This window comes from Streptomyces sp. NPDC056883 (genome assembly GCF_042788835.1).
Classification (GTDB): Bacteria; Actinomycetota; Actinomycetes; order Streptomycetales; family Streptomycetaceae; genus Streptomyces; species Streptomyces stoeckheimensis.
In genome coordinates this window covers 352,230-408,663 of the sequence record NZ_JBHUBS010000002.1, presented here as the reverse complement: position 1 = coordinate 408,663, position 56,434 = coordinate 352,230, and the positions used below count along the sequence as shown (strand labels likewise).

The following is a 56,434-nucleotide window of genomic DNA, read 5'->3' as shown; positions in this document are numbered from 1 at the left end:
GGCACGGACGGCGCCGTTCGCCGTGGTCAGGGTCGATGCCGGGAGGCTCCAGCGCACGGCGGCGGCCGCTACCAGCCGGGCCCGGGCGGTGGCGGCGCACTGGCGGACCGGACCGTAGAGGGAGCGGATGGAGTTGGAGGATCCGGTGAGCTGGTTGAAGAGCAGCTCGGGGCGCGCGTCGTCCAGTTCGATCCGTACGGCGGCCAGCGGGGCGTCCAGTTCCTCGGCGACGAGCATCGCCACGGCGGTGGTGAGCCCCTGGCCGACCTCCTCGCGGGGCAGCCGGAAGCGGATGGCTCCGTCGGCCTCCACGACGAGCGCGAGCAGGGCCGAGGTGGGGGCGCCGGCCAGGATGAACAGGTCGCCGAGGTCCACCAGATCGGCGATGGCGGGCAGCGTCGGGATCACGGCGTGCGCGGGCTGCGGGGCGACGAGGTCGGCTCCGGCGCGCGTGACGAGGGCGAGGGTCGGCGCGGCGATCAGATAGGTGAGGAAGGACCGCCGGCTCTGCCCGCCGGTCGGCGCATGGCTCTGTCCGTCGGTCGGCGCATGGCTGTGCCCGGTCATGTCGTGTGTCCCCACCCTGCGCGCGGCCCGCCTCAGCGAGCCTCCCCGGCTCGTTACCGGCACGTAGAGTAGCCATTCGGGGGTGCCGGGGGAAGTCTGGATCACATCCCGGGCGGAATACCGGACATACCGTCACCGGGGGCGGTGATCGCACCGCATGGGCGGCCGGCCGCAGCGCGGGGTCCTTCGTTCGGGGGTACCGGGCCGGTCGTGTTGATCCGGGTTCTGCGGTGTCTTTCGCCGGTTCGGCAGCGGGCGGGCCTCGTACACCTCGGCCGTACGATCGACCACCTCCGTCCGCACGGCCGGTTTCCGGCCGCGGGCGGACAGGGACGGACGTGGGCAGGAGCCCGGCCGCGGCACACCGTGCACACCGGACGCGCCCGGGCTGGCCACGCGTCCGGAGCGATCCGCCCGGTGCGGATCGCGGAGCGACGACCCGGGAACGGCAAGGGCGGGCGGGCCCCCGCCTCCGGCCCGTCGACACGGGCTGACCGGATTCGTTCGCACGCTCCAGGAGGGCCGGAAGGCCTCAGGCATATGCCTCGTGCAAGTCCTCCGCGGATGTTGCCAAACGCCTTACAGGCCGTCGCCGGCTGTGCAACAGTCGTTACCGGCCCCTTCCTTCAGAACCGGTCCCTCCTCAGACTTGGCCGTGCCGCGCCTGTATCGGAGTTCAGATGCCGTCCCACTTGTACGCGGACCGCCCCGCGCAACCCCCCGAGCCAGGGTCGGTGGACGCGCTGATCTCGCAGACCCGGCAGCTCCGCGGAGAAGTCGACGCCGTCCGCCGCGACACCGTGGTCGACGACGACGACGCTCAGGGCCGCTGGCAGCGCGCGCTGTGCGATCTCGCCGTCCACCACCTCGACGACCTCCGCGCGCACCTCGGCCAGCTCAAGGAAGGGATGCCGCCCACCGCGCCGGAGTCCGCCGCACTGCCGCAGGCCGCCCCGGAAACGGGGGCCGAGGCCCAGCAGACCAGGGTCGGCAGTGCCGAGTGGAACCTGCTGACCGACGAGGTCAGTTGGTCCGACGAACTCTTCCAGATCTTCGGCCGCTCCCCCGAGGCCGGCGCGCTGCCCCTCGACGAACTGGGATCCACCCTGTTCTCCGAGGACCAGCCGCTGCTGACGGCGATGGTGACGGCCTGTCTGGTGGACGGCAAGCCGATCGACGGCGAGTTCCGCATCGTCCGGGCCGACGGCCGGGTCCGGACGCTGCACATGAGGGGCGAGCCGGTACTCGACTCCGACGGCTGCACGGCCTCCATGTGGGCCGTGCTGCGGGACGTGAGTGAACTGCGCCGGAGCCAGCGGGCGGAGCGCGAGTCCCGGGACTCGCTGCAGCGCCGGCAGGAGATCGCGCAGACCGAGCGCCGGCTGGCGGTCGAGCTGCAGGAAGCCGTGCTCCCCCCGTGGCGCGGCTCCCTGCGGTTCCCGCACGACAACACCAGGGCCCTGGACGTGGCGGCGCACTACCTGCCCTCCGCGACCAGCGCTCTCATCGGCGGCGACTGGTACGACGCGCTCGAACTCCCCGACGGGAACTCGATGCTGACGGTGGGTGACCTCACCGGGCACGGGGTGACCGCGACCTCCGGCATGGCGATGATGCTCGGCGCCCTCCGCGGGATGGCCATGGCGGGCATCGAACCGGGCCCGCTGATGGGCTGGCTGAACCAGCTCCTGGAGACCTCCGTACAGCCCGCGCTCGGATCCGCCGTGTGCTGCCGCTACGATCCCGCGCGCCGGGTGCTCTCCTGGGCGCAGGCCGGCCACCCCGCCCCGCTGCTGTTCCGGCGCGGCCAGGGCCGTTCACTGCTGCCCCCCGAGGGCGTCCTGCTGGGAGCGACCTCCGGAGCCGCGTACGGCCAGGCCGAGGAACGGCTGGAGGTGGGCGACGTCCTCGTCCTGCACACCGACGGACTGACCCCGCGCAGCATCGAGTTCAGCAAGGCCGACGGGACCGAACGGCTGCTGGCGCTGGCACCGCACTTCTCCGCCGCCCGGTCCGCGCAGGACTGTGTGCGCCTGGTGATCGGGGAGTTCGGCGAGGGCGAGCGCGAGGACGACGCCTGCGTGCTGGTGGCCCGGATCGGCTCGTAGCGGGCGGTTCACGGGACTGGAGGCCGCGCCGGAAGGCGCGGCCTTTCTCGTCCTCGGACCCCGGAGGCCACCGGTCCCGGACCGGCCGTGCCACTCGGACCGGCCGTGACACTCGGACCGACCGTCCCACTCAGACCGACCGTGCCACGGGGCTGTTCGGGAGGGCCAGCTTGATCTCCTCGCGGAGCTCCTCGATGCCGGCGAATCCCGAGTAGTGGCCGCTCAGCCGGTACATCTCGCGCAGCCGGTCCCACGTCCGGTGCGAAGAGGTCTCGTTCATCGAGACCAGCGCCAGGCGGGCGTAGCGGTCGGCCTGTTCCGGGTCGTCGGCGATGAAGCAGGCGGAAGCCATCGAGATGTAGTCGAAGATCTTCGAGCGCTCGTGGCCCGCGCTCCGCAGTCGCAGGGCCTCCTTCGCGTGCTGCTGCGCGATGGTCGCCGCCGAGGGGTCGTGGTCGGCGAGGGTACGGAAGGCCAGTGCCTGCATGCCGTGCAGATCGGCCTCGTCGAAGTGCTGCATCCAGGAAGGCGGCGGCACGTCTCCCGAGGTGGACACGAACAGGTCCTCGGCCTCGCCCAGGGTACGGCGCATGGCCTGCCCCTTGCCGAGCGCGGCCTGCGCCCAGGCCTCGATGGTGTGGAGCATGGCGCGGGTCCGGGGCAGGGTCTGCTCGCCGGAGCCGGACTGCGCCAGCTTCATCAGGTCCAGGGCCTCGTTCGGCTTGCCCAGGTGGACCATCTGACGGGCCGCGCGGGAGAGCGCCTCGCCCGCGCGCGGCCGGTCGCCGCCCTCCCGGGCCGCGTGCGCGGCGATGACGAAGTACTTCTGCGCGGTGGGCTCCAGGCCCACGTCGTGGGACATCCAGCCCGCCAGGACCGCCAGGTTGGCCGCCACCCCCCACAGCCTGCGCTGGAGGTGATCGGGGTGGTGGTACGCGAGCATGCCGCCCACCTCGTTGAGCTGCCCGACCACGGCCTTGCGCTGGAGGCCGCCGCCTCTGGAGGCGTCCCAGGCGCGGAAGACCTCCACCGAACGCTCCAGGGCCTCGATCTCCTGGGAGCCGATGGGCGCGGCCTCGTAGCGGTCGTAGCCCGCGGAGTCGGCCTGGAAGGCGTCGCCGTGGCGCTGCACGTCCTTCGCGCGGGCGGGGTCGGTGTGGAGCCAGTCGTGCATGGCGTTGCTGAGGGCTGAGCCGGCGGTGAGCGCGGCACCCGCGCTCATCAGACCGCGACGGTTGAGCATGAGGTCCATTCCCGTGAATTCGGTGAGGACCGCGGCTGTGCGTTCGGGCGCCCAGGGCATTCCGTCGGGGTTCTCCTGCTCCCCGTCCGGCTGCTGTTTGGCGGTGCGCCGTTGTCGTACGAACCCGAGGTCCTCGATGGTCACGACACGACCGAGCCGCTCGGTGAACAGTGCTGCCAGTACCGTGGGCACCGGCTCGCGAGGGGTCTCCCCCATGTCGATCCAGCGCCGCACCCGCGAGGTGTCGGTGGCCAGCTGGTGGTGCCCCATCGAGGCCGCCTGCCGGTTGACCATCCTCGCCAGTTCGCCCTTCGACCAGCCGGCCAGGCCGAACAGGTCGTTCAGACGGGTGTTTGGACCTTTGCTCACTTCAAGCCCCCAGGTTCTCGGCTGAGTTGACAGTAACCCCCCGTCAGATGCCGAGCGACTATTCGCCAGGGTTCGCCAGGGCACGCAATGTGGTCCGCCACCCACGCCCGGGTGTCAGGTAGGAATGCGCCTCCCCGACCCGGTCACCGGCGGAACTCCCCAGGGCGATGCAGGGGATCCGGCGGGGCGGCGTACGCAACTCGTCGGCGCACGAAGGGATCCGTAACGCCATGTACGTATCAACGTCCTCCGTGTCCGCCCCGGTCCGGCCGCACCGCACGCTCCCCGCGGGCGGCGGCCCCTACCTCGAACCCGGCCGCTCCGCGGCCCTGGCGCCGGGCGCCGTTCGGGCGCGGCGGATGCCGGGTATCGGATCGCAGCCGCTCAGCGGAAGAATCGACCTGTCGGGGCCCCAGGGGGCGCAGTTGCGCACCGCGCTCGCCTCCGTGCAGCGCATCTGTCCGGAGTTCGCGCCGGTCCAGGTACTGCGCCGCAGCGGCCGGTCGGTCCTGCTGGTGGGAACCACCGGACGGATGACGGCCGTCGCGAAGGTTTTACTGGATCACTCGCCCGAGTGGCGCGAGCGGTACCGGCACGAAATAGCGACGTACCGGACGTTCGTCCGGCACCGCCCGCAGGTCCGGGTGCCGCGGCTGATCGCCGCCGATCCGGAGAACTGCGTACTGATCGTCGAGCGGATGGCCGGCCGGGTCGCCGCGCTCCAGCGGCATCCGGTGGAGGCCCCGCCGCGGGCCGACCTGCGGGCGGCACTCGGAGCCGTGCGCCAGGTGAACGGCTGGCGGCCCGCCGACGAGTTGTTCGGGCGGCCGCTGGACTACGACCGGCGGATCGCCCGGGACTACCAGCTGGGCCTGCTGACCGACCGTGACTTCGGCGATCTGCAGAAGCTGCTGCACGGCGTGAAGATGTCGGGCAACCCCTGGCAGTTCAACCACGGCGACCTGCTGCTGTCGAACCTGCTGCTGTCCCCGACGGGTCCCGTCCTCCTCGACTGGGAGCACGCGGGCTGGTACCGGCCGGGCTACGACCTGGCCACCCTGTGGACGGTACTGGGCGACGCCCCGGCCGCACGGGCCCAGATCAGCCGCCTGGCGCAGGCGGCCGGCCCGGCCGCCCGGGACGCGTTCCTGGTCAACCTGATGCTGGTGCTGACCCGGGAGATCCGGATGTCGGAGACGGCCGTGCAGCGCTCGATGCTGGCGGCCACGCCGACCCAGGCGCTGCCGGCGGGCGCCCTGTCCTCGGGCGAGGAGCAGCGCCTGCTGCTGCGCCGCCTGCACGACGACGCGGGCATGGCCCGCAGGGCGGTCCGCGCGGCGGTGGGCACGCGCTGACCCAGCGGCGCTGACCCGGCCGCACCGACCCGCCCGCACCGACCCGGCCGCGTTGCGCGCGGTCGCCCGCGAAATCCCGTGCCGCACACACCCGGTGTGTGCGGCACGGGATTTCGTGCGTCCGGGCCCGGAGCGCAACCGGCGCGTATGCCTTGACTTCACATGATCCCCCGAAGACCTTTTCTGACTCAGCATCAGAATGCTGGATCCACCCCTCACCCCTCTCCGCTGGAGCCTGCCCATGACCGCGAGAACCGCCCCCTCAGCGAGTCCCGAACCAAGCGATGCCCTTCCCTCCCGCCGGACGGTCATCGCAGGGGCGGGGGCCGGCGTACTGGCCGCCGCCGTGCTGCCGGCCGCCGTCGCCCACGCGGCCGGCGAGCCCACGATCGGCGAGTACGACGTCGTCGTGGTCGGCTCCGGGGCGTCCGGAATGACCGCCGCGCTCACTGCGGCCAAGCGGGGCCTGAGCGTGCTCGTGGTCGAGAAGGCCCCGACCTTCGGCGGCTCGGCCGCCCGGTCCGGTGCCGGGATCTGGCTGCCCAACAACTCGGTGATCCTGGGCGCGGGCGTGCCCGACACCCCGGCGAAGGCGGCACAGTACCTGTCGGCGGTGGTCGGCAACGGCTCCTCCGCGGACCGGCAGGCGGCCTTCCTCGCCAACGGGCCCCGGATGCTGGACTTCGTGATGGCCAACAGCCCGCTGCGCTTCCGTTTCATGGACGGCTACAGCGACTACTACCCGAACCTCCCCGGCGGGCTCCCCAACGGCCGCTCCATCGAGCCGGATCAGATCGACGGGAACATACTCGGCGCCGAACTGGCCCACCTGAACCCGGCGTACATGCCCGTGCCGGCCGGAATGGTGGTGTTCAGCCAGGACTACAAGTGGCTCAACCTCGCCGCCGTGAGCGCCAAGGGGCTCGCGGTGTCCACCGAATGCCTGGCGCGCGGCACGGCAGCCGCGCTGTGCGGGCAGAAGCCGCTGACCATGGGCCAGGCCCTGGCCACCGGTCTGCGGGCCGGTCTGATCCAGGCCGGAGTCCCGGTGTGGCTGAACAGCCCGCTCGTCGACCTGGTCCAGGAAGGCGGCGCGGTCACGGGCGTGGTGGTGGAGAAGGAGGGCGTACGGGGCGTGGTACGGGCCCGCAAGGGCGTGGTCATCGGCTCGGGCGGCTTCGAGCACAACGCGGAGATGCGGGCCCAGTACCAGCAACAGCCGGTCGGCACCCAGTGGTCGGTCGGCGCGAAGGAGAACACGGGCGACGGGATCCGGGCGGGCCAACGGGCGGGTGCGGCGCTGGCGTTGATGGACGACGCCTGGTGGGGTCCCTCGATCCCGCTCCCGAACGAACCGTACTTCTGCCTCGCCGAACGGACCCTGCCCGGGGGCCTGATGGTCAACGCGAAGGGCGCCCGCTTCGTCAACGAGGCCGCCCCGTACAGCGATGTGGTGCACGTGATGTACGAGAAGGACCGGGGCGCGACCGGTTCGCACATCCCGGCCTGGCTGATCGTGGACCAGAACTACCGCAACAAGTACCTGTTCAAGGACATCCTGCCGACGATCGTCTTCCCCGATTCCTGGTACCAGGCGGGTGCGGCGAAGAAGGCGTGGACCTGGGACGCCCTCGCCAACCAGATCGGGGTGCCCGCGGCCGCCCTGCGCTCCACCCTCAACCGCTTCAACGCGCAGGCGTGGAACGGCACCGACCCCGACTTCCACCGGGGCGACACCGCGTACGACCACTACTACACGGACCCCGGCGTGACGCCGAACTCCTGTCTGGCCCCGATCTGGGCGCCGCCGTTCTACGCCTTCAAGATCGTGCCGGGTGACCTGGGCACGAAGGGCGGCATCGTCACGGACGCACGGGCCCGCGCGCTGCGCGCGGACGGATCGGTGATCCGGGGCCTGTGGGCCGCGGGCAACGCGAGTGCGGCCGTGATGGGGCACAGCTATGCGGGGGCCGGCTCGACGATCGGTCCCGCGATGACGTTCGGCTACGTGGCCGCCAACGACATCGCGGACGCGTGACGCCGGTGGGCTAGCCCTGCTGGGTCAGCCCTGCTGGAAGAGCTCGGCCGGGAGCGGCTTCAGCAGCGCGTAGAGGTCGTCCGTGATCGGCCGGTCCCAGCTCGCGATGGTGACCAGCACGTTGTCGCTGCGGTCGAACTGCACGCAGCTGATCCGGCTCTCGGAGAGCTTGATCTTCCGGACGATGAGGAGGTTGTCGCCCTGCATGACGGGGCAGTCCTCGGCACCGGTGACCTCGACGTCCTCGTCGTTCTCGAGGGCGTCGAGGAGCTGGGCCACCTCGAAGGGGACCTGGCCCTCGGAGAGGTCGCGCGCGGGGGAACCCTCGGGGAGGTTTCCGATGATCATCGCGGGGCCGCGTCCGCCGAACAGGTCGTAGCGGAGGAAGACACCCTGGCAGCTGCCGTCGGGCGCGGGCAGCAGCCCGGCCCCGAGATTGCCCGGCCAGTCCCCCGGGTCCATGGCCAGGACGTCGAAGTCCGGGCCGGCGGGTGTGGCGGCGCGGTGGCGGCGGAGGAAGGACATGCCGCCATGGTACGTGGCCCGTCGGGTTTCCCGGCCCTCCACCCCCTGACCCGGCCCCGGGCGCCGGCCCCGCCGGTGTCGCCGTGCGGGCGGAGTTCCCCGCCGCGACCCTTGCCGCTGCGCGGGGCCGGTTCCCCTACCCGCCCTTCCACCGTTCCCCGGGCTCCGCCCGGACCCGGTCCTCAAACGCCGGACGGGCTGGGTTTTCCGGCTGCGCCGGAAAAATTCAGCCTCGCCGGCGCTTGAGGCGCGGGGTCTGGGGCGGAGCCCCAGGAGGGGTCCGGGCGCAGCCCGGGGAACGGGCGAAGGGCGGGTAGGGGACAGCCCCCCGCAGGGCGCCCGCACGGCCCCACCGGCCCGGGCCGGTCAGTGGGCCGGGGCCGGATCCGGGTCGGCGACGGTACCGCGCGGCAGGGGTCCACCGAGGGCGTGCAGGGCCGCCGCGACCTTGGCCACCAGGCCGTCCGCCCCGCAGGCACGGGCCCCGGCCACGGCCCTGAGCAGGAGCTCTCTATCCCCCCGCTCCTCCCCCAGCGCGGCCAGCGCGAGCGCCAGCTCGTAGGCCGCGGGCGAAGCCGACAGGACCTCCACGGCCTCCTCCAGGAGGGCCGGCCGGTCCTGCGGCGCAGCCACCTCCGCGGCCACCCGCAGGGCCTGGCCGATGCCGGACGCAGCCCCGAAGGCACGGGCCCGGCGTACCGCCTCCTCCGCCAGCTCCCGCGCCCGCGCCGGATCCTCCGCGGCCACCGCCCGGGCCAGGTGGAGCTGCCACGGGCACCAGGACGGGTTCTGGATGCCCCTGGGGGTCAGCCGCCGGTCCACCGCTTCGAGCTCCGCCGCCGCGGCCTTCGCCTGGCCGCGGGCCAGCAGCAGTTCCGCGTAGACGGTCTGGGAGTCGGGGAAGACGACCGCTGCCGGGAAGGGCTCCCCGTACTCGTGCTCGCGGACCAGTTCCCAGGCCGCCTCCACCCGGCCCCGCGCCAGCAGCGTGGTGACGAGGATCGCGATGGCGTACCAGTGCACGGGCGTGCGCCGCCCGACGCGCTCGGCGAGGCGCAGTCCGGCCCGCGCCAGCTCCTCCGCCTCGGCCAGCCGCCCGCGGCGGTAGCGGATGTAGGCGCGCAGGCTGTAGGCGAAGGACAGGTGAGCGCCGCGCCACCCCTGCCGCTCGAACTCGGCGGTGCCCGCCTCGAAGAGTTCCTCCGCCCGCTCGGGCCGGTCGGCGTACATGTGCACCATCGCGACGAGCACCGGGACCTCGAACCCCCGGTCCGCGTACGCCCAGCTGAACTCGGTCTCCAGGACCCGCCCGGCGTGGTGCAGGACCACGTCGACCGGCTCCCCGCGCAGGCAGGCGTCCCAGGCGCGCAGCCCGATGACGTACCGCTCGGTGAGGTCCCGCCCGCCCAGCCGGTCCGCGAGCTTCGCGAGCCGCCGGGAGCGCGCCGGGGAGTCCGGCTCGGCGGCGTTGAAGGCGTCCCACATGAACTGCTCGGACTGCAGGCGCAGCCGGCCGCGTACGTCCTGGGTGTACGGGATCTCGCGCGCGAGGCATTCGGAGGCCTCGGCCAGGCGGTCGCTGTGCGAGAGCACCTGGGCCAGCCGGATCACGATGCCCTGGCGCAGCGCCGGGTCCTCGAAGGGCTCCGCGAGGGCGGCGCGCAGGTGGTTGACGGTGTTGGCGGGCTCGGTGAGCAGCGAGGCGCAGCCCAGTTCGTACAGGACGGCCGCCCGCTCGTCGAAGTCCGGGGGTTCGCGCAGGGCCCGTGCGAGCTGGCGTCGGGCGGCTTCGGGGGCGCCGGCCCGGAGGTTCTCGCCGGCCGCCTCGCGCAGGGTGCGCACCACCCAGGGGTCGTTCTCGGGATGCGTCTCCAGAAGGTGGCGGGCGGCGGCGGAGGGCCCGAGTCCCGCGTCGACGACGGCCGCGGCGGCCTTTCCGTGCAGGGCGACGCGCAGGGCGTCGGGGATCGCGCGGTATATGGCGGTGGCGATGAGGGGGTGGACGAACTCCAGCCCGGACTCGTCGGCTTCCTCGGCGGCGGCTTCCTCGGCGACGGCCGACAGGATGCGGGCGTCGCGCAGCCGCCCGGTGGCGTCGACGGCCTCCTCGGTGCCGAGTCCGGCGACGCGGGCGGCGAGTTCCCTGGGGATGTCGGTGCCGAGGACGGCGCAGGCCCAGGCGAAGCGGACGGTGGAGGGCCCGAGGCTGTGGAGGCGGGCGACGAGGCCGCTGCCGCGCTGTGCGGCCGCGAGGTCGCGCAGGAGCGGGGCGCTGGCTTCGACGGGGGCGAGGCCCTTGTCCCGGACCTTCGCGGTGAGCTCGACGGCCTCGAAGGGGTTGCCGGTGGTGACGGCCCAGGCCTCCTGGCAGAACGCCTCGTCGGCGTGTTCGCCGACGGCCTCCCGGACCAGTCCGGAGACGGCCCGGGCGGTGAGCGGAGCGAGGGTCAGCGGGCGGTGTCCCGCGCGGCCGGGCAGCGTACGGAAGGCCTCGGCGTGCGCGGGCAGTTCGTCGGGGCGGTAGGCGACGACGAGGAGGAGCGGGAGGTGTTCGGCGCGCGGGGCGAAGGCGGCGAGCCAGGAGAGCGATTCGGGGTCGGCCCAGTGGGCGTCGTCGAGGACGAGGGCGACGGGGGCGCGCTGGACGACGAGGTGGGTGAGGACCCAGTCGAGTCCGTCGCGCAGGCCCTGGGGGTCGGGCGGGGCGCCCTGTTCGGCCGCGCAGAGGCCGAGGGCGGGGCCGACGATGGCGTACCAGCTGCCGAGAGCCTCGCGCAGTTCCGCGTCGGAGGTGCCGGCCAGCTGGGGCTGGATGAGCTGGCGGGCGACGTGGAAGGGCTGGCTCTGCTCCTGTTCGCCGCCCCGGGCCGCGAGGACGGTGCAGCCCTTGGTGTGGGCGCGGCGGCGGACTTCGCCGAGGAGCGTGGTCTTGCCGAGGCCGGCGGGTCCGGAGAAGGCCAGCAGGGCTCCGCCGGCGTCGGGGCCCGGATCCGTGAGCTGGTCCAGGGCCTCGTCGACGGCGGCGAGCTCCGTGTCGCGTTCGAACATCGTGCGCCGTTTGCGGGTCCGGCGTTCCGTCATGGCTGGTACCCCCCAGGCCTGTTCGGGGGTTCAGCGTACGCCCGCGCACGCGCCCGGGAAGCCCGGTGTGGCAAATAAAGCTGATCTTCTTCGGCGGGCCGCCGGAAGGGGTATACGAGGTGGTATGCGCGGAACGCTCAGTCCTGCGCGGAGCGGTCCGCGAGCGCTTCCAGGACGGCCACGGCCTCGGCGGCCCGGGCGGCGTCCACGAAGAGGTGGTCGTGGTGGTAGCCGGCGATGACGTTGCAGCTCAGGCCGTGTGCCGCGAGTTCGGTGGCGAAGGCCGCGGTGAGGCCGACGGCGTCGAGGGAGGAGTGGACGCGCAGGGTGATCCAGCCCGCGGTGTACGTGTACGGGAGTCCGGCCTCGTCGGCGTCCTCCTGGCTCAGCACGAGGGTGAGCCCCTCGGGCTCCAGGACGGAGGCGACGGGGGTGAGCCCGGCCAGGGCCTCCGGGTCGGTGTCTCCGGGGATGGTGCAGAACACGTACAGCCCGTCGTTCAGTTCGGGCCGCATGCCGCTCAGCAGCTTCCGCAGGTCGTTTTCTCCGCTCACGCCGCCACCGTACCCGTGGTCGGGCCGCGGCCGCTCCGACACCCCGGTGCGGTCCCCCGCCCTCACCAGTACTCGGACCGGTCGGGCTCCGGCTCCTCCTCGCGCAGCCGCCGGTGCCACCAGGCGAGCGGGCGGCCGAGCCCGTCGGCCCATCCGGAGTCCGGCGGGTCCGGGTCCTCGATCGTGCGGCGGCGGAACTCGTCGTCCAGGCCGCGCAGCACGCGGCACAGGGCTTCGCGGGCGACCGGCGGCAGCAGCCGGTGGTGGTCGCGCAGCTCGTCGCGGACGGTGGCGACGCCGGAGAACGAGCAGCCCGGGCAGTCGGCGCACGGGGAGGGGCCCAGGTAAAGGTGGCGGCCGGGGCGGTTCAGGAAGACGCGGTACCTGGCCAGCAGGCCCGCGATCTCGCCGGCCCGTCCGGGGCGGGCCCAGTGCACGGCCGCGGCCGCCTCGGGCGGCAGCCGGTCCACGGGCGGGAGCGCCCGCGCCCAGGCGGGCGGCCGGTGGTCCCCGTACGTTCCTCGTTCGGCGCGCAGCGCGCCGGGCCGTCTACGCGGCATCGCCCTTTCGGCGGGTGATCGTCATGGCGGCCATGATGCCGAGGGGCCTCCGGGGCCGGCAAGGGGTTTACGGGAGCCCGCGGGGGGCGCCGGATCCGGGCTCCCCACCGGGGCGGCGACTTCCACCGGAGCGGCGGCCCCCACCGCCGCGGCGGCCCCACCGGGGCGGCGGCTCCGCGCCCGGTGGTGCGCCGCGCACCCGTCCCGTCCGGAGACGGACGCTCTAGGTCAGGTCGAACTCCCCGCCCCGTGCGTTCAGCACGAACTTGCGCCACTCGTCCGGCGCGAAGATCAGCGAGGGGCTTTCTGGGCGGTCGCCGTTGCGCATCGCGATGAACCCCTCCACGAAGGCGATCTGGACGTCACCCTCGCCCCGGCTGCTCGACTGCCAGTCCGCCTCGGTCAGATCGAGGTCCGGCTTTCCCCAGCCGGCCGGCGCCTTCGAAGTCATGCTCTCTGCCACGTGCGTGCTCCTCCCGGTACTCCCGGTTCGTCGTCCCGGGGCCAGGTTAGCCATCGCACGCCGTGCCGCACAGGCCACGGTGCGTCACTCGTGGCCTGTACGGCACGGCGCCCGGAATCGGGTTTCCACTCAGGAAGTCGGCTGCTCCGCTCCCACCAGCCACATCGCGAAGAACTGCGCCCCGCCGCCGTAGGCGTGCCCCATCGCCCGCCGGGCGTCCGGGACTTGGTGCTCCCCGGCCTGGCCGCGCACCTGGAGGGCCGCTTCCGCGAAGCGGATCATGCCGGAGGCGCCGATGGGGTTGGTGGACAGCACGCCGCCCGACGGATTGACGGGCAGGTCCCCGTCGAGTTCCGTGACTCCGGCCTCGGTGAGCTTCCAGCCCTCGCCCTCCTCCGCGAATCCGAGGTTCTCCAGCCACATCGGCTCGTACCAGGAGAACGGCACGTACATCTCCACGGCGTCGATCTCCCGGCGCGGATCGGTGACCCCCGCCTGCCGGTAGACGTCGGCCGCGCAGTCCTTGCCCGCCTGCGGGGAGACGAAGTCCTTCCCGGCGAAGAGGGTCGGCTCGCTGCGCATCGCCCCGCCGTGCACCCAGGCCGGCGGCTTCGGCGAACGGGCGGCGCCCGCGCGGTCGGTGAGGATCATCGCGCACGCCCCGTCGGAGGACGGGCAGGTCTCGGAGTAGCGGATCGGGTCCCACAGCATCGGGGAGGCCTGGACCTTCTCCAGGGTGATGTCGTGCTCGTGCAGGTGCGCGTACGGGTTCTTCAGCGCGTTGCGGCGGTCCTTGTACGCGACGAGCGAGCCCACCGTGTCGGGGGCGCCGGTGCGCCGCATGTACGCGCGCACGTGCGGGGCGAAGAACCCGCCGGCCCCGGCCAGCAGCGGCTGCTGGAAGGGGACGGGGAGCGAGAGCCCCCACATGGCGTTGGACTCGGACTGCTTCTCGAAGGCGAGGGTCAGCACCGTGCGGTGGACCCGGGCGGCGACCAGGTTGGAGGCGACCAGCGCGGTGGAGCCGCCCACCGAACCGGCCGTGTGCACGCGGAGCATGGGCTTGCCGACGGCGCCGAGGGCGTCCGCGAGGTACAGCTCCGGCATCATCACGCCCTCGAAGAAGTCGGGGGCCTTGCCGATGACGACCGCGTCGATGTCCGCCCAGGTCAGCTCGGCGTCCGCGAGCGCGCGGGCCGCCGCCTCGCGCACGAGTCCGGCGATGGAGACGTCGTGGCGGGCGGCCACGTGCTTGGTCTGGCCGATGCCGACGATGGCCACCGGCTCCTTGCCCGTCGCGGCGGAGGTGCTCATGCTCGGTCCCCTTCCAGGACGGCGACCAGGTTCTGCTGGAGGCAGGGGCCGGAGGTGGCGTGCGCGACGGCCCGGTCGGACTCGCCGCGGTGGATGCGGGCGGCCGCCTCGCCGATCCGGATCAGGCCGGCGGCCATCATCGGGTTGGCGGCGAGCGCTCCGCCGGAGGGGTTGACGGCGACGTCCCCGCCGAGCCCGAGGGCCTTGCGCAGCACGACTTCCTGGGAGGAGAAGGACGCGTGCAGTTCGGCGGTGTCCACCGGGGCCTCGAACACGCCCGCGTGCTCGGCGGCGATCCGCGTCGAGGGGGAGTCGGTGAGATCGCGCAGCCCGAGGCTGTGGGCCTCGATGCGGTGGTCGATGCCGGTGATCCAGGCGGGCCGCTCGCACAGCCGGCGGGCCACGTCCCCGGCGGCCAGGATGACGGCGGCCGCGCCGTCGCCGATGGGCGGGCAGTCGCCGGTGCGCAGCGGGGCGACCTGGTACTCGCCCTGGGCGACGGCTCCGCTGAGCTGGGCGTGCGGGTTGGTGCTCGCGGAGGCGCGGCTCCGGGCGCCGATCGCGGCGAGCCCGGCCTCGTCGGTCTCCCCCGCGTCGATGAGCGCCTGGGCCTGGAGCGCGGCCAGGGCCACCGAGTCGGGCCAGAGCGGAGCGACGTAGTACGGGTCGAGCTGGCGGGTCAGCACGTCGCGCACCGACCCCGGCGAGGACTTCCCGTACGAGTAGACGAGCGCGGTGTCGGCCTCGCCGGTCTGGATCTTGACCCAGGCCTCGTAGAGGGCCCAGGCGCCGTCCATCTCCACGTGCGATTCGGAGATGGGCGGCCAGGCGCCGACCCCGTCGAGGGTCATGGTGAAGGAGAAGGCCCGGCCGGCGAGGTAGTCGCTGGAACCGGAGCAGGTGAAGCCGATCTCGCCCGCCTTCAGCCCGGTGGCGGCCAGCACTTGGTGCAGGACCGGCATGACCATCTCTACTTCGCTGAGCTCGTCTGTACGGCGCAGGTGGTCGCTCTGCGCGAAGGCGACCACCGCGACCTCGCGGGCGTATCGGGCCATCAGATGAGCTCCTTGTACACGTCGTAGTCCGCGTCCGGCTCTCCGGTGGGGCGGTAGTGGTCGGGGTAGCGGCCGCCTTCGGTCCAGACGGGTTCGACCCGCAGGCCCATCCGCACCTGGTCGTACGGGATCCCGCCGATCCGGCCGTGGAGCGCGAGGCCGGCGCCGTCGAGGGCGATGTGGGCGTAGACGTACGGCACTTCGATGTCGAGGTTCTTGGCCTTGATGTTGACGATGCAGTAGGTGGTCACGGTGCCGGCCGGACCGACCTCGACCCGGTCGGTCGTCGCCACCCCGCAGGTGGGGCAGGCGCCGCGCGGGGGCACGTACACCTTGTGGCAGGAGGGGCAGCGCTCGCCGATGGTCTTCTGCTCGGAGAGCCCGGCGATGTACGCGGTCTGCGCGCGGCCGGGGCTGTACGTGTAGTCCAGGCGGGCCTCGGCGATGATCCCGGTGACGGCGTCGCCGAATTCCCCGCTGTGCGGAGCCGCCTCCCCGTGCTCTTCCCCGTCCCCGGCGGGCTCGAAGCAGGCGATGTCGGTGATGGCCCCGGTCCGCTCCGCGGCCCACCGCACGCGGACCCGCATGCCGGTGGTGACGGCCTCGGGCCCGGGGGCGTCGAGGGCGTGCAGGATCGCGGTGTCGGCGCCGTCGAGGCGGACGAGGACCCAGGCGAAGGGCGTCGCGAGGGGCTGGTTGGGGCGCGGCGAACCGTTCCAGGCCCAGGTGGTGACGGTCCCGGTGGTGCCCACCTCGACCAGGTCGCGGATCTCCTCGGCGGTGACGGGGTCGTACTCGACGGGCGGCACCATCACCTTGCCGTCGGCGGTCGTGACCCCGAGGACGACCCCTTCGCGCAGCCCGGTGAGGAAGGCGCTCTGCACGGGGCCGAGGGAGCGGGTGAAGGGGAACTCGACGACAAGGGGTGCGCGGAGGATCTCGGGTGGCGACGCGGCTGTCATGGGTGGGTCTCCGATGTGTGGGGTTACGAGAACGGTTGGGACGGACGGTGCCGCCGGGCACATCCGGTCCGCCGGGCGAAAATCCAGCCCCTCCGGCGTTTGAGGAGCGGGGGTCCGGGGGCTGGCCCCCGGCAACGGCGCCGCACCCGGACCACGGACCGGCCCCACCGGAACGGGTGGGACCGGCGCGGGCACGCGGAAACTACTCCCGCCGATACAGCGCGGGCCGCTTCTCGGCGAACGCCCGCGCCCCCTCCTTCGCGTCGGCGGTGTCGAAGATCGGCCACCCCCGCAGCAGCTCCGCCGCCAGCCCCTCCGACTCCGTCATCTCGGCCGTCTCGTAGACGGAGGCCTTCACCGCCTCCACCGCCAGCGGCCCGCACGCGTTGATCCGCTCGGCGATCTCCAGCGCCGCGGCCAGCGCCGTCCCGTCCGGTACCACCCGCCCGACGAGCCCGATCCGCGCCGCCTCCTCGGCCGCGTACGGCCGCCCGGTCAGCAGCATCTCCAGCGCGTGCGTCCGCGGGATCTGCCGCGGCAGCCGTACCGTGGAGCCGCCGATCGGGAAGAGCCCCCGCTTGACCTCGAACAATCCGAAGGTGGCCCCCTCCCCCGCCACCCGGATGTCGGTCCCCTGGAGGATCTCCGTACCGCCGGCCACGCAGTAGCCCTCGACCGCCGCGATGATCGGCTTGCGCGGCCGGTGATGGCGCAGCATCGCCTTCCAGTGCAGGTCGGGGTCGGCCTTGAGCCGGTCCCGGTACTGGTCGCCCGCCATGCCCTTGCCGGCCAGCGCCTTCAGGTCCATGCCGGCGCAGAAGTCCCCGCCGGCCCCCGTCAGCACCACCGAGCGGATCGTGTCGTCCGCGTCGGCCTCCAGCCAGCCGTCGTACAGCCCCACCAGCAGCGGCAGCGAGAGCGCGTTCTTCGCCTCGGGCCTGTTCATGGTGAGCACCAGCGTGGCTCCGTGGCGTTCCACGGTCAGGTGTTCTGTCCCACCCATTGCCGTCCTCCCGTCTCAAGACCTAGAACAGGTTGCAGTAGGGGCGGGTGCAGTTCAATAGTTTTCTGACACCCAGTCAGATTTCTTGGGCGGTCCCCTTCCTTGTTGGGGTTGGCGACGCTCTAATGACCGCCGAGCAGACCAGCCATGGGATTTTCTGGGTCAGGAGGACCGGTGGAGTACAACATTGCCGACCTGTTCGAGTCGGTCGTGGACGTGGTCCCGGACCGCGAGGCCCTCGTGTACGTGGACCACCCCGGGACCGGCGCCGAGCGCCGCCTCACGTACGCGGAGCTGGACGCGGCGGCGAACCGCATCGCGCACCATCTGCTGGACAGCGGCCTGAAGGCCGGTGAGCACCTGGGCCTGCACCTCTACAACGGCGTCGAGTACCTCCAGACCGTCATCGCCTGCCTGAAGGCCCGCCTGGTACCGGTGAACGTGAACTACCGCTACGTGGAGGAGGAGCTCGTCTACCTCTACAACGACGCCGACCTCGCCGCGCTCGTCTTCGAGGGCGAGTTCACCGAGCGGGTCGCGGCGGCGCTCCCGCAGACGACCAAGCTCCGTCACCTGATCCGCGTCGGACCGACCCCCGAGGGGGCTCCGGAGCCCGCGATCGCGCCGGTCGCGTACGCCGACGCGGAGGCGGCCGGCTCGCCCGGCCGCGGATTCCCGCCCCGTTCCCCCGACGACCTCTTCATCATCTACACGGGCGGCACCACCGGCATGCCCAAGGGCGTGATGTGGCGCGCCGAGGACCTCTTCTTCGCAGGCCTCTTCGGCGGCGAGCCGACCGGCGAACCGGTGAAGCGGCCGGAAGAGCTGGCCGAGCGGGTCGCGTCGAAGGGCGCCGGGCTCACCTTCTTCCCCGCGCCGCCACTGATGCACGGCACGTCCACGCTGACGTCCTTCATCGCCTTCAACTACGGGCAGCGGGTGGTCATCCACCGCAAGTACGCGCCCGAGGAGGTGCTGCGCACGATCGAGAAGGAGAAGGTCTCCAGCGTCTCGCTGGTGGGCGACGCGATGCTGCGGCCGCTCATCGACGCCCTCAACGGGCCCCTGAAGGGCACCGACCTGTCCTCCCTCTTCAGCGTCTCCTCCTCCGGCGCGATCATGTCGGAGACGGTGCGCGCCGAGTTCCAGGCGCTCGTCCCGAACGTGATGCTCCTGAACAACTTCGGCTCGTCCGAGTCCGGCTCGAACGGCCGCGCGACGAACGACTCCAGCCCGGAGAAGGGCTTCCGGCTGGAGGTCAACGAGCGGACGCAGGTGGTCGACCCGGTGACCCACGAGCCGGTGCCGGTCGGCGAACCGGGACGGCTCGCGCAGCGCGGGTACGTCCCCCTGGGCTACTACAACGACCCCGTCAAGACCGCCGAGACCTTCTTCCAGAAGGGATCCGAGCGATGGGTGCTGCTCGGTGACATGGCGACCGTGGACGAACAGGGCATCGTCACCGTCCTCGGCCGCGGCTCGCAGTGCATCAACACGGGCGGCGAGAAGGTCTACCCGGAGGAGGTCGAGCAGGCGCTGAAGTCCCACCCGGACGTCTACGACGCCCTGGTCGCCGGGGTCGCGGACCCGAAGTGGGGCAGCCACGTGGCGGCCGTGGTCCAGATCCGGGAGGGCGCCGCCGACCCGACGCTGGACGAGATACAGGCCCATTGCCGCACCAAGCTGGCGGGTTACAAGATCCCGCGCCAGCTCGTCATCGCCCCCGCCATCCAGCGCTCGCCGAGCGGCAAGGCGGACTACCGGTGGGCGAAGTCGGTGGCCACGGAGGCGGACGCGGACGCCGCGAGCTGACCCCGCACGGCGCGCACGCCCGCGGGCCGGGACCCTGAGGGGTCCCGGCCCGCGGGCGTTCCCGTACGTACGCACGCACGCTCAGGTGCTTACGGAGGGGCGGCGCCTCAGAGCCTGGTCCGCAGTTCGGCCGCCAGGGTGCGGGTCCAGGTGGCCAGCTCCGACCGGTCCGCGCCCTGGCCCAGGGCATCGGCCTGGGCGTCGTCGAGCCGCAGCGGGCCGGGGTCCTCCAGCAGGTGGGCCACTTCGGCGAGCAGTCCGGCCAGGCGTCGCGCGCCCGGGGCGCCGAGCCGCACCGATACCGCGGGGTCGATGACGGGCATGGCCGCCGCCTCCCTTCGCCAGGGGCGTCTGCTTCGACCGTACGCCCGCGGCCCGGCGGTCGCCGCTCAGGCCCCGGTGGCCAGGAACCGTTCGACGCGGTCCGCGAACCACCGGGGCTCGTCCAGCCAGGGGAAGTGCCCGCCGCCCCGCTGTACGTCGGCGACGCCCCGCGCGAAGAGCTCCGCGAGCCGGGCGGCGAGGGCCGGGGAGGGGTTGAAGTCCAGCTCCCCGGCCAGGACCAGCGCCTCTCCGGCGAAGCGGCCGAGCGCGGCCCGGGTGGCCGGCGGGTCGAAGGCGCCCGGGCCGGCGAAGGCTGCGGAGGCCTCGGCGTTCTTCTGGACCGGGCTCAGTGCCGCGTGGGCGCGCGCCGTCTCGTCCCAGCGCCCGTAGGCGAGGGGCATCGCCGCCGTCCAGTCGGCCTCGTCGGGGTTCCCGCCCGCGGCGATGGCGGCGAGCGCCCGCTCGTGGGCCGCGACGGCCGTGTCGTAGGGCTCGCTGCCGGCTCTCCGGCGGATGTCCGCGAGGCGGCTTTCCGGGGATTCGGCGAGGTCCACGGCCCAGCTGGTCGGCGTGATCAGGGCCAGTCGGCGCACCCGCTGCGGGTGCGCCGCCGTGTAGAGCAGCGCCAGGTTTCCGGCGGCGGAGTGGGCGAGCAGGTCGGCGCTCTCCAGGCCGAGGTGGCTGCGCAGGGCCTCGACGTCGGCCACCTGGTGGTCGACCCGGTACGTCGCGGTGTCGGCCGGGACCGCGGAGTCCCCGGTGCCCCGCAGGTCGAGGAGGATCAGCCGGCGCCCGGCGGACAGTCCGCCGAGGTCGCCCAGGTAGGCGGAGGCCCGCATGGCACCGCCGGGGAGGCAGAGGAGCGGCTCACCTTCACCCTGGACGTGGTACGCGAGTTCGGTTCCGTCGTGGGCGGTGAAGGTAAAGGTGCAGGTGGAGGGCGTGGAGGTCGACATGGGCGCAATCTCAGCAGACGATCACTCGTTCGAGTAATTGATTTGGCCGCCGAGGTCCGGCAATCTACCGAATGATCGGTCGGTTGACTCGGAATGGGGTGGGCGGCATGGGTACGGACGCGCGGGGCCACGACGGCGGTGCGGACGCGACGAACGCGACGGACTCGACGGACGCGGGCGAACGGATGGGCCGGGACGAGCTGGCGGCGCTCCAGTTGACCCGGCTGCGGGCGACCTTGCGCCGGGCGTACGACCGGGTGCCCTTCTACCGGCAGGCCTTCGACAAGGCCGGCGTGCATCCCGACGACTGCCGCTCCCTCGCCGATCTCGCCCTGTTCCCCTTCACCACCAAGTCCGATCTGCGCGACCAGTACCCCTTCGGGATGTTCGCCGTACCGCGCTCCGAGGTCCGCCGCATCCACGCGTCCAGCGGGACCACGGGCCGGCCGACCGTCGTCGGGTACACCGACGGAGACCTCTCCACCTGGGCGGACGTCGTCGCCCGCTCGATCCGCGCGGCGGGCGGCAGACCGGGCCAGATCGTCCACATCGCCTACGGGTACGGACTGTTCACGGGCGGCCTGGGCGCCCACTACGGCGCGGAGCGCCTGGGCTGTACGGTCGTGCCCGCCTCGGGCGGGATGACGGACCGCCAGGTCCGGCTGATCCAGGACTTCCGGCCGGAGGTCATCATGGTGACCCCCTCCTACATGCTGACCCTGCTGGACGAGATGGAGCGCCAGGGCATCGACCCCCGCGCCACCTCGCTCCGTACGGGGATCTTCGGCGCCGAGCCGTGGACCGAGGAGATGCGCCGCGAGATCGAGGAACGCCTGAACATCGACGCGGTGGACATATACGGGCTCTCGGAGGTGATGGGCCCGGGTGTCGCACAGGAGTTCGCCGAGACCAAGGACGGGCTCCATATTTGGGAGGACCACTTCTACCCCGAGGTCGTCGACCCGCTGACGGGCGCCGTGCTGCCCGAGGGGGAGGCCGGGGAGCTGGTCTTCACCTCGCTCACCAAGGAGGCCATGCCCGTCATCCGCTACCGCACCAGGGACCTGACGCGGCTGCTTCCCGGGACCGTCCGACCGGCCTTCCGCCGGATGGAGAAGATCACCGGCCGCAGTGACGACATGATCATCCTGCGCGGGGTGAACCTCTACCCCACCCAGATCGAGGAGGTGCTCCTGCGGACCCCGGACCTGGCTCCGCACTTCCAGCTCCGCCTGACCCGGCAGGGGCGGCTGGACGCCCTGACGGTACGGGTGGAGGCGCGCCGCGGAAGTGACGCGGGCCGGCGGGAGGCCGCGGCGGCCTCGGTGGTGCGGGCCGTCAAGGAGGGCATCGGCGTCTCGGTCACGGTGGAGGTGGTCGATCCGGAGACGCTGGAGCGGTCGGTCGGCAAGATCAAGCGGCTGGTGGACCTCCGGGGGGCCTGAGGCACGCCCCGGCGGTGGATGCCGGGCCACGCGCCGGCCGGGTTCCGCTGCCGGGCCCCGGGCCACGGCCCGGGCCGCGTCCCGGCCGGGGTGCCGCCGCCGGGCCGAGGTGCCGCCGCCGGGCCGCGGCCGGATCCGCCGTCGGATCCACCCATCCACCCCTTCGGGCCCACTCGGGGGTCCTCCCGGGAAGGCGCGGGCCCATCCGGGTAGGGACAGAGGCGTGACCTCGACCTACCGGCGGATCCACGACCGGCTCCAGGCCTCCCAGGCCGGGCTGGCGTGGAGCCGTGGCCGGGAGATGGAGCTGATGCACCGGGCCATGGGCTTCGCCGCCCTCGGCTTCCTCACCCTGGTGCCGCTGCTCGTCGTCGTCGCGGCCGCCGCGCCGGGCAGCGGCTCGGGCTTCGGCCGCTGGCTCGGTCAGGCCCTCGGGGTGACCAAGTTCTCCCGGGAACGGGTGGAGATGCTGTTCGGCGCCGCGGACCTCGCGCTGGAGCGGACCACCGCCTTCGGTCTCGCCGCCCTCGCGGTCTTCGGCCTGACCTTCGGCTCCGCCGTGCAGACCGGGTACGAGAAGGTCTGGGACCTGCCGACGGCCCGCTGGCACACCATGTGGCGGCACGTCGTCTGGCTCGCCCTGCTGGTCTGCTACCTCGGGCTGCTGGTCCTCATCCCGGCTCCCTCGGACGACGCGCCCGGCACCATCCTGGGCACCACGGGCGATCTCATCGGGACCTGTCTGTTCTTCTGGACCTCCCAGTGGATCCTCCTCGGCGGCCGGGTGCGCTGGCGCGCCCTGCTCCCGGGGGCCGCGTGCACCAGTCTCGGCCTCCTCGGGCTGCGGGTCTTCTCGCAGCTGGTGTTCTCCCCGCTGATCGCCTCCAACGCCGTGACGTACGGCCCCTTCGGCACCCTCCTGGTCGTCCAGTCCTGGCTGGTCGGCGTCGGCTTCGTGGTCTACGGCGGCGCTCTGGTCGGCCGCCTCTTCCACGAACACCTCGTCCTGCGCCGCCTCCGGGTCACGGAACTCGCGGAGGACCGGGAGCCGTAGCTTCGGACGCAAAAGAACCACCGGACAGGGCGATATTCCCGGTGCGCCTAGAAAAGGATGGATGTTGATCTGATGTAAACAATGATCGGATCGCCCCCCGGCGTCTCCCCCGGAAAAGGAGTCAGACAATGAGGCCACTGCGCCGCCCCCGCCAGGCCGCCACCCTGCTCGCCGCGCCCGCGTTCGCACTCACTGTCGCCGGTCTGGCCGCCACCCCCGCTCACGCGGCCACCGTCAGCGTCGCCTGCTCCCCCGCCGCCCTCATCCAGGCCGTCGCCACCGCCAACAGCACCCCCACCACCTCCGACACCCTCAACCTCGCCCGCGACTGCACCTACACCTTCACCGAGCAGATCGCCGGACCCGGCCAGGCCGCGCTCCCCCAGATCACCAGCCCCATCACCATCAACGGACGCAACGCCACGATCACCCGGGACGAAAGCACCGGCAACGAATTCCGCTTCTTCACCCTTCCCCCCACCACCCGCGGGAACCTGACGCTCCGAGACATCGCCCTCACCAATGGAGGAGGCTCCCAGGGCGGAGCCGTCCAGCTGGGATTCGGCACCGTTGTTTCCCTGACCAACACCCGCCTCACCGGCAATGGCGCCGGCAATGGCGGCGGCGCCGTCAACAACAGCAACGGAACCCTCCGCGTAGAACGTTCCTACTTCAAGGGCAACCGCACCGAAGCCGGCCACGGCGGTGCCATCCTGAGCAGCGGCACCACCCGCGTGGACCTCAGTGTCTTCATCAACAACTCCACCGGCCCCGTCAGCGGCGGCAACGGCGGAGCCATCGCACACAGCAGCATCCCCGCACCCTTCACCCTGACCTCGAGCATCCTCACCGGCAACGAAGCGAAGGGCCTGGGCGGCGCCGTCCACACCAGCAGTTCCTCGGCGACCATCTCCGACAGCCAGATCCGCAGCAACGACGCGCGGACCGGCGGGGGCATCGCCAACTTCGGCACGCTCACCGTCAACATGCTCACCACCATCCGCGGCAACACCGCAAGCTTCTCCGGTGGCGGCATCTACAACTTCGGAACGCTCAACACCCGCAACGTCTCCATCGACAGGAACTCGGTCACCCAGGGAACCGGAGCCGGCATCCACAACCAGGGCGACGTCACGCTCAACGACTCCCGCGTCACGGGCAACAACGCGGCCTACGGCCCCGCCGGCCTCCACAACGAAGGCGGGACCGTCACCCTGAACCACACCACCATCTCCAACAACAACCCCAGCAACTGCGATCCCTCGAACCCCGCTGTCACCGGCTGCGCCCAGTAGGTCCAGACGGTCAGGACGGGGTGGAGAAGCGGTCGCGCAGCGTGCGCTTGAGGATCTTGCCGCTCGCGTTGCGGGGAAGGGCGTCCACGAAGAGGATCCGCTTCGGGGCCTTGAAGTGGGCCAGCTTCTCGCGGGCGTAGGCCAGGAGTTCCGCTTCCGTCACCCCGTCGCGCGGGACCACCACCGCCGTGACGGCCTCGATCCACCGTTCGTCCGGCAGGCCGACCACCGCCGCCTCGGCCACGCCCGGGTGGGTGTACAGCACGTCCTCGACCTGCCGTGAGGCGACCAGCACCCCGCCCGAGTTGATGACGTCCTTCACCCGGTCCACGACCGTGAAGTACCCCTCGGGGTCCCGGACCGCCAGGTCGCCGGAGCGGAACCAGCCGTCCCGGAAGGCCTTCTTCGTGGCCTCCGCGTCGTTCCAGTAGCCCAGGCAGAGCTGCGGGGAACGGTAGACCACCTCGCCCGCCGTGCCGTCCGGCACCTCGGCCCCGTCCTCGTCGACGACCCGCGCCTCCACGTGGTGGACCGGCCGGCCGCACGAGTCGATCCGCCCCTCGTGCTCCTCCGGCCGCAGCACCGTGGCCAGCGGGCCGATCTCGCTCTGGCCGAAGCAGTTGTAGAAGCCGAGCCCGGGCAGCCGAGTCCGCAGCCGTTCCAGGACCGGCACGGGCATGATCGAGGCCCCGTAGTACGCCTTGCGCAGGGCGGACAGATCACGGACCGCGAAGTCCGCGAAGTCAGGGTGGTTCGCCAGACCGATCCACACCGTCGGCGGCGCGAACAGGCTGTCCGCCTCCCCCGCCTCCACCAGGCCGAAGATCTCCTCCGCGACCGGCGCGTCCACGATCGTGTTGCGCGCGCCCACCGCCAGGTACGGCAGCAGGAACACGTGCATCTGCGCCGAGTGGTACAGCGGCAGGGAGTGCACCGGCAGATCGCCCTCCGCCAGGTCCAGGGCCGCGATCGCGCTCTCGTACTCGTGGCAGAGCGCCTCGTGCGTCATCATCGCCCCCTTCGGCAGGGCGGTGGTCCCGGAGGTGTACAGCAGCTGCGCCAGCCGGGACGGGTCCGCGGAGCGGGCGGGGACCCCGGGCCGGGCGGGCTCCGCCGGTCCGGCCGGCTCCGCCAGGTCGGCCAGGAAGGAGCCGGGCGCGTCGCGCAGCGGGCGTACGGCGAACCCGTCGGGGACCCGCCCGGCCAGGTCGGGGTCCGCGAGGACGAGCGTGCTCCCGGAGTTCTCCAGGATGTACGCGAGGTCCTCCCCGGTGAGGTTCTGGTTGACGGGGACGTGCGTGAGCCCGGCCCGCGCGCAGGCGAGGAAGGCCAGGAGATAGGCGTCGGAGTTGTGCCCGAAGGTCGCGACCCGGTCCCCCTCGGCCAGCCCGTAGGGCCCGCGCAGCACGGCCGCGCCCGTGGAGACGGCCGCGTCCAGTTCCGCGTAGGTCCAGGTCCGCTCGCGGTAGCGGACCGCGATCCGGTCCGGGACGCGCCGCGCGCTGTCGTGGAGCAGTCCGTCGACCGTGTTCTTCCGCACCGGGGTCATGGCGGGATCTTCGTCTGCGCGGACGGCGAGGTCAATGACCCGGGCTCCGCGGATGCCGGGCCGGAACACGCAGGGATACCAAACGGCATGTTGACACGACGTCAGGTGGCCTGCATGAGTGTGGGGGCACACCAGCACCACCCGTCCGCACGGGCGATCGCGCCCGTCCGCAGGCTACTTGGGAGGTATGTTGCGCCTTCTCCACGGACGCCGTCGCGCCCGCCCGCTCCTCCGCCGTCTCGCCCTCACCGGCACCGCACTGCTGGCCGCCGCCGCTGCGATACCCGAGGCCGCCGCCTTGGACCAGGGCTCCGGCCCGTCCGGCGGTGGCCCGTCCGGCGGCGGCCTGTCCGCCGTCATCCGGTACACCGAGAACGGGATCCCGCACATCCTGGCCCGGGACTACGCCCACCTCGGGTTCGGCACCGGCTGGGCGCAGGCCGCCGACCAGGTGTGCGTGCTCGCCGACGGGTTCCTGACCGTCTCCGGGGAGCGCTCGCGGTGGTTGGGCGCGGACGCCGTGCCCGACGGTTCGCTCTCCTCCGCCTCCGGGAACCTCTCCAGCGACCTGTTCTTCAAGGGCGTGCGCGACTCCGGCACCGTGGAGAAGCTGCTGGCCGTGCCCGCGCCGGCCGGGCCGGGCAAGGAGGTCAAGGAGCTGATGCGGGGCTGGGCCGCCGGCTACAACGCCTGGCTGGCGCAGAACGAGATCACCGACCCGGCCTGCAAGGGCGCCGGGTGGGTGCGCCCGGTCACCGCCACCGATGTCGCCGCCCGCGGCCTGGCCGTCTCGGTCCTCGGCGGGCAGGGCCGCGCCGTCGACGGCATCACCTCGGCGCGGCCCCCGGGCACGGCGGCCGCACCGGGCGCGGCGCCCCCGGACACGACCGGCACGGATCCGGCGGCCGGCATCGATCCGGCGGCCGCCGCTGAGGCGGCCCGCGCGTTCTTCGACACCGCCCGTTACGACATGGGCTCCAACGCGGTGGCCTTCGCCGGCTCCACCACCGCGAACGGCTCGGGCCTGCTCCTCGGCAACCCGCACTATCCGTGGCAGGGCGGCCGCCGGTTCTGGCAGTCGCAGCAGACCATCCCCGGCGAGCTGAACGTCTCGGGCGGCTCGCTGCTCGGCACCACCGTGGTGAACATCGGCTTCAACGAGAAGGTCGCCTGGAGCCACACCGTGGCCACCGGCACCCCCGTCAACCTGCACCAACTGGCCCTCGATCCGGCCGACCCGACCGCCTATCTGGTGGACGGCAAGCCGGAGAAGATGACCACGCGCACCGTCAGCGTCCAGGTCGCGGGCGGCGCCCCGGTCACCCGGACCCAGTGGTGGACCCGGTACGGTCCCGTCCTGTCGGGCCTCGGCGGCGGCCTCCCGCTGCCCTGGACCACGACCACCGCCTACGCGCTGGCCGACCCCAACGCCGTGAACCTGCGCGGCTCCGACACGGCCCTGGCCATGGGCAGGGCCCGCTCGGTCGCCGGCGTGCAGGAGGCCCTGCGGCGCACCCAGGGCCTGCCCTGGGTCAACACGGTGGCCGCCGACTCGGCGGGCGGCACGCTCTTCACCCAGTCCCAGGTGCTCCCCCGGATCACGGACGAGCTCGCCGCGCGCTGCTCGACCCCGCTGGGCAGGGCCACGTACGCCTCCTCGGGGCTGGCGGTGCTGGACGGTTCGCGCGGTGACTGCGCGCCCGGCTCCGATCCGGACGCGGTCCAGCCCGGGATCTTCGGCCCGGGCAGGGCGCCGACGCTGCGCGACGCCGCGTATGCCGAGAACTCCAACGACAGCGCCTGGCTGGCCAACGCGAAGCAGCCGCTCACCGGCTACGAGCGGATCTGGGGCACGGTCGCGACGCCGCGCTCGCTGCGGACCCGGGGCGCCCTGGAGGACGTCTCCGCGATGGCCGACCGGGGCGGGCTGACGGTGGCGGACCTGCAGGAGCAGCAGTTCGCGAACCGGGTCCCGGCCGGCGACCTGGCGGCGGCCGACGCCGCGGTGGCCTGTGCGGCCCTGCCGGGCGGGACGGCCACGGGCAGCGACGGCGCCACCGTGGACGTGTCGGCGGCCTGCGGGGTGCTGGCGGCCTGGGACCGCAAGGCCGACAGCACGAGCCGCGGCGCGCTGCTGTTCGACCGGTTCTGGCGGAAGCTGACCGCGAGCACGGCGGCCAAGGACCTGTGGCTGGTGCCCTTCGACGCGGCCGATCCGGTACGGACGCCCCGCACGCTCAACCGGGCGGCGCCCGGGATCGGACGGGCCCTCGCCGACACCGTCACGGAGCTGAGGGCGGCGGGCATCGCTCCGGACGCCCTGCTCGGGGACCACCAGTTCGTGGTGCGTGGCGGGCAGAAGCTGCCGGTGGGCGGCGGAACGGAGGCCTTGGGCGTCTGGAACAAGATCGAGGCTCCGTGGAACGCCGCGGGCGGGGGCTACCCGGAGGTCGTGCACGGCTCCAGCCACATCCAGGCGGTCGGCTGGGACGGCGGCCGCTGCCCGGTCGCGCGCACGCTGCTGACGTACGGCCAGTCCTCGAACCCGAATTCCCCGTACTCGGCCGACCAGACCCGGCTCTTCTCCCGGGAGCGCTGGGTGAAGGCACGGTTCTGCGAGCGGGACATCCTCACCTCGCCCCGGCTGAAGGTGGTCTGGCCGCGCGAGCGGCGCTGACCGGAGCGGATGCGCGTACGGCCGGCCGCTGTTCGTGAAAGCGGCGGCCGGCCGTACGGGGGCGAGCGGGCTCAGGGGCTGACGGCGAGGAAGAGGTACGCGGCCAGCAGTACGAGGTGCACGCCGCCCTGGAGCAGGGTGGCGCGGCCCGGGACGATGGTCAGGGCGCCGACGACGACGGTCAGCGCGAGCAGCACCATGTGGACCGGGGCGAGCCCGAGCACCAGCGGCCCGGACAGCCAGATCGTGGCGAGCGCGATCGCCGGGATGGTCAGGCCGATGCTGGCGATGGCGGACCCGTAGGCGAGGTTGAGGCTGGTCTGCACCCGGTCCCGGCGGGCCGCGCGGACGGCGGCCAGGGTCTCGGGGGCCAGGACCAGCAGGGCGATGATCACACCCACCACGGCGTAGGGCAGGCCGAGGTCCGCGACGCCCCGCTCGATGGTCGGGGAGACGGCCTTGGCGTTTCCGACGACGGCGACGAGCGCGACGAGGAGGAGTCCGAGGCTGATCAGGGCGGCGCGGGCGGTGGGCGGTTCAGCGTGCTCGTCCTCCTCGCCGGCCGCGGCCGCGGCGGCCGCCTGCGCGGCCTCCTTACGGATCCGCTTGGTGTCGACGGGCAGGAAGTAGTCCCGGTGGCGGACCGTCTGGACGGCGACGAACAAGCCGTAGAGCGCGAGCGAGGCGGTGGCCGCGAAGGCGAGCTGGGCCGTGGAGAACTCGGGGCCGGGCTTGCTGGTGGTGAAGGTGGGCAGGACGAGGCTGAGTACGGCGAGCGTGGCGACGGTGGCCAGGGCCGCGCCCGAGCCCTCGGCGTTGAAGACGGCGACGCGGTTGCGCAGGGCCCCGACGAGCAGGGACAGGCCGACGATGCCGTTGCACGTGATCATGACGGCGGCGAAGACGGTGTCGCGGGCGAGGGAGGAGGTCTTGTCCCCGCCGTCGGCCAGCAGGGTGACGATGAGGGCCACTTCGATGACGGTGACGGCGACGGCGAGGACGAGCGAGCCGAAGGGTTCGCCGACCCGGTGCGCGACGACCTCGGCGTGGTGGACCGCCGCCAGCACCGCGCCGGCCAGGCAGAGGGCGACCAGCGCCACGGCGAGCGTGGGCAGATCGCGTCCCCAGCTGAAGGCCAGCGCGACGAGCGCCACCAGGGGGACCACGACGGTCCAGTCGGTCAGGGGAGTTCTGTGCGTTGCCGTACTCATATCAGCCAACTTGCCAGAACTGTTCCGCTTGTGCGGTCCAACAGCTGCCTCTACGCCCCTGACGTGGCCTTTCTCACGAATCTCCGGGCGTGGCGGACCGCTGCCGGGGGCCGGCCCCGCAGGACCGGTCGCCGCAGGACCGGCCCTCGCAGGACCGGCCCCGGCAGCGGTCGGGCTCACATCGCGCGCTCGTGGCCCTCCCAGTACGGCTCGCGCAGTCGGCGCTTGTACAGCTTGCCGTTGGGGTCGCGCGGCATCGTCTCGATGAAGTCCACGGTCTTGGGCCGCTTGTACCCGGCCAGTTGCCGCTCGCAGTGGTTCAGGATCTCCGCCGCCAGCGCGTCGCTCGCCGCGAAGCCCTCGGCCGGTTCGATGACCGCCTTGACCTCCTCGCCCCAGGAGGGGTGCGGGATGCCGAAGGCGGCGGCGTCCGCGACCGCCGGATGAGTGAGCAGCGCCGATTCGATCTCTGCCGGGTAGATGTTCACCCCGCCCGAGATGATCATGTCGATCTTCCGGTCGCGGAGGAAGAGGTAGCCCTCCTCGTCCATCAGGCCGAGGTCCCCGACGGTGAAGAAGTCGCCGATGCGGTTCTTCTTCGTCTTGCCCTCGTCCTTGTGGTAGCTGAAGCCGCCGGTCTTCATCTGCATGTAGACCGTGCCCAGTTCACCGGGCGGCAGTCGGTTGCCGTCGTCGTCGAAGATGGCGAGTTCGCTGATCGGCCAGGCCTTGCCGACGGTCCCGGGCTTCTTCAGCCAGTCCTCGGCGGTCGCGAAGGCGCCGCCGCCCTCGCTCGCGGCGTAGTACTCCTCCACGCACGTGCCCCACCAGTCGATCATCGCCCGCTTGACGTGGTCGGGGCAGGGCGCGGCGCCGTGGATGGCGTGCCGCATGGAGGAGACGTCGTACGCGTCCTTGGTCTCCTGCGGGAGTGCGAGGAGCCGGTGGAACTGGGTCGGGACCATGTGGGTGTGCGTGCAGGCGTGCGCGTCGATCAGGCGCAGCATCTCCTCCGCGGTCCACTTGTCCATCAGGACCAGCGGGTGCCCGATGTGCAGGGCCGCGGCGGCGAACTGCAGGACGGCCGTGTGGTAGAGCGGCGAGCACACGAGGTGGACGTTGTCGTCGAAGGCGCGGATGCCGAAGATGCCGAGGAAGCCGCCGAGGTACGTCTCCTCCGGGAGCTTGCCCGGCAGCGGGCGGCGGATGCCGCGCGGCCGGCCGGTGGTGCCGGAGGTGTAGTTCATGACCCAGCCGAGCGTGCGGTCGGCGGGGGCGGTGTCCGGCTGCCCGTCGAGCAGTTCGTCGTACGAGCGGAAGCCCGCGACCGCTCCGACCGCGTACCGGTGGCTCGCGGGCAGGCCCGCCTCGTCCGCCGCGGCGGTGGCGGCGTCGGCGAACCGCTCGTGGGCGACGAGGACCTTGGCTCCGGAGTCGGAGACGATCCAGGCGATCTCGGGGCCGACGAGGTGGTGGTTGACCGGGACGAGGTAGAAACCGGCCTGGGAGGCGGCCAGGTAGGCGGTGAGGAACTCGACGCTGTTGGGGAGGACGACGGCGAAGACGTCGCCGCGCTCCAGGCCGGCGGCGCGCAGTCCGTGGACGAGGCGGTTGACGTCGGCGTGCAGCCGGGCCGCGGACCAGGTCTCGCCCTCGGGGGTGACGAGGACGGTGCGCTCGGGGTCGGCGGTGGCCTGGGCCCAGAAGCCGTTGGGGGGCGTGTCGGTCATCTTGTCGACTCCTCAGTTCCTCAGGCCCGGCCGGCGATGCGGGTGATGCGGTCGATGGCGCGCTCGAAGCCGCTGGTGAGGTCGTCGAAGACGGCCTGCACGCTGCGCTCGCTGTTCATCCGGCCGACGATCTGCCCGACGGGGGTGCCGAGCAGCGGCTGGATCTCGTACTTCTGGATGCGGGACACGGCCTCCGCGACGAGGAGTCCTTGCAGGGGCATCGGCAGGGCGCCGGGGCCCTCCGGGTCGTCCCAGGCGTCGGTCCACTCGGTGCGCAGCTGCCGCGCGGGCTTGCCGGTCAGTGCGCGGGAGCGGACGGTGTCGCCGGAACCGGCGGCGAGGAGCTTCTCGGTGAGGGCGCGGGAGTGCATGTCGGCCTCGGTGGTGGTGAGCCAGAGGGATCCGAGCCAGGCGCCCTGGGCGCCGAGGGCGAGGCCCGCGGCGATCTGCTCGCCGCTGCCGATGCCGCCGGCGGCGAGGACCGGGAGCGGGGCGACGGCCTCGACCACTTCGGGCACCAGCACCATGGTGGCGATGTCTCCGGTGTGTCCGCCCGCCTCGTAGCCCTGGGCGACGACGATGTCGATGCCGGCCTCGGCGTGCCGGCGGGCGTGCTTGGCGCTGCCGGCGAGGGCGGCGACGAGGACGCCGTGTTCGTGGGCGCGCGCGATGACGTCGGCGGGCGGGGAACCCAGCGCGTTCGCCAGGAGTTTGATGGGGTAGTCGAAGGCGACGTCGAGCTGGTTGCGGGCGACCTGTTCCATCCAGCCGGTGATGCGCCAGCCGGAGGCCTCGCCCTCCGGGAGTTCGGGTACGTGGTGTTTGGCGAGGGTGTCGCGGACGTACTCCCGGTGCGCGGCCGGGATCATCGCCTCGATGTCGGCTTCGCTGACGCCGTCGACGGCCTTCTTCGCGGGCATGACCACGTCGAGCCCGTAGGGCTTGCCGTCGGTGTGCTCCTGCATCCAGTCGAGGTCGCGCTTGAGGTCGTCGGGGGCGGTGTAGCGGACCGCTCCGAGCACCCCGAACCCGCCCGCGCGGGTGATGGCAGCGGCCACCGCCGGGAAGGGCGTGAAGCCGAAGATGGCGTGCTCTATTCCCAGTTTTCTGCTCAGCTCCGTCTCCATGGGCGGCAGGATGCCGCAGCCCGGCCGCCGAGGGAAGGGGTTTTCTGATGCAGCGTCAGATTCTTTGCCGGCCGGTCGCCGCGGGGCCCGCGTCGTGAGCGGGCAGATACTCGGGAGGGCACGACGGCGGACGGGAGGACCGGTCATGAAGGCACCAGGGGCAGCCGGGAACGACGGTGGCACGAAGGGCTCCGGCACGACCGGCCCGACGGCGCACGACGGCGGCGGCAACGGCAGTGGCAGCGGGCCCGGGTCAGTCGGCACCGGACCCGTGGCGGACGGCGCCGGACCCGTGGCGGACGGCAGCGGGCTCGGGGCGGACGCCGGCGGGTCCGGGGCGGACGCCGGCGCCGGGCCCGGGCGCGGGCTCAGTCGGCGACGGCTCGGGGCGCGGCTGTTGGCGCTGGGCGGCGTGCTCGTGCTCCAGGCCGCGCTGCCGGGGTCCGCGGGGGCCTCCGGGGCGCCCGCCGAGCGGCGCGCGCTCCAGGGACTGCGCCTGCGGTACGGGTCCGCCCGCCAGGCCGGGCTGCTGGAAAGGCACCTCGAAGGGGTGGCGGACGAGGCACGGCGCTTCCTCGGCCCCTCCCCCGAACACCCTTACTACGCCGGGGCCGTGGTCCTCGCCGGCCGGGGTCGCACCGTGGCGCTGCACCGGGCGATGGGCGACGCCGTGCGGTACGCCGACTACGACGGCCGCACCGACCGGGTCCGGGAGTTCCCGGCCGCGCAGCGGATCGCGATGGCCGAGGACACGGTCTTCGACCTGGCCTCCCTCTCGAAGCTGTTCACCTCCCTGCTGGCCGTGCAGCAGATGGAGCGCGGCCGGCTGGAGCTGGAGGCGCCGGTGCACCGGTACCTGCCCGAGTTCACGGGCGGGGGCAAGGAGTCGGTCACCGTGCGCCAGCTCCTCACGCACACCTCGGGGCTGCGGTCCTGGGCCCCCTTCTACAAAGAGCCGACGCGCGCGGGGCAGTTGAGGCTGCTGTGGTCGGTGAGGCCGCAGGAAACCCCGGGGACGGTCTACCGCTACTCCGACCTGAACCTCATCGCGCTCCAGTTGCTCCTGGAACGGATCACCGGTCACACACTGGACCTCCTGCTCCAGGACGAGATCACTGCTCCGCTCGGGATGCACCGCACTCGTTACAACCCACCGCTCTCCTGGCGCCGGGTCACGGCCGCCACCGAAGTGCAGCGCCCGCCCTGGTCCGGGCTGGACCGCGGGCTCGTCTGGGGCGAGGTCCACGACGAGAACGCACACGCGCTGGGCGGCATCGCCGGCCACGCCGGGGTCTTCGGCACCGCCTGGGACCTGGCGATCCTGGCCCGCACCCTCCTCGACGGCGGGGTCTACGCCGGCAAGCGCATCCTGCGCCCCGCCTCCGTCGAGCTCCTCTTCACCGACTACAACACCGCGTTCCCCGGCGACGACCACGGCCTGGGCTTCGAGCTCTACCAGCACTGGTACATGGGCGCCATGGCCACCCCGCACTCCGCCGGCCACACCGGTTTCACCGGCACCTCCCTGGTCCTGGACCCCTCCACGGACTCCTTCCTGATCCTCCTGGGCAACTCCGTGCACCCCGTGCGCACCTGGCGCGCCGGCAGCGCCCCGCGCGTCGCCGTCGGCAACCGCTTCGCCCGCGCCGTCCCCGTCCGCACGAAGCACGGCGGCCCGGCCTGGTACTCCGGCATGGAAACCGGCGGCTCGGGCACCCTGACCCTCCCGCCCCTCACCCCCACCACCGGAGCCGCCCGGCTGCGTTGCGCGCTGTGGTGGGACACCGTGCCCGGCGCGGGCGCGCTGCACCTGGAGGCTTCCGCCGACGGGCAGGCCTGGGAGCCGCTCCCCTTCACCACCGTCCGCACCACCGGCGGAGCGGCCGAACAGTGGCCGCAGGGTTCCGTCTCCGGCTGGTCGGGCCGCATCTGGCACCGCCTCGAAGCTCCGCTCGCCGCCTGGGCCGGCCGCGAGGTGCACCTCCGCTTCCGCCACACCGCGCAGGGCCGCTACGTGGGCCGGGGCGCCTACGTCGACGTCCTGCGCGTGTCGGAACCCGCCCGCCTCCTCTTCGCCGAGGACCGCCCCGCGGACGCCTCCCGCATCGAGGCGACGGGCTGGTCCCGCTCGGCGGACTGAGGCCCTCAGGCGGGTCGCCCTCGCTCGCGCTGACGAGCGCGGTGCCGGCGGACGGCGTCCCGGCCGCCGCAGCGCGGCGAGCAGTACCGCTGGGTGCCGTTCCGTGAGGTGTCGACGACGACCTTCGTGCAGGGGTGGGCCGCGCACCGGCCCAGGCGACTCATGCCGCGCGTCGTGAGGTGCAGTGCGGTCCCGACGCTGAACACGGCGTGCAGGACCCGCGCCAGGTCGTCGTCGACGTCGCGATAGTGCAGGTGCCAGCCCTCGCCGTTGTGGTCGGTCATGCGGGGATACGCAGTGGCGGCGGCCATCTGCTCGTTGAGGATCGCCGCCCGCTCGCTCGGGTCACGGGCGTCGACGACCCGGATCCAGTCATCGAGCACGGCCCGGCAGCGGGCGTGGTCGTCAGGCCTCTCGGGGAAGGGCATCGTCATGCCGAACTCGCGGGTCCGCTCGACGATCCCGGCCCGGGTGTCGGGCCAGTCGTCGGCCAGGGAACGGGCGAGGAGCACGGCGTACTCACCGTAAGGGTTGAGATGCATAAGGGCATTACATCAAGGTGGGGACATGTCCCTCACCTCGCTGTCCTCACCCGTGTCCGGTGCGTCCGCCCTCGGCATGGCACTCACCGCGCTGGTGATGGTGCTGACCCCCGGGCCCAACATGATCTACCTCGTGTCGCGCAGCATCAGCCAGGGACGCGCTGCGGGCCTGGTCTCCCTGGCCGGCACCGGTGTCGGCTTCGTCGTCTACATGCTGATGGGCAACCTCGGCCTCGCGGTCGTGTTCGTCGCCGTGCCCTGGCTGTTCATCGGCTTCAAAGCCGCCGGCGTCCTCTATCTGGCCCACCTCGCCTGGCAGGCCCTGCGCCCCGGCGGGCGGGGCATGTTCGAGGTCCGCGACATCCCCCGCGACAGCCCGGCGCGGCTCTTCCGCATGGGGCTGGTGACGAACCTGCTCAATCCCAAGGCCGCGATCATGTACCTGACCTTGATCCCGCAGTTCGTCGACCCGCACCGCGGGCATCCGACCGCGCAGGGCCTGACGCTCGGGTCGGTTCAGATCGCGGTGAGCCTGACCGTCAACGCCCTGATCGTCATCGCCGCCGGCGCCGTCGCCACCTTCCTCGACCGACGCCCGACCTGGGCCACCGTGCAACGCCGCATCACCGGCACCCTCCTGGGCGCCGTGGCCCTCCTCCTCGTCCGCGAGGTACCCACCCGGGCCCGGGCATGACCAGGTGGTCGTCCGTACATCCTTCGGGGGTTGACGTCAGGTCAGGCGGAGGCGGCTTGGAGGAGGGTTTCGGCCGCGGCGGTGCGGGCGTAGAGGACGGAGCGACCGGCACGGTGGGCGCTGACCAGGCCCGCATTGCGCAGCGCGGTGAGGTATTGGGATACCCCTGCGGGGGAGAGTCCGGTGCGGTGCGCCAGCTGTGTGGTGGAGGCCGGCATGTCCAGCTCGGTCAGCAGCAGGGTCCGTGAGCGGCCCAGCACGGCGGAGAGGGAGTCGGCCCGGGTTGCGGGGCGCGGCGTCCACAGCGTGCCGATACCCCGCGCCGGATAGGCGAGTTGAGGTGGGTCCGGCAGCGTCGTCCGGGTGCGCAGCCCCGGTCCGGTGAAGGCCGAGGGGATCAGGAGCAGTCCCGTTCCTGCCGTCGTACGGGTCAGCGGCTGCTTTCGGCGGGCCATCCGTAGCGCGTTGCCGTCCCAGCTCACGGACGCGTGCAGGTCGTTGAGGAGGTGGCCGGCGCCGTGCTCGGCGGCCATGCGCGCCCGGTGGAGGATGTCCGCGTCCAGGACGGCCCGGATGCGCGCCCAGTAGGGGGCGAGTGCCAGCTCCCAGTAGGTTTCGATCTCTTCCGTGACCTTGGCCAGGAGACCCTGTGGGTCGTTGTGCAGCGCCCGCAGCCGGGGGCCGAGGTTCCCCTGGTGGCGGGCCAGGTGGTCGAGGTCCTGGCGTACCCGGTCGGCGGGCGCGGCCCGGATCGCGTCCCGCTCTGCCGCCGGGGTGGGGGCGGGTCCGGCGGGTGGCGGGTTGAGGAAGTCGGGGACGTAGCCGCCGGTGAGCGGGATCAGCTCGCGGAGCCAGCCCTGGTCCAGCCCGGCGGCCACCATACGCGGGCGCACCTGGTCGGCCCAGGGCCGATGGACCGGATGCGTGGTGCCGGACCTCAGCAGCCGGAAGCTGGGCGCGACCTCCCACATGGGTGAGACGGCGAACCGCACTTGCGCCAGATCGCTCGTCGAGAACACCAGCTCCGCCAGGACGACCCCTCCTCGATGGATTCACACATGCCTGAATCAATGGCGGGCCAGCCTACCGTGCGGAGATCATCCCGCCATGACCTCACAGACGATCACCGCAGCGGCATCGGGCACCTGGAAGCTCGGCGACCGCACGGTCAACCGGATCGGTTTCGGCGCGATGCGCCTGCCCCAGCACGGGGAGGCGTTCGCGGCCGATGCCGTGCCGCGCGGCCGCGACCAGGCGATCGGCGTGCTGCGCCGCGCGGTCGAGCTCGGCGTGAACCACATCGACACCGCCGCGTTCTACTTCTCGGCGTTGCGCTCCGCCAATGAGCTGATCAACCAGGCGCTGGCCCCCTACCCGGACGACCTCGTCATCACCACCAAGGTGGGGCCGGGCCGCGACCCCTCGGGCCGGTGGCTTCCGCACGCCACCCCCGGGCAACTGCGCGGCCAGGTGGAGGAGAACCTGCGCCAGCTCGGCCGCGACCACCTCGACGTGGTGAACCTGCGCATCGTCGGCACCGACTCCATCGCCGAACGCTTCGGCGCGCTCGCCGAACTGCGTGAGGCCGGGCTCGTCCGTCACCTGGGCCTGTCCAACGTCCGACCCCACCACCTCGCCGAGGCCCGGACCATCGCATCGGTGGTCTGCGTCCAGAACATGCACGGCATCGGTGCGTCACCCGAGCAGCAGGAGTTCCTGCACCTCTGCGGTGAACAAGGCATCGCGTTCGTGCCGTTCTACTCGATCGCCGGTACCGGACGCACCGCCGGCGCGACCACCGGCCACAGCCCGGAGGTGCACGCCGTCGCCCGCGCCCACGGGGTGAGCGCGGCCCAGATCCGGCTGGCGTGGACGCTCCACCAGGGCCCTCACGTCCTGGCCATCCCCGGCACCGGCGACATCGACCACCTTGCCCAGAACGTCGCCGTCGGCTCCCTGCACCTGTCGGAGGAAGAACTCGCCGTCCTGGGCCCCCTCCACCACGGGACGGATTGACCCGGACTTCCGCGCCAAGGCCCAAGGACTTCCGGAGCCGCCCCTAAGCGAGGACCGCGTCGAGCATCCGGCGGGCCACGGCCGTCAGTTCGGCCGGGTCGGGTGCCGGGCGGGTGTGGGCGAGTGCGCCCGCGAGGCGGTCGTAGAGGAGTCCGTCGGCCCACGCGACCAGGAGTTCGGCGGATTCGGCCGGCCGGGTGGCGCCGAGGGCCGCGAGGATTCCGGCGGCCAGTTCGCGCGGGCCCCGGCCGGCCCGGTGGAGTTCCGTCGCGAGCTCCGGGTTCCGGGCGGCCTCCAGGCTCAGCTCGAAGCGCGCCAGTTGCCGGGACCGGCCCGTGGTCAGCCATCGGTACAGCACCGCGGCGACCGCCGCGGCGGCGGCGTCTCGGTCCGTCGACTCAGGCGGGGCTCCGCCGTCGAAGTCGTCGAGGTCCAGCTCGGCCAGCCGCGCGTAGCAGGCGCCGATCAGCGCCGTCCTCGTACGGAAGTAGTACGAGGTGCTGCCCGCCGGAAGCCCGGCCGTGCCGTCGACCGCCCTGTGGGTCAGACCCCGCAGCCCGGCGGCGGCCACCAGCTCGATCGCGCTGTCCGCGATCAGGGTCCTGCGGTCGCTGCCGCGCTCGGGTGCACTCATCCCCTCACTCTACAGGTGTAGAGTGACAGCCATCCCCTCTACAGATGTAGAGGGGATGGTCGAACGGCGAGGGAGGAACTGTCATGACCCGACGTCATGCGGTGGTCGTGGGTGCGGGGATCGGCGGGCTCTCGGTGGCGGTGGCCCTGCACCGTCGCGATTGGGACGTCACCGTCTGCGAACGTGCCGCGGCGCCTTCCGCCGTCGGCGCGGGGATCGTCCTCGCCCCCAACGCCCTGCGCGCCTTCGACGCGATCGGCTTCGACGCCGCCCGCGCGACGGGCCACGCCGCCCCGGCCGCGATGGACCTGCGCCGCCCCGGCGGCCGCCTGCTGAGCCGCGCCGACTGCGCCGCGCTGACCGCCCGGTACGGCCGGCCCCCGCTCGCCGTGCACCGCCCGTCCCTCTCCGCCGCCCTCGCCGCCGAGCTCCCCGAGGGGGCCCTCCGGTACGGCACGGCCGTGACCGCCGTCGACGACGCGGACGACGTACACGGCCGCCCCGTCGTCCACACCTCGGCCGGCGCCCTCACCGCCGATGTCGTCATCGCCGCCGACGGCATCCACAGCCCGATCCGCCGCCGGTACTTCCCCGCTCATCCCGGCCTGCACCACAGCGGGGAGACCGCCTGGCGGACCGTCCTGGCGGCCGGCGGGCCGCCCGTGCGCGCCGCCACCGAGACCTGGGGCCGCGGGGAGCGCTTCGGCGTCGTCCCGCTCGCCGACGGCCGCGTGTACGTCTACGCCACCGCGGTCGTCCCCGAGGGCCACCGGCCCGTCGACGTCCGCGCCGAACTCCTGCGCCGCTACGGCACCTGGCACGATCCGATCCCGGCCCTGCTGGACCGGATCGACCCGGAGGCCGTGCTCCAGCACGATCTGTACGACCTCGCCGCCCCGCTCCCCCGGTTCCACCAGGGCCGGCTGGCGTGGCTCGGCGATGCGGCTCACGCCATGACCCCCAACCTCGGCCAGGGCGGGTGCCAGGCCGTCGAGGACGCCGCCGTCCTCGCGCACCTGCTGGAGGGAACCGACGTACGGGCGGCCCTGGCCGCCTACAGTGCGGCCCGCTGCGCCCGCACCGACGCCCTGCGCGTCCGCTCCCGCCGTGCGGGCCGGGTCGCCGCGCTGACGCACCCCCTCGCGGTGGCCGCCCGCGACCTCGCCGTCCGCGCCACCCCGGCCCGCGCCACGCGGCGCGCCCTGGACGACCTCTTCGCCTTCGACGGGTTCGGGCTTCCGGAATAGGGCACACGCCCAGGGGTGACAGGGCCGTGCCCTGTGGCGCCGACACTCGTTGTTGTGGTTCGTTGACCGTTCAACACGAAGGCAGGCGAAGCCATATGACCGACATCGACTGGGACAACCCGATCGACCCCAAGCCGGGCTGGACCCTGGATCACGTCAAGCTGTACGTCGGTTCGGGCGGGGCCGAGGGACAGTACTGGAACAACACCCAGACCCTGCTGCTGACCACCATCGGCCGCAAGTCCGGGAAGCCCGTGCGGACCCCGCTCATCTACGGCGAGGACGACGGCCGCTACCTCATCGTCGCCTCCAAGGGCGGCGACCCCGCGGACCCGCTCTGGTACCGGAACCTCACCGAGCACCCCGAGGTCCGGGTGCAGGTCGGTCCCGAGGTCCGGCAGGGCACCGCGCGGACCGCGACCTCCGAGGAGCGTGCCCGGTTCTGGCCGCTGATGGTGAAGCACTGGCCCTCGTACGACGAGTACCAGACCAAGACCAGCCGGGAGATCCCGATCGTCGTGATCGACCCCGTCGGCTGACGGGGCACCGGGGCGCCGGGCACAGGGGCGCGTCAGTGTCCCAGGACCGCCATCGCCGCGTTGTGGCCGGGGACCCCGCTGACGCCGCCGCCGCGGACCGCCCCCGCGCCGCACAGCAGTACGTTGCGGTGGGCGGTCTCCACACCCCAACGGCCGCCGCCTTCCCCGGAGTCGGAGTACGGCCATGACAGGTCCCGGTGGAAGATGTGCCCGCCGGGCAGGCGCAGTTCGCGTTCCAGGTCGAGCGGGGTCTTGGCCTCGATGCACGGGCGGCCGTCGGCGTCGAAGGCCAGGCAGTCGGTGAGCGGTTCGGCCAGGTGGGCGTCGAGCTGGGCGAGGGTGGCGGCGAGCAACACCTCGCGCGCCCCCTGGTTGTCCTTCTCGAACAGCCGTGCCGGGGTGTGCAGTCCGAAGAGGGTCAGGGTCTGGTAGCCCTGCTCCGCCAGCTCGGGCCCCAGGATCGTGGGATCCGTCAGCGAGTGGCAGTAGATCTCCGAGGGCGGTACGGAGGGCAGTTCGCCGGCGGCGGCCTCCGCGTGGGCCCGGGCGAGCTGTTCGTACCCCTCCGCGATGTGGAAGGTGCCGCCGAAGGCCTCGCGCGGGTCCACGGAGGTGTCCCGCAGCCGGGGCAGGCGGCGCAGCAGCATGTTGACCTTGAGCTGGGCCCCCTCGGGGGCCGGCTGCGCCGGTTCCTCGCCCAGGAGTTCGGCGAGCGCCCGCGGCGAGGCGTTGACGAGCACCACCCGGCCGGCGACCCGGCCCTCGCCCGTGGCCGTACGGAAGGTCACCTCCGCCGGGGCGGTCGTGCCGTCCGTGTCGATGCGCAGCGCCTCGTGCCCGGTGGCGATCTCCGCCCCGGCGGCCAGCGCGGCGGCCGCCAGCGCGTCCGTGAGGGCGCCCATGCCGCCGACCGGTACGTCCCAGTCGCCGGTGCCGCCGCCGATGACGTGGTAGAGGAAGCAGCGGTTCTGGGCCAGGCCCGGGTCGTGGGCGTCGGCGAAGGTGCCGATCAGCGCGTCCGTGAGGACCACGCCGCGCACCAGGTCGTCGGTGAACTCCCGCTCGACGGCCCGTCCGATCGGTTCCTCGAACAGCATCCGCCAGGCCGCCTCGTCGTCGAGCCGCGTCCGCAGCTCGGCGCGCGTGGGCAGCGGTTCGGTCAGCGTGGGGAAGAGGCGTTCGGCGGCCCGCCCGGTGGTCCCGTAGAAGGCGCGCCAGTTCTCGTACTCCCGCTCCGAGCCGGTCAGCCGGGCGAAGGACTCCCGGGTGCGCGCCTCGCCGCCGCCGACCAGCAGTCCGCCGGGGCGTCCGGCGCGCTCGACGGGGGTGTACGAGGACACCGAGCGCTTGCGCACCTCGAACTCCAGCCCCAGCTCGCGCACGATCTTGGCGGGGAGCAGCGAGACCAGGTAGGAGTAGCGGGAGAGGCGGGCGTCGACGCCCGGGAACGGCCGGGTGGACACCGCGGCCCCGCCGGTGCGGCCGAGCCGCTCCAGGACCAGGACCGAACGGCCCGCCCGGGCCAGGTAGGCGGCGGCGACGAGGCCGTTGTGGCCCCCGCCCACGATCACCGCGTCGTACACGTCGTGCCCGAAGCCCCGCGAGGTCGTCATGGCTCTTGGTAACACACCTGGCCCAGCCGCTCCAGACAGTGGGCCTCGTCGGCGTGTGCCGCGACCGTGTCCGGGTGGCCGTCGCCGAGCGAGCGTTCTCGGATGCCGGACAGGTCCCGGTAGACCGGCAGCGCCTGGTCCCAGCGGCCCAGCCGGCCTAGCCCGACGGCGAGTTCGCGGCGGCTGACCAGGGTGTCGGGGTGTTCGGGGCCGAGGGTGCGGGCCCGTGCCTCGCCCACCTGCCGGGCCTCGGCCACCGCCTCCTCCCAGCGCTCCAGGCGCCCGAGGTTCACCCCGAGGACGTGCCGGGCCCGCAGCGTCTCCGGGTCGGCGGCCCCGTAGGCGCGGGTGCGGTCGCGGACCAGGTCCCGGAACAGCTCCAGGGCCTGGGCCGAACGCCCGGTCCGGCCCAGCGCGATCCCGGCCTCGTAGCGGGCGGCCAGCGTGTCGGGGTGGTCGCGGCCGAGCACCCGCTCCCGTACGGCCGCGATGTGCCGGAAGGCCTCCAGGGCCTCCTCCCAGCGTTCGAGGCGGCCCAGCGCGTACGCCACCTCGTACCGGGTCAGCAGCGTGTCCGCGTGCTCCGCCCCCAGGACGGCCGCCCGGTCGGCGGCCACCTCGGCGGCGGCGGCGTGGGCCTCGGCGAAGCGGCCGAGGGCGCCCAGCGCGCAGGCCAGGTTGTGCCGGCAGCGCAGGGTGTCGGGGTGGATCCGGCCGACGGTCCGCTCCCGGGCCGCGAGCACCGTGCGGTAGCCCTCGTACGCCTCCTGGTGGCGGCCGAGCAGGCCCGTCTCGTACGCCGCCTCCTGCCGCGCGGCGAGGGTGTCCGGGTGGTCGGCGCCGAGCACCCGGGCGCGCCCTTCGGCGACGGCCGCGTACCCGGCGAGGGCCTCCTCGGTGCGGCCGGCCCGGCTGAGGGCGAAGGCCCGCGTGTGGCCGGCGTCGAGCGCGGCCGGGCCCGTGAGGGCTTGGCCGGGGCCGTGCGGGAACCCGTAGGCGGCGGTGAGCCGGGGGTCCTCGGCCGGACGCGGGCGTACGACGGTCGGCGCGGGCGGGATCGGGGCCGGGGCGCCGGAAGCCGTCGCGGCCGGTCCTCCGACGGCGGGAACGGCCGTGGCGGGCACGACGGAGCCCGTGGCGGCGTGGGCGGCGTGCGCCGCGTGCGCGGTCCAGGAGCCGGTCAGGACGGCCCACTCGCCGCTCGCGGGACGGGCCTCGATGCCGGCCCGGCGTCCGGCGGTCATCCCCCCGGCCCACTCGGGCAGCGGCGGGTGCGCACCGACGGCCACGGCGGGGCCGAGCCGGGCCTCGAGGAGCTGGCGGTGCAGGTGGCGGGCGTCGCCGGGCCGGTCCTCGGGGGACTTCGCGAGCAGGTCGAGCACCAGCCGCTCGAAGTGGACGGGCAGTTCGGGGCGGTGCTCGCGCGGCGGCACGGGCGCGGTGTCGCGGTGGCCGACCAGGACGGACCAGGAGTCCCCGAGGTCGAAGGGCGGGGCTCCGGTGGCGATCTCGTACAGGACGCAGCCGAGGGAGTAGAGGTCGCTGCGGTGGTCCACCTCGCCGCCCGCGATCTGCTCGGGCGACATGTAGTGCGGGGTGCCCATGGCCATGCCGCCGCCGGTGAGCTTGGCGGTGAAGCCGATGTCGGCGGCCAGCCGGGCGATGCCGAAGTCGCAGATCTTCACCGTGCCGTCGGTGAGCCGCATGATGTTGGCGGGCTTCAGGTCCCGGTGGACGACGCCCTGGTCATGGGTGTAGCCGAGGGCGGCCGCCATCTGCTCGGCGATGTCGACGACCACGTCCACGGGGAGCGGGCGCGCGTCGTTGTCCTCCAGGAGCTGGCTGAGATTGCGGCCTTCGAGGAGCTCCATGACGAGGTAGAGGGGACCGCCGGCCGCGCTGTCGTCGCCGAAGTCGTGGACGACGGTGACGCCACGGTGCTGGAGGGCGGCGGCGACGCGCGCCTCGCGGCGGAACCGCTCGCGCAGCACCTGGGTGAAGTGGGTGTCCTGCTCGGGTCCGAGGGGCTTGAGGCATTTGACGGCGACCTGCCGGCCCAGCGACTCGTCGCGGGCCCGCCACACCTCGCCCATGCCTCCGCGGCCGATCAGATCGAGCGACCGGTACCGGCCGTGGATCAGTCTGGACTCCGCCATGTCTTGAAGTCGCCCCCGTGTGTCGTGCTACGCCCTCCCCGGCCGGTCCAGTATGGCCGCTGATGTACGCAGTGTGTACGGCGCGGGGCGGCTCCCGGGGCCCATGCGGCGCATCGCTTTCAAGATGTGACCTGGAGGCAGCTGCCAGCGCAGACCTGCGGGAATGCTGCGCAGCAGGCTACCGGTGAGACGCAGGCGGCGGGTGACGCTGCGCGGGGCCGGTGCGGGGCGGCCGTACAGCTGGTGCGCCCAGCCGGGGAGGGTCGCGTAGGCGAGGCCCGCGAACGGGCGCCACACCAGGTTTCGGCCAGGGACGAGGAGGGGGTGGATCGGCGGGGCGGACAGGAAGGCGTCCACGGCGTGGGCGTCGGGTCCGGCGGCCAGCTCGGGGCGGATCCGCTCGAAGTAGGCGGCGAGGGCCGCGGTGTCCCCCGGTACCCCGGACGGGTCGAGCCCGACGAGCCGGGCGTTGACGCGGTTCTCGGCCACGTAGCGGTCCGCCTGCGCGGGGGTGAGGGGGATCCCGGAGCGGCGCAGGATGTGCAGGAAGCTGTCGATCTGGGCGCAGTGGATCCAGAGCAGCAGCTCGGGCTCGTCCACGCGGAACCGTGTTCCGGTGGCCGGATCGGTCGCCGACAGCAGGGTGTGGATCTTGCGGACGCGGGCGCCGGCCCGCTCGGCGGCCTCGGTGGTGCCGTAGGTGATCGTGCCGACGAAGTCGGCGGTGCGCAGCAGGCGTCCCCAGGCGTCGCCCCCGCCGTTCTCCCCGCTGAAGGCGGAGCTGTTCTCCATGACACCGCGGACCGCGCGCGGGTGCAGGGCCTGGAGGTAGAGCGCGCGGACCCCGGCGATCCACATGACCGGGTCGCCGTGGCACTGCCAGGTCACGGAGCCCGGGCCGTACAGCCCCGGATCGGGTCCTGACAGCCCCGGATCGGGTCCTGCGCTCTCGTCCATGTCCGGCTCCTCCCCCGTCGCCCGCCCCGGTACGCCGCATCGGCCGCGCGGGCTCTTCCAGCATTCCACCGAACGGCCGCACGCACGCACGTGGACGCCACTAGGCTTTCCGGCCGGCGGACCGCACCCGCCTCCCCTCGCGACGCGGAGGCACGGTCATGGTCATGCGTACGGGACAGCTCGAAGGGCAGGTCGCCGTCGTCACGGGCGGTTCGTCCGGCATCGGCCTGGCGACGGCCCGGCGCTTCGTTGAGGAGGGCGCCCGGGTCTTCGTCACCGGCAGGCGGCCGGAGGAACTGGCCGCGGCGGTCCGCGACCTGGGCCCGGACGCCGTGGCCGTCCGTGGTGACGCCTCCCGCGTCGCGGACCTGGACCGGCTCTACGCGGCGGTCGCCGCCGCGGGCTGCGAGGCGATCGACGTGCTGGTCGTGAACGCGGGCGGCGGCCCGCCCGGCGGCTTCGCGGAGTTCACGGAGGAGCAGTTCGACGCCACCGCGGACCTCAACTTCCGGGGCGCCTTCTTCACCGTCCAACGGGCCCTGCCGCTGCTGCGCGACGGCGCCTCGGTCATCCTGCTGGGTTCGGCCGCCGGTTCCTCGGCGTCCACGCGGTACGGGGTGTACGCCGCCACGAAGGCGGCCGTACGGTCCCTCGCGCGCAGCCTGGCCCTGGAGCTCGCGGGGCGCGCGATCCGGGTCAACACCCTCAGCCCGGGCCCGATCGCCACCCCGGCGCTGGCCGGTGCGCCGGCGCACGTACGCGAGCGGGCGACCGCCGGAGTCCCGCTCGGCCGGGCCGGACGCCCCGAGGAGGTGGCCGCGGCGGCCCTGTTCCTCGCCTCGCGGGAGAGCAGCTTCATCACCGGGATCGAACTGTTCGTGGACGGCGGAGCCGGCCAGGTCTGAGCCGGCCGGCTCCGAGGAGCGGGACGCTGTCCTACGGCGCTTGGGGCTGGATCTGGTGCGCGCCCCTCCTCCTGGCCGACATGGCCCGGGGGCCTGCGCCGTCGATGTGCGGGAGCCGGGACGGGCACCGAGCATGAGTCCATGGCCACCACGGAAGACACACCCGACGAGGTCGAAGCCGAGGTCGAAGCCGGGGCCGGGGCCGGCCGCGGGACGAAGAGGCAGTTCATCTCCTGGGTGACGCTCGCCCTGATGACGACCGCCTCCGTCTCCAGCCTCCGCCCCTCGCCCTCCATGGCGATCTACGGTCTCGCCGCGGTCTTCCTCTACCTGCTGCCCGCCGTCGTCTTCCTCCTGCCCACCGCCCTGGTCGGGGCCGAGCTGGCCTCGGGCTGGTCCGGCGGCATCTACCGGTGGGTCAGCGAGGCGCTCGGCAAACCGCTCGGGTTCGTCGCGGTGTGGTGCCAGTTCGCCATGACCATCGCGTACTACCCGAGCCTGCTGGCGTACGTGGCGAGCACCTTCGCCTACGTCATCGACCCCCGGCTCGCCGAGAACGGGCTCTACGTCGCGGTCGTCATCGTCGTCGTCTACTGGACCGGGGTCTGGATCTCCTCCCGGGGCACGAAGACGGTCGCGGGGCTCTCCTCCGCCGGGCTCGTCATCGGCACGCTGGTCCCGGGCGTGCTCCTGGTGGTCCTCGGCATCGTCTTCCTGGGCCAGGGCAACCCCTCCGCCCAGCCCATGGGCGCCTCCCACTGGCTTCCTCCATGGACGGGGCTCGCCAGCCTGGTCCTGATCGTCAACAACTTCCTGTCCTACGCCGGCATGGAGATGAACGGCGTACACGTCTCCTCGCTGCGGCACCCGAAGCGCGAGTACCCGAAGTCGATGTTCCTGGCGACCGGCCTGGTCCTGCTGATCTTCATCCTTCCGGCCCTGGCCATCTCCTGGGTGATGCCGTCCTCGGAGCTGAGCCTCACCGCCGGGCTGATGCAGGCCTTCCAGGCCTTCTTCGACCACTTCCACATCGGATGGATGACGAAGGTCGTCGGGGTGATGCTGGTGGCGGCGGCGCTCGGCGGCATGCTCACCTGGCTGTCCGGCCCGGCCAGGGGCCTGGTCCTGCTCTCCCGCCAGGAGGGCTACCTGCCCCCGGTCTTCCAGCGGTTCAACAAGTACGGCACCCCGCAGAACATCATGGTCGCGCAGGGCGTGATCACCACGCTGATCGGTGTGCTGTACGCGTTCAGCGACGACGTCTCCAGCGCGTACTGGATGTTCTCGGTGATCACGGTGCAGATCTATCTGATCGCCTACCTGCTGATGTTCGCGGCGGTGGTCAGGCTCCGCAGGACCCGGCCCGAGGTCGAACGCGGCTTCCGGGTGCCCGCCGTGACCTGGGTGGCGGGCACCGGCGCCGTGGCCTCGGTCGCCGCACTGCTCATCGGCTTCGTACCGCCGGACCAGTTCGGCGGCCAGCCCCTGTGGCGCTACCTCCTGATCGTCGGCGGCGGCCTGCTGCTCCTGGGGGTCCTCGCTCCGGTGTGTTTCCTGAAGTTCCGCAAACCGAGCTGGGTCCACCCCGACCACCGGCAGGACGCCCCTTCGCGGGACGGCCGCCGGTAGGAGGGCGTCTCAGCGGCGGACCCGCGGCATGCCCAGGCCGATCCACGAGATGATCTCGCGCTGGATCTCGTTGTTGCCGCCGCCGAAGGTGAAGATGACCGCGCTGCGGTAGCCGCGCTCCAGTTCGCCGTGCAGGACCGCGCCCGCGGAGCCGTCCTTGAGGGAGCCGGCCGCGCCGACCACCTCCATCAGCCAGGCGTACGCGTCCCTGCGCGCCTCGGAGCCGTAGACCTTGACGGCGGAGGCGTCCTGCGGGGTGAGGTTGCCGTCCTGGACGGCATTGACCATCTGCCAGTTCAGCAGCTTCATCGCGTCGAGGCGGGCGTGGGTGCGGGCGAGGCGGCCGCGGACCCAGGAGAGGTCGATGACGCGGCGGCCGTCGGCGAGCTTGGTCTCGGCGGCCCAGCGCTGGACGTCGTGCAGGGCGCGGATGGCCATGGTGCCGTGGGCGGCGAGCGTGACGCGCTCGTGGTTGAGCTGGTTGGTGATCAGGCGCCAGCCCTTGTTCTCCTGGCCGACGCGGCGGCTCGCGGGGACGCGGATGTTCTCGTAGTAGCTGGCCGTGGTGTCGTGCGAGGCCAGGGTGTTGATGAGGGTGCAGGAATAGCCGGGGTCGGAGGTCGGCACGAGGAGCATGGTGATGCCCTTGTGGGCGGGGGCGTCCGGGTCGGTGCGGACGGCGAGCCAGACCCAGTCGGCGGTGTCGCCGTTGGTGGTCCAGATCTTCTGCCCGTCGACCACGTAGGTGCCGGTCTCCTCGTCGCCCTCGCGGACGGCCTTGCACTTGAGGGCGGCGAGGTCGGTGCCGGCGTCGGGCTCGCTGTAGCCGATGGCGAAGTCGATCTCCCCGGCGAGGATCTTGGGCAGGAAGTACGCCTTCTGCTCGTCGGTGCCGAACTGCATGATGGTCGGCCCGACGGTGTTGAGCGCCATCAGCGGCAGCGGTACGACGGCCTGTGCGGCCTCGTCGAAGAAGATGAACTGGTCCATGGGCGACATCCCGCGCCCGCCGTACTCCTTGGGCCAGCCGACCCCCAGCCAGCCGTCGGCACCGAGCCTGCGGATGGTCTCCCGGTAGAAGCGCTTCTGTTCGGCCGGGTCCTCGTACCGCGCGTAGACGTCGTCCGGGATCAGTTCGGCGAAGTAGGCGCGCAGCTCGGCGCGCAACCGCTGCTGCTCAGGCGTGTATTCGAGGTGCACGGCCCCTCCGGGTCTCTCGTGGCTCAGGTCGCGCGGCCGTCCGCCGCCGCCGCTGCGGGGGCAGACTAGAACCTGTTCCAAGAATCCGGAAGGGTCAGCGGGTCATGTCGTCGGCGGGCGCTCGGCGGGCCTCACCCCGGTTCCGCCCCGCTCGGGCCGGATCAGGACCTTGATGTGCTCCTCGGGCCGCCGCAGGGAGGCGAAGGCCGCGTCCAGTCCGCCGAAGCCCGCTTCTCCCGTGACCAGGGACGCGGGGTCGATGCGGCCTTCGGCCAGGCGGGCGAGGGTGGCGCCGAACTGTTCGGGCGGGTAGGTGAGGCACATGCGGATCGTGACGTCCTTGTAGATGCCGACCACCGGCCGGATCACGTCCTCGGTCATCACCCCGCCGATCTGCAGGATCTCGGTGCCGCGCGGGACGGTGTGCAGGAGCTGGTTCAGCATGCCGGGTACGCCCACGCAGTTCACGACCACCGTGGGGCGCGGGCGGGCTCCCGCCAGTTCCGCGCAGAGGCGTACGGGGTCCTGCACGGCCGGGTCCACCACCGCGTGCGCGCCGAGCCGGGCGGCGGCCGCCCGCCGCAGCGGCGAGGGGTCGGAGGCCACGACCGGTCCGGCGCCGCGCTCCAGCAGTGCGGCGACGGCCCCGAGGCCGACCGGGCCGCAGCCGATGACCACGGCCGGGGTGTTCCTTCCCGCCGCGCTCCGGGCGATGTTGCCGAAACCCACGGCCAGCGGCTCGGTGAGCGCGGCGAGCCCGAGGTCCAGGGACGGCGGGACGGGCAGCAGCGCCTGCGCCTGTACGACGATCCGTTCGCCGAATCCGCCGGGGAAGGCATTGCTGTAGCCCACGGTCCGCACGACCCCGCCCGGGTCGACCGCCCAGGGCAGGCCGACGACCCCGGTGCCCGGTTCGGGACCGGTCGCGCCGGGCCCGTAGGAGAGGACCCGGCCGGAGAACTCGTGGCCCATCACCAGCGGCCGGTTCGGGTCGAAGAGGAAGCTGGTGGTTCCGCTGTCCCGGGAGGCCCGGAGGAACTCGTCGGTGTGCGCGACGGCGCTCAGGTCGGAGCCGCAGATCCCGCAGGCTGCGGTCTCCACGAGCGCCTGCCCGGGGCCGGGCACCGGATCCGGGTGCTCCCGTACGCGGAACCGGCCGTCTTCGAGCACCGCGGCCCTCAACGGACCTCTCCCTTGCGGGCGATGGCGTCCATCGTGGCCCGGCGCATCGCCCCGATGAACCGTTCGCTGTTGCGCCCGGCCCACTCCAGACTTGAGCGGCGTGCTTCGGTGTGGCCGGTGAGCCGGGGGACGACCCGCTCGGCGAAGAGCTCCAGGCTGCGCAGGGCGGCCGCGGGCTCGGCGAGGTCCAGCTGCAGGATGAGGAAGGTTCCGAACCCGCCGGTCTTGTCCGCGAGCTGCTCGATCCGCTGCACGGCGTCCTCGGGGGTGCCGATGACGGCCCGGCCGAAGGTGGGCAGCCCTTCGGTGGTCCACCGCTCGACCGCACCGGCCGGGGTGGCGCAGCCGTCCAGCCGGGTACCGCTCAGCTTCTCGATGTAGTCCACGAGGTCCGGCGTGCCGTACTCGGCTTCGTGCAGGGCCTGTTCGCGGGTCTCGGCCAGGTGCACCGGGGTGACCAGCCGCCAGGCGGAGCGGTCGGCGGCGCGGCCGGCTTCGCCGCAGGCCCGCTCGTGGGCGGCCCAGTTGGCGTCGAGCGCCCCGTACCCGGCGGGGTCGGCCGCGGCGAGCGAGAGCATCCCGACCCCGTGGCGTCCCGCGAGCACCGCCCCGGTCGGCGATACGGCGGAGGCGACCGCGACCTCCAGCTCCCGGCCCCGGTAGGGCCCGAGCTGGAGCCGGGCCTCCTCCAGGGCGAACCAGTCGGTGGCGGCCGTGACCGTCTCCCCGCGCAGCAGCCGCACGATCGCGTCGAGGGCGTCGGCCGTCATCGCGCGGGAGCGGAGCGGGTCGACTCCCGTCATGAAGGCGTCCGAGGGCAGTTGGCCCGGACCGACCCCGAGCATGGCCCGGCCCCGGGACTGCTGGTCGAGCTGGCAGATCCGGTCGGCGAGGATCAACGGCTGGTGGTAGGGGAGGGAGTTGACCCCGGTCCCGAGCATGATCCGGCTGGTGCGTTCGGCGGCCGCGGCGAGGAACACCTCGGGCGAGGCGATGATCTCGTACCCCGCGGAGTGGTGTTCCCCGGCCCACAGTTCCTCGTAGCCGAGCCGGTCCAGGTCGGCGGCGAGGTCGAGGTCCCGGCGCAGCTGGAGCGCCGGGTCGCCGTCGGGCCGGTGGTAGGGGGCGAGGAACACCCCGAAGCGGTGCGGAAGATACGGCTGCGGCATGTGCGGTGGCCTTCCCTCGGCGGCGCCTGCTCTGCTCCGGCATCCGACGAAACACCGCCCGGGGCGCAGCTTCAATGCCGCCGCGGCCGTCCTCCCACTGAGTGGGAGGATTCCCGCGGGCCGCCGCTCAGGTGTGGCTCAGGCGCATCTCAGGCGTGGCTCACGTGTAGAGGAACGTGTAGTCGAAGTACACGAGGTCGCGGATGCCGTCGAAGCGGAAGGTGCCCGAGGGGACCACGTCCAGGCCTTCCTCCAGGGCGACCTTGTCGTACGTCGGGCTCTGCTTCCAGGCCGCGCTGGAGGGTATGTACGGTTTCAGCGGGGCGGGCAGCCCGGACAGGGAGCCGACCTCGAAGTGGTGGGCGGGATCGCGCATGATGCGGTTCGCCGTACCCTGCTTGAGATGGGCGACGCCCACCAGGCGCATGCGGGAATCCGGGCTCGGGATCGACCGTTCGTTGTCGGACTCGTCGATGTCGTAGCCGAGCCAGTGTGCGTCGGACACGTCGCCCAGCGCGGTCCAGAAGCGCCGGTTGAGCGGCGCCAGATCGGTGCGGACCTTCTCCGCGTCTTCTCCCTCGGGCCACATGACGTAGCCGAGCCCCGCCGCGCCGAGCAGCAGCGGGGCCCCCAGTCCCAGGAGAAGCCGCCGTCTGCTGCTGAGGCCCCGCTGTGCGTCCATACAGTCCCCCCGATACCCGATTCGGTCAGTTCAGGGCGCTGATCATAGCGGCGGCCGTCGCCGTCATCGCCTCCCGTGCGGCGGTCAAATACGGGCGGGGATCCGCGGGGGTGAGATGGGTGCGGATGGCTTCGGTCATCGCCACGTTCAGCGCGGTGCCGATGTTGACCTTCCGGATGCCCCCGGCGACGGCCGCGGCGAGTTCCGCGTCCGGCAGACCGGAGGATCCGTGCAGCACCAGCGGCACGTCGACCGTCTTGGCGAGGCGGCCGAGCAGCACGTGGTCCAGGGCCGCGGTGCGGCTGGTCATGGCGTGGCTGCTGCCGATGGCGACGGCCAGCGCGTCCACTCCGGAGTCGGCGACGAACCGCCGCGCCTCGTCGGGGTCGGTACGGGCGCCGGGTGCGTGCGGGTCCAGCGGCGCGGCCCCGTTCTTCCCGCCGACCTCGCCCAGCTCGGCTTCGATCCAGAGGCCGTTGACGTGCGCCCAGTCGGCGGCGGAGCGGGTGGCCTCCAGGTTCTCGGCGTAGGAGAGGTGCGCGGCGTCGTACATGACCGAGCTGAATCCGGCGTCCACGGCCTGCCGCAGCAGTTCGGAGTTCTTGACGTGGTCCAGGTGCAGCCCGACGGGGACCCCGGCGGCCTCGGCGATGGCCACGGCCGCGCGGCTGATGGGCAGCAGTGCACCGCCCCGGAACTTCACGGCGTTCTCGCTGAGCTGGAGCATCACGGGGAGTCCGGCCGCTTCGGCGCCCGCGACGACCGCTTCGGCGTGCTCCAGCGTGATGATGTTGAAGGCGGCGACGGCGCGGCCCTGGGCGGCGGCATCCAGGACGAGCCGGCCGGCGGAGACGAGGCTCATCGGACGGCCTCCTCGTCCGTGGTGAGGATGACGGACCGGGTCAGGTTGCGCGGCGCGTCCGGGTCCAGCCCCTGGTGGGCGGCGACGGCGATGGCCAGGCGGTGGACGCGGACCAGCTCGGCGAGCGGGTCGAGGTGCCCGGCCACCCACTGGGCTCCGGTCCCCCGGACCTGTTCGGCGAGCCCTTCGGGGGCGTCGCCGAGCGACCAGGTGACGGTGCCGGGCGCCGAGACGCTGATGGGGCCGTGCCGGTACTCCATGGCCGGGTAGGACTCGGCCCAGGCCAGGGCGGCTTCGCGCATCTTCAGGGCGGCCTCGTCGGCGAGTCCGACGCTCCAGCCCCGTCCGAGGAAGGTGAACTGCCCCCGGGTCTCCAGCTCCGCGGGGAGCGGCTCGGCGAGCGCGGCGCGCGCGTCGGCGATGACGGACGGGCTGTGCAGGCCGACGTGGGCGCGCAGCAGGGTGAGGGCGGTGGTGGCGAAGCGGGTCTGCACGACGGACTGCTCGTCGGCGAAGTCGAGGACGACGAGCGCGTCGGCGAGGGTGATGACGGGGGTGGCGGGGTCCCCGATGACGGCGGTGGTGGGCACGCCCGCGTCCCGCAGCCCGGCCAGCAGGTCGAGGACCTCGGTGGTGGTCCCGGACCGGGTCAGCGCGACGACCCGGTCGTAGCGCCGGTGGCGGGGGAACTCCGAGGCGGGGAAGGCATCGGTCTCGCCCTGCCCGGCCTCCTCGCGCAACACGGCGGCGGCCCGGGCCATGTAGTACGAGGTCCCGCATCCGACGATCGCGGTACGCTCCCCCGGCCGCGGCAGCACCGCCCGGTGTTCCGGGGCCAGTTCGGCGGCCCGCTCCCAGCATGCGGGCTGCGTGCCCAACTCGTACGCGACATGGCTCATGGCTGCTCCCTAGCGCGGTGCGTGCACCCCTGAATGCTTGTTCCTGCAAGATACTGCGCTCTTTCGCGCAACTTCAAGCATCTCAGGGGTGATCTCCTGCGTTAATCTCGACGTATGGGCCAAGAGAGAGCGTCGAACCGAACAGTGACGCGCCCCTCGAAGACAAGACCGGAAGGGCGGCCGATGACCCGCAAGGAACGCTGGCAGACACTGCTGGACCTGCTGGTGGAGCGGGGCGAGCTGGAAGTGGAACCCGCCGCCGAGGCCCTCGGCGTGTCCGCCGCCACCATCCGGCGCGACCTCGACCAGCTCGCCGAGCAACAGCTGCTGGTGCGCACGCGCGGCGGAGCCGTGCTGCACGGGGTCAGTTACGAACTCCCGCTGCGCTACCGCACCTCGCGCCGGGCCGCCGAGAAGAGCCGCATCAGCGAAACCGTCGCGGCGCTGATCGTCCCCGGCGAGGTGATCGGCCTGACCGGCGGCACCACGACCACCGAGGTGGCGCGCGCGCTGGCCGCCCGCCCCGACCTCGCCACCGGCTCCCCCGCCCTCACCGTGGTCACCAACGCTCTGAACATCGCGGGCGAGCTGGTCATCAGGCCGCAGTTCAAGATCGTGCTCACCGGCGGCGTGGCCCGGCCCCAGTCCTACGAGCTCACCGGCCCGCTCGCCATGGAGGTGCTCGGGCAGCTCTCCGTGGACACCGCCGTCGTCGGCGTGGACGCCTTCGACCCGGCCGACGGGGCCGCCACCCGGCACGAGGACGAGGCGGCCATGAACCGCCTGCTCTGCGAACGCGCCCGCCGCGTGGTGATCGCCGCCGACTCCAGCAAGCTCGGCGTCCGCGCCTTCGCCCGCATCGTCGCCACCGACGCCGTGGACGTACTGGTGACGGACACCGGCCTGTCCCCGTCGGTGGCCGAGGCCTTCGAGGCGGCCGGCGTGGAGGTCATCCGCGCCTGAGCACCCGGCCGGGGGCGGGCGGGCCGGTGCGGGGGCGCCCCGGGGCGTCCTCTCGCAGCCTCCTAGACTCCCCGGATGGCAGACGATCTTCTCCGGCTCACCGTCCTGGGCAGTGCGACGCCCTACCCGCGCGCCGACAATCCCTGCTCCGGCTACTTGCTCGAAGGCGGCGGCGCCCGGGTCTGGGTCGACGCGGGCAGCGGAACGCTCGGGCCGTTGCAACGCCACGTAGGACTCGGCGAGTTGGATGCGATCTGGATCTCGCACCTGCACGCCGACCACACGGCCGACCTGCTGACCGCGTACTACGGCCTGCTGTACGCCGACGTACGACGGCCCGCGCCGCTCCCCCTCTACGGGCCGCCCGGCATCGCCGACCGGCTGGCGGGGTTCCTCACCAACGGCCCGGACCGCAGCCCGGTCGAGGCCGCCTTCGAGGTCCACGAGCTGTACGACGGCCACCGCGCGAGGGCCGGAGCGCTCGACCTCACCAGCGGGGCGGTGTCCCACGGCATGCCCGCCTTCGCGCTGCGGGCCGAGTCGGGAGGCCGGTCCCTCGTGTACTCCGGGGACACGGCGCCCTGTTCGGCCCTGACCCGGTTCGCCGAGGACTGCACGCTCCTGGTCTGCGAGGCCGACAGCTCCGCGCACCCGGCCGACGCCGAACCGGTGCACCACACCCCCGAAGAGGCCGGCGACACCGCCCGCGCGGCACGCGCCGGGCGCCTGGTCCTCACACACCTCGGCCGGGACCTGGATCCGGCCGAGGCCGTGTCCCGCGCCGCCGCCCGCTACTCCGGGCCCGTGGAGCACGCGGCACCCGGCGCCGTCTTCGCCCTCGTCTAGGCCGTCTCGGTCAGTGTTCCGGGAGCCGGTCCGCCTCACGGGTCAGGGCCGCCAGCACCGGTGCGATCAGCGGGTGCGCCTCGGCGCCGCGCCGGGTGGCGGCGAAGACGCGGCGGGTGGGCGCCGGGCCGGACACGGGGCGGACCTGGACCTCCTTGAGGTCCATGCCGCGCAGCGCCGAGCGCGGCACGAGGGCCACTCCGGCGCCGGCGCCCACGAGGGCCACGACGGCCCGGAAGTCGTCGGAGGAGTGCACCAACCTGGGCTGGAACCCGGCCAGTTCGCAGGCGAGGAGCATCACGTCGTGGCAGGGGTTGCCGGGGTACTGGCCCACCCAGTCCGCAGCCGAGAGGTCGGCCAGGGACACCTCGGGCAGGTCCCCGAGCGGGTGTCCGGCCGGGAGGACCGCGTCGAAGGGCTCGGCGTAGAGCGGGAGCACGGACAGCCGGCCGTCGTCGGCGCCCGGGGCGCCCCGGTACTCGACGGCCAGCGCCAGGTCCGCCTCCCCGTCGAGCAGGAGCAGCAGGCTCTGGTCGCCCTCCGCGTCGCGTACGCGCAGCCGGATCCCGGGGTGGTCCGCGGCGAGCCGGGTGATGGCGGGGGCCAGTACCTCGGCGATGCCGGTGGCGAAGGCTGCCACGGTGACCTCGCCCGCCGAGCCGCCCGCGTAGGCGGCGAGTTCCGCCTCCGCCCGCTCCAGCTGTGCGAGCACCTCGTGCGTGTGCCCGAGCAGGATCTGCCCGGCCGCGGTGAGCCGGACGCCCCGGCCGCTGCGGGTCAGCAGGGCGTGCCCGGTCTCCTGCTCCAGCGCCGCGAGCTGCTGGGACACGGCGGAGGGGGTGAGGTAGAGGGCTGCGGCCGCGGCGGTCACCGTACGGTGGTCCGCGACGGCCCGCAGGATGCGCAGCCGGCGGGGGTCGATCACCCTGCCATTCTCGCAGGCCGCGGGGCCCGGCGGCCCCGACCGATCGGGCGGGGCCCGCACGCCCCGAGCCGGGGCGGCTCGCCCCCCACCCGGGTATCCGTACCGGAGCCCGGGGCCGGGTGCTGTCCCCTACCCGCCCTTCGCCCGTTCCCCGGGCTGCGCCCGGACCCCCTGGGGCTCCGCCCCAGACCCCGCGCCTCAAACGCCGGCGAGGAGGGGTGCTTTGGCGTGGACGGGGAGACCAGGCCGGGCCGGGG

47 protein-coding genes (1 of these 47 running past the window's edge) are annotated in these 56,434 nt (G+C 73.1%); 17 read left to right on the top strand and 30 right to left on the bottom strand.

Annotated features, from left to right (window positions below):
- Window positions 1–567, bottom strand: partial view of a molybdopterin cofactor-binding domain-containing protein gene (locus ACFRU2_RS07195; protein ID WP_382968693.1) — the 5' portion only. 1,692 nt of this gene lie to the left of the window's left edge; 567 of the gene's 2,259 nt are visible here — the first part of the coding sequence; it begins with the start codon at window positions 565–567; its stop codon lies beyond the left edge, outside the window.
- A gap of 680 nt (window positions 568–1,247) precedes the next feature.
- Here ACFRU2_RS07195 and ACFRU2_RS07190 point away from each other — a divergent pair.
- A complete protein-coding gene (locus ACFRU2_RS07190) occupies window positions 1,248–2,675 on the top strand; it encodes a PP2C family protein-serine/threonine phosphatase (RefSeq protein WP_382968690.1) in 1,428 nt (475 codons plus the stop codon).
- A gap of 130 nt (window positions 2,676–2,805) precedes the next feature.
- Here ACFRU2_RS07190 and ACFRU2_RS07185 read toward each other — a convergent pair whose 3' ends face one another.
- Window positions 2,806–4,287 carry a hypothetical protein gene (locus ACFRU2_RS07185; RefSeq protein WP_382968688.1) on the bottom strand — a complete coding sequence of 494 codons (1,482 nt, stop codon included), beginning with the start codon at window positions 4,285–4,287 and terminating at the stop codon, window positions 2,806–2,808.
- Window positions 4,288–4,517: 230 nt separating this feature from the next.
- Here ACFRU2_RS07185 and ACFRU2_RS07180 point away from each other — a divergent pair, with 230 nt between their 5' ends.
- Together ACFRU2_RS07180 and kstD are read left to right on the top strand one after the other, a co-directional pair.
- Window positions 4,518–5,642, top strand: coding sequence for a phosphotransferase (locus tag ACFRU2_RS07180; protein WP_382968685.1), 1,125 nt, complete (start codon window positions 4,518–4,520; stop codon window positions 5,640–5,642).
- 241 nt (window positions 5,643–5,883) lie between these two features.
- Window positions 5,884–7,680: a 3-oxosteroid 1-dehydrogenase gene (gene kstD, locus ACFRU2_RS07175; protein WP_382968682.1), complete on the top strand. Its 1,797-nt coding sequence runs from the start codon at window positions 5,884–5,886 to the stop codon at window positions 7,678–7,680.
- Between the two features lie 24 nt (window positions 7,681–7,704).
- Here kstD and ACFRU2_RS07170 read toward each other — a convergent pair whose 3' ends face one another.
- From ACFRU2_RS07170 to ACFRU2_RS07130, 9 genes are all read right to left on the bottom strand, one after another.
- Window positions 7,705–8,205 carry a hypothetical protein gene (locus ACFRU2_RS07170; RefSeq protein WP_150520950.1) on the bottom strand — a complete coding sequence of 167 codons (501 nt, stop codon included), beginning with the start codon at window positions 8,203–8,205 and terminating at the stop codon, window positions 7,705–7,707.
- A 366-nt stretch (window positions 8,206–8,571) separates the two neighbouring features.
- Window positions 8,572–11,286 carry an ATP-binding protein gene (locus tag ACFRU2_RS07165; protein ID WP_382968679.1) on the bottom strand — a complete coding sequence of 905 codons (2,715 nt, stop codon included), beginning with the start codon at window positions 11,284–11,286 and terminating at the stop codon, window positions 8,572–8,574.
- 137 nt (window positions 11,287–11,423) lie between these two features.
- On the bottom strand, window positions 11,424–11,840 hold the full coding sequence (locus ACFRU2_RS07160; protein ID WP_243341243.1) for an ACT domain-containing protein: 417 nt from the start codon (window positions 11,838–11,840) through the stop codon (window positions 11,424–11,426).
- 62 nt (window positions 11,841–11,902) lie between these two features.
- Complete coding sequence (locus ACFRU2_RS07155) at window positions 11,903–12,400, bottom strand: hypothetical protein (protein WP_382968676.1); 498 nt, start codon at window positions 12,398–12,400, stop codon at window positions 11,903–11,905.
- 223 nt (window positions 12,401–12,623) lie between these two features.
- A complete protein-coding gene (locus ACFRU2_RS07150; protein ID WP_382969593.1) occupies window positions 12,624–12,851 on the bottom strand; it encodes a DUF397 domain-containing protein in 228 nt (75 codons plus the stop codon).
- A gap of 141 nt (window positions 12,852–12,992) precedes the next feature.
- Window positions 12,993–14,177, bottom strand: coding sequence for a thiolase domain-containing protein (locus ACFRU2_RS07145; RefSeq protein ID WP_382968673.1), 1,185 nt, complete (start codon window positions 14,175–14,177; stop codon window positions 12,993–12,995).
- A complete protein-coding gene (locus tag ACFRU2_RS07140) occupies window positions 14,174–15,232 on the bottom strand; it encodes a thiolase domain-containing protein (RefSeq protein ID WP_382968670.1) in 1,059 nt (352 codons plus the stop codon). Before ACFRU2_RS07140 ends, ACFRU2_RS07145 begins: the two co-directional genes overlap by 4 nt.
- Entirely contained in the window at window positions 15,232–16,194 is a 963-nt protein-coding gene (locus tag ACFRU2_RS07135; protein WP_382968667.1) for an OB-fold domain-containing protein, read from the bottom strand. The genes ACFRU2_RS07140 and ACFRU2_RS07135 overlap by 1 nt, the downstream gene beginning before the upstream one ends.
- Window positions 16,195–16,396: 202 nt before the next feature.
- A complete protein-coding gene (locus ACFRU2_RS07130) occupies window positions 16,397–17,197 on the bottom strand; it encodes a crotonase/enoyl-CoA hydratase family protein (RefSeq protein ID WP_250739189.1) in 801 nt (266 codons plus the stop codon).
- 174 nt (window positions 17,198–17,371) lie between these two features.
- On the opposite strand from ACFRU2_RS07130, the gene ACFRU2_RS07125 reads away from it, so the two are divergent.
- Complete coding sequence (locus tag ACFRU2_RS07125) at window positions 17,372–19,009, top strand: acyl-CoA synthetase (RefSeq protein ID WP_382968664.1); 1,638 nt, start codon at window positions 17,372–17,374, stop codon at window positions 19,007–19,009.
- 107 nt (window positions 19,010–19,116) lie between these two features.
- On the opposite strand, the gene ACFRU2_RS07120 is transcribed toward ACFRU2_RS07125, so the two are convergent.
- Window positions 19,117–19,332: a hypothetical protein gene (locus tag ACFRU2_RS07120; RefSeq protein ID WP_382968661.1), complete on the bottom strand. Its 216-nt coding sequence runs from the start codon at window positions 19,330–19,332 to the stop codon at window positions 19,117–19,119.
- Window positions 19,333–19,398: 66 nt separating this feature from the next.
- Window positions 19,399–20,289 (bottom strand): alpha/beta fold hydrolase, encoded by an 891-nt coding sequence (locus ACFRU2_RS07115; RefSeq protein WP_382968658.1) that lies wholly within the window; start codon window positions 20,287–20,289, stop codon window positions 19,399–19,401.
- A gap of 107 nt (window positions 20,290–20,396) precedes the next feature.
- Between ACFRU2_RS07115 and paaK the strand changes: the two genes are divergently transcribed.
- From paaK to ACFRU2_RS07100, 3 genes are all read left to right on the top strand, one after another.
- Window positions 20,397–21,734, top strand: coding sequence for a phenylacetate--CoA ligase PaaK (gene paaK, locus ACFRU2_RS07110; RefSeq protein ID WP_382968655.1), 1,338 nt, complete (start codon window positions 20,397–20,399; stop codon window positions 21,732–21,734).
- Between the two features lie 223 nt (window positions 21,735–21,957).
- On the top strand, window positions 21,958–22,788 hold the full coding sequence (locus tag ACFRU2_RS07105) for a YhjD/YihY/BrkB family envelope integrity protein (protein WP_382968653.1): 831 nt from the start codon (window positions 21,958–21,960) through the stop codon (window positions 22,786–22,788).
- Between the two features lie 128 nt (window positions 22,789–22,916).
- Window positions 22,917–24,083 carry a hypothetical protein gene (locus ACFRU2_RS07100; protein WP_382968650.1) on the top strand — a complete coding sequence of 389 codons (1,167 nt, stop codon included), beginning with the start codon at window positions 22,917–22,919 and terminating at the stop codon, window positions 24,081–24,083.
- Between the two features lie 10 nt (window positions 24,084–24,093).
- Here the strand turns inward: ACFRU2_RS07100 and ACFRU2_RS07095 are convergent, their stop codons facing one another.
- The gene (locus ACFRU2_RS07095) at window positions 24,094–25,632 is read right to left on the bottom strand and encodes a fatty acyl-CoA synthetase (protein ID WP_382968647.1); all 1,539 of its coding nucleotides are present in this window, start codon (window positions 25,630–25,632) and stop codon (window positions 24,094–24,096) included.
- Between the two features lie 187 nt (window positions 25,633–25,819).
- Here ACFRU2_RS07095 and ACFRU2_RS07090 point away from each other — a divergent pair, with 187 nt between their 5' ends.
- Window positions 25,820–28,309, top strand: coding sequence for a penicillin acylase family protein (locus ACFRU2_RS07090; RefSeq protein WP_382968644.1), 2,490 nt, complete (start codon window positions 25,820–25,822; stop codon window positions 28,307–28,309).
- Between the two features lie 71 nt (window positions 28,310–28,380).
- On the opposite strand, the gene ACFRU2_RS07085 is transcribed toward ACFRU2_RS07090, so the two are convergent.
- From ACFRU2_RS07085 to ACFRU2_RS07075, 3 genes are all read right to left on the bottom strand, one after another.
- Window positions 28,381–29,520, bottom strand: a complete 1,140-nt coding sequence (locus ACFRU2_RS07085; RefSeq protein ID WP_382968641.1) for a calcium:proton antiporter — start codon at window positions 29,518–29,520, stop codon at window positions 28,381–28,383.
- A 176-nt stretch (window positions 29,521–29,696) separates the two neighbouring features.
- Window positions 29,697–31,250, bottom strand: coding sequence for an acyl-CoA synthetase (locus ACFRU2_RS07080; RefSeq protein ID WP_382968639.1), 1,554 nt, complete (start codon window positions 31,248–31,250; stop codon window positions 29,697–29,699).
- A 20-nt stretch (window positions 31,251–31,270) separates the two neighbouring features.
- A complete protein-coding gene (locus ACFRU2_RS07075; protein ID WP_382968637.1) occupies window positions 31,271–32,377 on the bottom strand; it encodes a nitronate monooxygenase in 1,107 nt (368 codons plus the stop codon).
- A 145-nt stretch (window positions 32,378–32,522) separates the two neighbouring features.
- Here ACFRU2_RS07075 and ACFRU2_RS07070 point away from each other — a divergent pair, with 145 nt between their 5' ends.
- On the top strand, window positions 32,523–34,517 hold the full coding sequence (locus ACFRU2_RS07070; RefSeq protein WP_382968635.1) for a serine hydrolase: 1,995 nt from the start codon (window positions 32,523–32,525) through the stop codon (window positions 34,515–34,517).
- Window positions 34,518–34,522: 5 nt separating this feature from the next.
- Here ACFRU2_RS07070 and ACFRU2_RS07065 read toward each other — a convergent pair whose 3' ends face one another.
- Window positions 34,523–35,059: a CGNR zinc finger domain-containing protein gene (locus ACFRU2_RS07065; protein ID WP_382968633.1), complete on the bottom strand. Its 537-nt coding sequence runs from the start codon at window positions 35,057–35,059 to the stop codon at window positions 34,523–34,525.
- Between the two features lie 25 nt (window positions 35,060–35,084).
- Here ACFRU2_RS07065 and ACFRU2_RS07060 point away from each other — a divergent pair, with 25 nt between their 5' ends.
- Window positions 35,085–35,753, top strand: coding sequence for a LysE family translocator (locus ACFRU2_RS07060; RefSeq protein ID WP_382968631.1), 669 nt, complete (start codon window positions 35,085–35,087; stop codon window positions 35,751–35,753).
- Window positions 35,754–35,794: 41 nt separating this feature from the next.
- On the opposite strand, the gene ACFRU2_RS07055 is transcribed toward ACFRU2_RS07060, so the two are convergent.
- Complete coding sequence (locus ACFRU2_RS07055) at window positions 35,795–36,772, bottom strand: ArsR/SmtB family transcription factor (protein WP_382968629.1); 978 nt, start codon at window positions 36,770–36,772, stop codon at window positions 35,795–35,797.
- A gap of 88 nt (window positions 36,773–36,860) precedes the next feature.
- Here ACFRU2_RS07055 and ACFRU2_RS07050 point away from each other — a divergent pair, with 88 nt between their 5' ends.
- Window positions 36,861–37,769, top strand: coding sequence for an aldo/keto reductase (locus ACFRU2_RS07050; protein ID WP_382968627.1), 909 nt, complete (start codon window positions 36,861–36,863; stop codon window positions 37,767–37,769).
- Window positions 37,770–37,812: 43 nt separating this feature from the next.
- Here the strand turns inward: ACFRU2_RS07050 and ACFRU2_RS07045 are convergent, their stop codons facing one another.
- The gene (locus ACFRU2_RS07045; protein WP_382968625.1) at window positions 37,813–38,403 is read right to left on the bottom strand and encodes a TetR/AcrR family transcriptional regulator; all 591 of its coding nucleotides are present in this window, start codon (window positions 38,401–38,403) and stop codon (window positions 37,813–37,815) included.
- 83 nt (window positions 38,404–38,486) lie between these two features.
- On the opposite strand from ACFRU2_RS07045, the gene ACFRU2_RS07040 reads away from it, so the two are divergent.
- Together ACFRU2_RS07040 and ACFRU2_RS07035 are read left to right on the top strand one after the other, a co-directional pair.
- A complete protein-coding gene (locus ACFRU2_RS07040; protein ID WP_382968622.1) occupies window positions 38,487–39,650 on the top strand; it encodes an FAD-dependent monooxygenase in 1,164 nt (387 codons plus the stop codon).
- Between the two features lie 95 nt (window positions 39,651–39,745).
- The gene (locus ACFRU2_RS07035) at window positions 39,746–40,189 is read left to right on the top strand and encodes a nitroreductase family deazaflavin-dependent oxidoreductase (protein ID WP_382968619.1); all 444 of its coding nucleotides are present in this window, start codon (window positions 39,746–39,748) and stop codon (window positions 40,187–40,189) included.
- Window positions 40,190–40,221: 32 nt separating this feature from the next.
- Here the strand turns inward: ACFRU2_RS07035 and ACFRU2_RS07030 are convergent, their stop codons facing one another.
- The 3 genes from ACFRU2_RS07030 to ACFRU2_RS07020 are packed head-to-tail and all read right to left on the bottom strand — an operon-like array spanning window position 40,222 to window position 44,915.
- Complete coding sequence (locus ACFRU2_RS07030) at window positions 40,222–41,802, bottom strand: phytoene desaturase family protein (RefSeq protein ID WP_382968616.1); 1,581 nt, start codon at window positions 41,800–41,802, stop codon at window positions 40,222–40,224.
- Window positions 41,799–43,958 carry a tetratricopeptide repeat protein gene (locus tag ACFRU2_RS07025; protein ID WP_382968613.1) on the bottom strand — a complete coding sequence of 720 codons (2,160 nt, stop codon included), beginning with the start codon at window positions 43,956–43,958 and terminating at the stop codon, window positions 41,799–41,801. The genes ACFRU2_RS07030 and ACFRU2_RS07025 overlap by 4 nt, the downstream gene beginning before the upstream one ends.
- Window positions 43,959–43,985: 27 nt before the next feature.
- Window positions 43,986–44,915, bottom strand: a complete 930-nt coding sequence (locus tag ACFRU2_RS07020; RefSeq protein ID WP_382968610.1) for an oxygenase MpaB family protein — start codon at window positions 44,913–44,915, stop codon at window positions 43,986–43,988.
- Between the two features lie 164 nt (window positions 44,916–45,079).
- Between ACFRU2_RS07020 and ACFRU2_RS07015 the strand changes: the two genes are divergently transcribed.
- A complete protein-coding gene (locus ACFRU2_RS07015; protein ID WP_382968607.1) occupies window positions 45,080–45,820 on the top strand; it encodes an SDR family oxidoreductase in 741 nt (246 codons plus the stop codon).
- Between the two features lie 141 nt (window positions 45,821–45,961).
- Window positions 45,962–47,449 (top strand): APC family permease, encoded by a 1,488-nt coding sequence (locus tag ACFRU2_RS07010; RefSeq protein ID WP_382968604.1) that lies wholly within the window; start codon window positions 45,962–45,964, stop codon window positions 47,447–47,449.
- 9 nt (window positions 47,450–47,458) lie between these two features.
- On the opposite strand, the gene ACFRU2_RS07005 is transcribed toward ACFRU2_RS07010, so the two are convergent.
- The 6 genes from ACFRU2_RS07005 to ACFRU2_RS06980 form a co-directional block, all read right to left on the bottom strand.
- A complete protein-coding gene (locus ACFRU2_RS07005; protein WP_250739108.1) occupies window positions 47,459–48,649 on the bottom strand; it encodes an acyl-CoA dehydrogenase family protein in 1,191 nt (396 codons plus the stop codon).
- A gap of 102 nt (window positions 48,650–48,751) precedes the next feature.
- A complete protein-coding gene (locus ACFRU2_RS07000; RefSeq protein WP_382968602.1) occupies window positions 48,752–49,831 on the bottom strand; it encodes a zinc-binding dehydrogenase in 1,080 nt (359 codons plus the stop codon).
- Window positions 49,828–51,000, bottom strand: a complete 1,173-nt coding sequence (locus ACFRU2_RS06995; protein WP_382968599.1) for an LLM class flavin-dependent oxidoreductase — start codon at window positions 50,998–51,000, stop codon at window positions 49,828–49,830. Before ACFRU2_RS06995 ends, ACFRU2_RS07000 begins: the two co-directional genes overlap by 4 nt.
- A 160-nt stretch (window positions 51,001–51,160) precedes the next feature.
- Window positions 51,161–51,682 (bottom strand): hypothetical protein, encoded by a 522-nt coding sequence (locus ACFRU2_RS06990; RefSeq protein WP_382968596.1) that lies wholly within the window; start codon window positions 51,680–51,682, stop codon window positions 51,161–51,163.
- Between the two features lie 25 nt (window positions 51,683–51,707).
- A complete protein-coding gene (locus tag ACFRU2_RS06985) occupies window positions 51,708–52,544 on the bottom strand; it encodes a ketose-bisphosphate aldolase (protein ID WP_382968594.1) in 837 nt (278 codons plus the stop codon).
- Window positions 52,541–53,443 carry an SIS domain-containing protein gene (locus ACFRU2_RS06980; protein ID WP_382968591.1) on the bottom strand — a complete coding sequence of 301 codons (903 nt, stop codon included), beginning with the start codon at window positions 53,441–53,443 and terminating at the stop codon, window positions 52,541–52,543. Before ACFRU2_RS06980 ends, ACFRU2_RS06985 begins: the two co-directional genes overlap by 4 nt.
- A gap of 183 nt (window positions 53,444–53,626) precedes the next feature.
- On the opposite strand from ACFRU2_RS06980, the gene ACFRU2_RS06975 reads away from it, so the two are divergent.
- Together ACFRU2_RS06975 and ACFRU2_RS06970 are read left to right on the top strand one after the other, a co-directional pair.
- Complete coding sequence (locus ACFRU2_RS06975) at window positions 53,627–54,406, top strand: DeoR/GlpR family DNA-binding transcription regulator (RefSeq protein WP_250739083.1); 780 nt, start codon at window positions 53,627–53,629, stop codon at window positions 54,404–54,406.
- 75 nt (window positions 54,407–54,481) lie between these two features.
- On the top strand, window positions 54,482–55,252 hold the full coding sequence (locus ACFRU2_RS06970; protein WP_382968588.1) for an MBL fold metallo-hydrolase: 771 nt from the start codon (window positions 54,482–54,484) through the stop codon (window positions 55,250–55,252).
- Between the two features lie 10 nt (window positions 55,253–55,262).
- Here the strand turns inward: ACFRU2_RS06970 and ACFRU2_RS06965 are convergent, their stop codons facing one another.
- Window positions 55,263–56,177 carry a LysR substrate-binding domain-containing protein gene (locus ACFRU2_RS06965; RefSeq protein WP_382968585.1) on the bottom strand — a complete coding sequence of 305 codons (915 nt, stop codon included), beginning with the start codon at window positions 56,175–56,177 and terminating at the stop codon, window positions 55,263–55,265.
- Window positions 56,178–56,434: the final 257 nt, after the last annotated feature.

Coding starts and splice junctions, on each gene's coding strand:
- ACFRU2_RS07120 (WP_382968661.1), bottom strand. CDS start 19,332: ATGCCCGTCATCGACCCCGCGGTATCGGTGCGGCTCGGCGCCCCGGGC.
- ACFRU2_RS07115 (WP_382968658.1), bottom strand. CDS start 20,289: ATGTCGACCTCCACGCCCTCCACCTGCACCTTTACCTTCACCGCCCAC.
- ACFRU2_RS07090 (WP_382968644.1), top strand. CDS start 25,820: ATGTTGCGCCTTCTCCACGGACGCCGTCGCGCCCGCCCGCTCCTCCGC.
- paaK (WP_382968655.1), top strand. CDS start 20,397: ATGGGTACGGACGCGCGGGGCCACGACGGCGGTGCGGACGCGACGAAC.
- ACFRU2_RS06975 (WP_250739083.1), top strand. CDS start 53,627: ATGACCCGCAAGGAACGCTGGCAGACACTGCTGGACCTGCTGGTGGAG.
- ACFRU2_RS07080 (WP_382968639.1), bottom strand. CDS start 31,250: ATGACCGACACGCCCCCCAACGGCTTCTGGGCCCAGGCCACCGCCGAC.
- ACFRU2_RS07010 (WP_382968604.1), top strand. CDS start 45,962: ATGGCCACCACGGAAGACACACCCGACGAGGTCGAAGCCGAGGTCGAA.
- ACFRU2_RS07145 (WP_382968673.1), bottom strand. CDS start 14,177: ATGAGCACCTCCGCCGCGACGGGCAAGGAGCCGGTGGCCATCGTCGGC.
- ACFRU2_RS07015 (WP_382968607.1), top strand. CDS start 45,080: ATGCGTACGGGACAGCTCGAAGGGCAGGTCGCCGTCGTCACGGGCGGT.
- ACFRU2_RS07030 (WP_382968616.1), bottom strand. CDS start 41,802: ATGACGACCTCGCGGGGCTTCGGGCACGACGTGTACGACGCGGTGATC.
- ACFRU2_RS06985 (WP_382968594.1), bottom strand. CDS start 52,544: ATGAGCCTCGTCTCCGCCGGCCGGCTCGTCCTGGATGCCGCCGCCCAG.
- ACFRU2_RS07100 (WP_382968650.1), top strand. CDS start 22,917: ATGAGGCCACTGCGCCGCCCCCGCCAGGCCGCCACCCTGCTCGCCGCG.
- ACFRU2_RS07070 (WP_382968635.1), top strand. CDS start 32,523: ATGAAGGCACCAGGGGCAGCCGGGAACGACGGTGGCACGAAGGGCTCC.
- ACFRU2_RS07035 (WP_382968619.1), top strand. CDS start 39,746: ATGACCGACATCGACTGGGACAACCCGATCGACCCCAAGCCGGGCTGG.
- ACFRU2_RS07020 (WP_382968610.1), bottom strand. CDS start 44,915: ATGGACGAGAGCGCAGGACCCGATCCGGGGCTGTCAGGACCCGATCCG.
- ACFRU2_RS06990 (WP_382968596.1), bottom strand. CDS start 51,682: ATGGACGCACAGCGGGGCCTCAGCAGCAGACGGCGGCTTCTCCTGGGA.
- ACFRU2_RS07170 (WP_150520950.1), bottom strand. CDS start 8,205: ATGTCCTTCCTCCGCCGCCACCGCGCCGCCACACCCGCCGGCCCGGAC.
- ACFRU2_RS07025 (WP_382968613.1), bottom strand. CDS start 43,958: ATGGCGGAGTCCAGACTGATCCACGGCCGGTACCGGTCGCTCGATCTG.
- ACFRU2_RS07075 (WP_382968637.1), bottom strand. CDS start 32,377: ATGGAGACGGAGCTGAGCAGAAAACTGGGAATAGAGCACGCCATCTTC.
- ACFRU2_RS07150 (WP_382969593.1), bottom strand. CDS start 12,851: ATGACTTCGAAGGCGCCGGCCGGCTGGGGAAAGCCGGACCTCGATCTG.
- ACFRU2_RS07050 (WP_382968627.1), top strand. CDS start 36,861: ATGACCTCACAGACGATCACCGCAGCGGCATCGGGCACCTGGAAGCTC.
- ACFRU2_RS07040 (WP_382968622.1), top strand. CDS start 38,487: ATGACCCGACGTCATGCGGTGGTCGTGGGTGCGGGGATCGGCGGGCTC.
- ACFRU2_RS07060 (WP_382968631.1), top strand. CDS start 35,085: ATGTCCCTCACCTCGCTGTCCTCACCCGTGTCCGGTGCGTCCGCCCTC.
- ACFRU2_RS06980 (WP_382968591.1), bottom strand. CDS start 53,443: ATGAGCCATGTCGCGTACGAGTTGGGCACGCAGCCCGCATGCTGGGAG.
- ACFRU2_RS07085 (WP_382968641.1), bottom strand. CDS start 29,520: ATGAGTACGGCAACGCACAGAACTCCCCTGACCGACTGGACCGTCGTG.
- ACFRU2_RS07165 (WP_382968679.1), bottom strand. CDS start 11,286: ATGACGGAACGCCGGACCCGCAAACGGCGCACGATGTTCGAACGCGAC.
- ACFRU2_RS07180 (WP_382968685.1), top strand. CDS start 4,518: ATGTACGTATCAACGTCCTCCGTGTCCGCCCCGGTCCGGCCGCACCGC.
- ACFRU2_RS07130 (WP_250739189.1), bottom strand. CDS start 17,197: ATGGGTGGGACAGAACACCTGACCGTGGAACGCCACGGAGCCACGCTG.
- ACFRU2_RS07155 (WP_382968676.1), bottom strand. CDS start 12,400: ATGCCGCGTAGACGGCCCGGCGCGCTGCGCGCCGAACGAGGAACGTAC.
- ACFRU2_RS07045 (WP_382968625.1), bottom strand. CDS start 38,403: ATGAGTGCACCCGAGCGCGGCAGCGACCGCAGGACCCTGATCGCGGAC.
- ACFRU2_RS07065 (WP_382968633.1), bottom strand. CDS start 35,059: ATGCATCTCAACCCTTACGGTGAGTACGCCGTGCTCCTCGCCCGTTCC.
- kstD (WP_382968682.1), top strand. CDS start 5,884: ATGACCGCGAGAACCGCCCCCTCAGCGAGTCCCGAACCAAGCGATGCC.
- ACFRU2_RS06995 (WP_382968599.1), bottom strand. CDS start 51,000: ATGCCGCAGCCGTATCTTCCGCACCGCTTCGGGGTGTTCCTCGCCCCC.
- ACFRU2_RS06970 (WP_382968588.1), top strand. CDS start 54,482: ATGGCAGACGATCTTCTCCGGCTCACCGTCCTGGGCAGTGCGACGCCC.
- ACFRU2_RS07095 (WP_382968647.1), bottom strand. CDS start 25,632: ATGACCCCGGTGCGGAAGAACACGGTCGACGGACTGCTCCACGACAGC.
- ACFRU2_RS07190 (WP_382968690.1), top strand. CDS start 1,248: ATGCCGTCCCACTTGTACGCGGACCGCCCCGCGCAACCCCCCGAGCCA.
- ACFRU2_RS07135 (WP_382968667.1), bottom strand. CDS start 16,194: ATGACAGCCGCGTCGCCACCCGAGATCCTCCGCGCACCCCTTGTCGTC.
- ACFRU2_RS07140 (WP_382968670.1), bottom strand. CDS start 15,232: ATGGCCCGATACGCCCGCGAGGTCGCGGTGGTCGCCTTCGCGCAGAGC.